Annotated in this window: 50 protein-coding genes (2 of these 50 only partly in view); 10 read left to right on the plus strand and 40 right to left on the minus strand. The window is 33.1% G+C overall.

Annotation, left to right across the window (positions count from 1 at the left end; all coding sequences use genetic code 11):
• The 3 genes in view from BMY39_RS13575 to BMY39_RS13585 are tightly spaced (at most 47 nt apart) and all read right to left on the minus strand, a layout consistent with a single transcriptional unit that may run on beyond the window.
• Window positions 1-1,247: the 5' portion of an amino acid adenylation domain-containing protein gene (locus tag BMY39_RS13575; protein WP_092580608.1), read on the minus strand. Its footprint begins 307 nt before the window's first position; only the first 1,247 of its 1,554 coding nucleotides appear in the window; it begins with the start codon at window positions 1,245-1,247; its stop codon lies off the left edge, out of view.
• Window positions 1,248-1,249: 2 nt separating this feature from the next.
• Window positions 1,250-2,401, minus strand: coding sequence for an acyl-CoA dehydrogenase family protein (locus BMY39_RS13580; RefSeq protein WP_092580610.1), 1,152 nt, complete (start codon window positions 2,399-2,401; stop codon window positions 1,250-1,252).
• 47 nt (window positions 2,402-2,448) lie between these two features.
• Entirely contained in the window at window positions 2,449-3,519 is a 1,071-nt protein-coding gene (locus BMY39_RS13585) for an ornithine cyclodeaminase family protein (RefSeq protein ID WP_092580612.1), read from the minus strand.
• Window positions 3,520-3,763: 244 nt separating this feature from the next.
• On the opposite strand from BMY39_RS13585, the gene BMY39_RS13590 reads away from it, so the two are divergent.
• Genes BMY39_RS13590 through BMY39_RS13610 form a run of 5 tightly spaced genes read left to right on the plus strand, consistent with a single transcriptional unit; the run spans window position 3,764 to window position 14,178 of the window.
• On the plus strand, window positions 3,764-4,990 hold the full coding sequence (locus tag BMY39_RS13590; protein ID WP_177176610.1) for a HupE/UreJ family protein: 1,227 nt from the start codon (window positions 3,764-3,766) through the stop codon (window positions 4,988-4,990).
• Window positions 4,991-5,024: 34 nt separating this feature from the next.
• Complete coding sequence (locus BMY39_RS13595; RefSeq protein ID WP_092580616.1) at window positions 5,025-9,629, plus strand: non-ribosomal peptide synthetase; 4,605 nt, start codon at window positions 5,025-5,027, stop codon at window positions 9,627-9,629.
• A gap of 31 nt (window positions 9,630-9,660) precedes the next feature.
• Entirely contained in the window at window positions 9,661-12,057 is a 2,397-nt protein-coding gene (locus tag BMY39_RS13600; protein ID WP_177176611.1) for a condensation domain-containing protein, read from the plus strand.
• 10 nt (window positions 12,058-12,067) lie between these two features.
• The gene (locus tag BMY39_RS13605) at window positions 12,068-13,408 is read left to right on the plus strand and encodes a nucleotide disphospho-sugar-binding domain-containing protein (protein ID WP_092580620.1); all 1,341 of its coding nucleotides are present in this window, start codon (window positions 12,068-12,070) and stop codon (window positions 13,406-13,408) included.
• Window positions 13,409-13,437: 29 nt separating this feature from the next.
• Entirely contained in the window at window positions 13,438-14,178 is a 741-nt protein-coding gene (locus tag BMY39_RS13610) for a 4'-phosphopantetheinyl transferase family protein (protein WP_092580622.1), read from the plus strand.
• A 185-nt stretch (window positions 14,179-14,363) separates the two neighbouring features.
• On the opposite strand, the gene BMY39_RS13615 is transcribed toward BMY39_RS13610, so the two are convergent.
• The 34 genes from BMY39_RS13615 to BMY39_RS13780 form a co-directional block, all read right to left on the minus strand.
• Window positions 14,364-15,005, minus strand: coding sequence for a DUF6266 family protein (locus BMY39_RS13615; protein WP_013622785.1), 642 nt, complete (start codon window positions 15,003-15,005; stop codon window positions 14,364-14,366).
• 125 nt (window positions 15,006-15,130) lie between these two features.
• A complete protein-coding gene (locus BMY39_RS13620; RefSeq protein ID WP_245738297.1) occupies window positions 15,131-15,802 on the minus strand; it encodes a DUF6943 family protein in 672 nt (223 codons plus the stop codon).
• Window positions 15,803-16,688: 886 nt separating this feature from the next.
• Window positions 16,689-17,183: a heavy-metal-associated domain-containing protein gene (locus BMY39_RS13625; protein ID WP_092580624.1), complete on the minus strand. Its 495-nt coding sequence runs from the start codon at window positions 17,181-17,183 to the stop codon at window positions 16,689-16,691.
• A gap of 32 nt (window positions 17,184-17,215) precedes the next feature.
• Window positions 17,216-18,994, minus strand: coding sequence for an efflux RND transporter periplasmic adaptor subunit (locus BMY39_RS13630; protein WP_092580626.1), 1,779 nt, complete (start codon window positions 18,992-18,994; stop codon window positions 17,216-17,218).
• Complete coding sequence (locus BMY39_RS13635; RefSeq protein WP_027879803.1) at window positions 18,984-19,466, minus strand: DUF305 domain-containing protein; 483 nt, start codon at window positions 19,464-19,466, stop codon at window positions 18,984-18,986. The genes BMY39_RS13630 and BMY39_RS13635 overlap by 11 nt, the downstream gene beginning before the upstream one ends.
• Before the next feature lie 18 nt (window positions 19,467-19,484).
• Window positions 19,485-21,980, minus strand: coding sequence for a heavy metal translocating P-type ATPase (locus BMY39_RS13640; protein WP_092580628.1), 2,496 nt, complete (start codon window positions 21,978-21,980; stop codon window positions 19,485-19,487).
• Window positions 21,981-21,983: 3 nt separating this feature from the next.
• Entirely contained in the window at window positions 21,984-23,219 is a 1,236-nt protein-coding gene (locus BMY39_RS13645) for a TolC family protein (protein ID WP_092580630.1), read from the minus strand.
• On the minus strand, window positions 23,219-26,923 hold the full coding sequence (locus tag BMY39_RS13650) for an efflux RND transporter permease subunit (RefSeq protein ID WP_092580632.1): 3,705 nt from the start codon (window positions 26,921-26,923) through the stop codon (window positions 23,219-23,221). Before BMY39_RS13650 ends, BMY39_RS13645 begins: the two co-directional genes overlap by 1 nt.
• 107 nt (window positions 26,924-27,030) lie before the next feature.
• A complete protein-coding gene (locus BMY39_RS13655; RefSeq protein ID WP_092580634.1) occupies window positions 27,031-27,444 on the minus strand; it encodes an HYC_CC_PP family protein in 414 nt (137 codons plus the stop codon).
• A 71-nt stretch (window positions 27,445-27,515) separates the two neighbouring features.
• On the minus strand, window positions 27,516-29,468 hold the full coding sequence (locus BMY39_RS13660; RefSeq protein WP_092580636.1) for a heavy metal translocating P-type ATPase: 1,953 nt from the start codon (window positions 29,466-29,468) through the stop codon (window positions 27,516-27,518).
• 11 nt (window positions 29,469-29,479) lie between these two features.
• Window positions 29,480-29,686 carry a GDCCVxC domain-containing (seleno)protein gene (locus tag BMY39_RS13665; RefSeq protein WP_076692386.1) on the minus strand — a complete coding sequence of 69 codons (207 nt, stop codon included), beginning with the start codon at window positions 29,684-29,686 and terminating at the stop codon, window positions 29,480-29,482.
• Between the two features lie 5 nt (window positions 29,687-29,691).
• A complete protein-coding gene (gene merTP / locus BMY39_RS13670) occupies window positions 29,692-30,279 on the minus strand; it encodes a mercuric transport protein MerTP (RefSeq protein ID WP_054851360.1) in 588 nt (195 codons plus the stop codon).
• On the minus strand, window positions 30,276-30,638 hold the full coding sequence (locus BMY39_RS13675; protein WP_062619731.1) for a DUF3703 domain-containing protein: 363 nt from the start codon (window positions 30,636-30,638) through the stop codon (window positions 30,276-30,278). Before BMY39_RS13675 ends, merTP begins: the two co-directional genes overlap by 4 nt.
• Window positions 30,639-30,694: 56 nt before the next feature.
• Complete coding sequence (locus tag BMY39_RS13680) at window positions 30,695-31,108, minus strand: Fur family transcriptional regulator (protein WP_079738441.1); 414 nt, start codon at window positions 31,106-31,108, stop codon at window positions 30,695-30,697.
• Window positions 31,109-31,110: 2 nt separating this feature from the next.
• A complete protein-coding gene (locus BMY39_RS13685; RefSeq protein WP_092580638.1) occupies window positions 31,111-33,297 on the minus strand; it encodes a TonB-dependent receptor in 2,187 nt (728 codons plus the stop codon).
• Window positions 33,298-33,346: 49 nt separating this feature from the next.
• A complete protein-coding gene (locus BMY39_RS13690) occupies window positions 33,347-33,667 on the minus strand; it encodes a DUF6660 family protein (protein ID WP_092580640.1) in 321 nt (106 codons plus the stop codon).
• A gap of 71 nt (window positions 33,668-33,738) precedes the next feature.
• Window positions 33,739-34,842, minus strand: coding sequence for a DUF4238 domain-containing protein (locus BMY39_RS13695; RefSeq protein WP_092580642.1), 1,104 nt, complete (start codon window positions 34,840-34,842; stop codon window positions 33,739-33,741).
• A 3-nt stretch (window positions 34,843-34,845) separates the two neighbouring features.
• Window positions 34,846-35,580 carry a hypothetical protein gene (locus BMY39_RS13700; RefSeq protein ID WP_092580644.1) on the minus strand — a complete coding sequence of 245 codons (735 nt, stop codon included), beginning with the start codon at window positions 35,578-35,580 and terminating at the stop codon, window positions 34,846-34,848.
• A 9-nt stretch (window positions 35,581-35,589) separates the two neighbouring features.
• Window positions 35,590-37,701, minus strand: a complete 2,112-nt coding sequence (locus BMY39_RS13705) for a Piwi domain-containing protein (RefSeq protein WP_092580646.1) — start codon at window positions 37,699-37,701, stop codon at window positions 35,590-35,592.
• 21 nt (window positions 37,702-37,722) lie between these two features.
• Window positions 37,723-38,976, minus strand: coding sequence for an ApeA N-terminal domain 1-containing protein (locus BMY39_RS13710; RefSeq protein ID WP_013622775.1), 1,254 nt, complete (start codon window positions 38,974-38,976; stop codon window positions 37,723-37,725).
• Between the two features lie 15 nt (window positions 38,977-38,991).
• Window positions 38,992-39,288 (minus strand): helix-turn-helix domain-containing protein, encoded by a 297-nt coding sequence (locus BMY39_RS13715; protein ID WP_038507003.1) that lies wholly within the window; start codon window positions 39,286-39,288, stop codon window positions 38,992-38,994.
• Window positions 39,289-39,443: 155 nt separating this feature from the next.
• Window positions 39,444-41,195, minus strand: a complete 1,752-nt coding sequence (locus BMY39_RS13720; RefSeq protein WP_092580648.1) for a DUF3987 domain-containing protein — start codon at window positions 41,193-41,195, stop codon at window positions 39,444-39,446.
• Complete coding sequence (locus tag BMY39_RS13725; protein ID WP_092580650.1) at window positions 41,192-42,100, minus strand: BT4734/BF3469 family protein; 909 nt, start codon at window positions 42,098-42,100, stop codon at window positions 41,192-41,194. The genes BMY39_RS13720 and BMY39_RS13725 overlap by 4 nt, the downstream gene beginning before the upstream one ends.
• On the minus strand, window positions 42,087-42,383 hold the full coding sequence (locus BMY39_RS13730) for a helix-turn-helix domain-containing protein (protein WP_092580652.1): 297 nt from the start codon (window positions 42,381-42,383) through the stop codon (window positions 42,087-42,089). Before BMY39_RS13730 ends, BMY39_RS13725 begins: the two co-directional genes overlap by 14 nt.
• Entirely contained in the window at window positions 42,380-42,682 is a 303-nt protein-coding gene (locus BMY39_RS13735) for a helix-turn-helix domain-containing protein (protein ID WP_027879783.1), read from the minus strand. Before BMY39_RS13735 ends, BMY39_RS13730 begins: the two co-directional genes overlap by 4 nt.
• Window positions 42,683-42,838: 156 nt before the next feature.
• The gene (locus BMY39_RS13740) at window positions 42,839-43,786 is read right to left on the minus strand and encodes a DUF6617 family protein (protein WP_092580654.1); all 948 of its coding nucleotides are present in this window, start codon (window positions 43,784-43,786) and stop codon (window positions 42,839-42,841) included.
• Window positions 43,786-44,880: a site-specific integrase gene (locus BMY39_RS13745; protein ID WP_092580656.1), complete on the minus strand. Its 1,095-nt coding sequence runs from the start codon at window positions 44,878-44,880 to the stop codon at window positions 43,786-43,788. Before BMY39_RS13745 ends, BMY39_RS13740 begins: the two co-directional genes overlap by 1 nt.
• Before the next feature lie 7 nt (window positions 44,881-44,887).
• Window positions 44,888-45,307 (minus strand): helix-turn-helix domain-containing protein, encoded by a 420-nt coding sequence (locus tag BMY39_RS13750; protein ID WP_245738299.1) that lies wholly within the window; start codon window positions 45,305-45,307, stop codon window positions 44,888-44,890.
• 163 nt (window positions 45,308-45,470) lie between these two features.
• Window positions 45,471-46,859, minus strand: a complete 1,389-nt coding sequence (mnmE, locus tag BMY39_RS13755; protein ID WP_092580658.1) for a tRNA uridine-5-carboxymethylaminomethyl(34) synthesis GTPase MnmE — start codon at window positions 46,857-46,859, stop codon at window positions 45,471-45,473.
• Between the two features lie 380 nt (window positions 46,860-47,239).
• Window positions 47,240-48,067 carry a CvfB family protein gene (locus BMY39_RS13760; protein WP_092580660.1) on the minus strand — a complete coding sequence of 276 codons (828 nt, stop codon included), beginning with the start codon at window positions 48,065-48,067 and terminating at the stop codon, window positions 47,240-47,242.
• Between the two features lie 94 nt (window positions 48,068-48,161).
• The gene (locus tag BMY39_RS13765; RefSeq protein WP_092580662.1) at window positions 48,162-48,500 is read right to left on the minus strand and encodes a DUF2853 family protein; all 339 of its coding nucleotides are present in this window, start codon (window positions 48,498-48,500) and stop codon (window positions 48,162-48,164) included.
• 89 nt (window positions 48,501-48,589) lie between these two features.
• A complete protein-coding gene (menD, locus tag BMY39_RS13770; protein ID WP_092580664.1) occupies window positions 48,590-50,350 on the minus strand; it encodes a 2-succinyl-5-enolpyruvyl-6-hydroxy-3-cyclohexene-1-carboxylate synthase in 1,761 nt (586 codons plus the stop codon).
• A gap of 52 nt (window positions 50,351-50,402) precedes the next feature.
• Window positions 50,403-51,524 carry a chorismate-binding protein gene (locus BMY39_RS13775; RefSeq protein ID WP_092580666.1) on the minus strand — a complete coding sequence of 374 codons (1,122 nt, stop codon included), beginning with the start codon at window positions 51,522-51,524 and terminating at the stop codon, window positions 50,403-50,405.
• Window positions 51,525-51,528: 4 nt separating this feature from the next.
• Window positions 51,529-51,954: a PaaI family thioesterase gene (locus BMY39_RS13780; RefSeq protein ID WP_092580668.1), complete on the minus strand. Its 426-nt coding sequence runs from the start codon at window positions 51,952-51,954 to the stop codon at window positions 51,529-51,531.
• Window positions 51,955-51,992: 38 nt separating this feature from the next.
• Here BMY39_RS13780 and BMY39_RS15125 point away from each other — a divergent pair, with 38 nt between their 5' ends.
• A complete protein-coding gene (locus BMY39_RS15125) occupies window positions 51,993-52,163 on the plus strand; it encodes a hypothetical protein (protein WP_177176612.1) in 171 nt (56 codons plus the stop codon).
• Window positions 52,164-52,364: 201 nt separating this feature from the next.
• The gene (locus BMY39_RS13785) at window positions 52,365-52,715 is read left to right on the plus strand and encodes a hypothetical protein (protein ID WP_092580670.1); all 351 of its coding nucleotides are present in this window, start codon (window positions 52,365-52,367) and stop codon (window positions 52,713-52,715) included.
• Here BMY39_RS13785 and murA read toward each other — a convergent pair.
• The 3 genes from murA to BMY39_RS13800 are packed head-to-tail and all read right to left on the minus strand — an operon-like array spanning window position 52,712 to window position 55,013.
• The gene (murA, locus tag BMY39_RS13790) at window positions 52,712-54,019 is read right to left on the minus strand and encodes a UDP-N-acetylglucosamine 1-carboxyvinyltransferase (protein WP_092580672.1); all 1,308 of its coding nucleotides are present in this window, start codon (window positions 54,017-54,019) and stop codon (window positions 52,712-52,714) included. The two genes, BMY39_RS13785 and murA, sit on opposite strands and share 4 nt — an antisense overlap.
• An 8-nt stretch (window positions 54,020-54,027) precedes the next feature.
• The gene (locus BMY39_RS13795; protein WP_092580674.1) at window positions 54,028-54,663 is read right to left on the minus strand and encodes a DUF4290 domain-containing protein; all 636 of its coding nucleotides are present in this window, start codon (window positions 54,661-54,663) and stop codon (window positions 54,028-54,030) included.
• A gap of 56 nt (window positions 54,664-54,719) precedes the next feature.
• The gene (locus tag BMY39_RS13800) at window positions 54,720-55,013 is read right to left on the minus strand and encodes a DUF493 family protein (protein WP_092580676.1); all 294 of its coding nucleotides are present in this window, start codon (window positions 55,011-55,013) and stop codon (window positions 54,720-54,722) included.
• Window positions 55,014-55,103: 90 nt separating this feature from the next.
• On the opposite strand from BMY39_RS13800, the gene BMY39_RS13805 reads away from it, so the two are divergent.
• The 3 genes in view from BMY39_RS13805 to fmt are tightly spaced (each overlapping or abutting the next) and all read left to right on the plus strand, a layout consistent with a single transcriptional unit that may run on beyond the window.
• Entirely contained in the window at window positions 55,104-55,643 is a 540-nt protein-coding gene (locus BMY39_RS13805; protein ID WP_092580678.1) for an AAA family ATPase, read from the plus strand.
• Window positions 55,643-57,553 carry a RecQ family ATP-dependent DNA helicase gene (locus BMY39_RS13810; RefSeq protein ID WP_092580680.1) on the plus strand — a complete coding sequence of 637 codons (1,911 nt, stop codon included), beginning with the start codon at window positions 55,643-55,645 and terminating at the stop codon, window positions 57,551-57,553. Before BMY39_RS13805 ends, BMY39_RS13810 begins: the two co-directional genes overlap by 1 nt.
• Window positions 57,550-57,671, plus strand: partial view of a methionyl-tRNA formyltransferase gene (gene fmt / locus BMY39_RS13815; protein ID WP_092580682.1) — the start only. 826 nt of this gene lie beyond the right edge of the window; the window shows 122 of its 948 coding nt (coding positions 1-122); the start codon lies at window positions 57,550-57,552; the stop codon falls past the right edge of the window. Before BMY39_RS13810 ends, fmt begins: the two co-directional genes overlap by 4 nt.

Here is a 57,671-nt window from a genome sequence, read left to right on the forward strand (position 1 = left end):
CCGTAAAAAAGTAAATTACCATCTTCACGCTCAGAAACAATATCTCCAGTTCTATAGAATTTAATCTCTAAACCATCATCAGAGTTTTCGGTGTAAAAGCTTTTGGAAGTTAGTTCTGGATTTTTCCAGTATCCTTGCATCATAGTCCCTGAGTTAATTAAAAGTTTTCCTTTGTCTCCCAACTTAACTGGATTATCGCATTCATCCAATACTCTAAAAGAAGTATTACCCCATACTTTACCTATTGGTAATGTGTCTATAAAGTCTGGTAAACTCCTAAAATTGTAAAATGTACATTGATTGACCTCAGCTGGCCCATATACATTAGAAAACGTAACATGCTCCCACTTTTCTATAAACGTTCTTAGATGCTTTAAAGGAAATACTTCTCCCCCAAACAAAACCCAACGTAAACTAAACATCTTATATCTATCTAATAATCCTGTTTGTAATATTTGTATTAAGGCAAGAGGGACCGAGTACCAAATACTGAGATTTTCTTCATCAATTAGTTGTGCCAAACTCGAGGGTAGCTTAGTATGAGCATCAGTAGCAATAATGGTAGTTGCACATCTTAATGGTGCTGAAAAATATCCAAAAGTAGAAATATCAAAATGTATTGGAGCATGATTACCCACTCTGTCGTTTAAAGTTACATCATAGAGACTTGCAGACAACTTAGCATAGTTTAAACCACTATTATGTGTATGCATTATACCTTTGGGTAGTCCTGTAGAGCCAGAGGTAAACATAACATATGCTAAATTATGTCCAGTAATTTTTAAGGGCTTAAAATTTGAGATATTAATAGTATAAATATCTTCCCAATCTACAGATGATATAATATCCGTTTTTAATCCAATAACTGCAGAAAGGTTGCTTTCTGTTTCTAGTAGGGATTTTACTTTACTTCTAAGTTTTGGTGAGCTAATCAAATAACGGATATCACAATTTTTCAATACATAGCTGGTACGGGTGTGCGGTGCAGAAAAATCTAACGGCACATAGGCTGCACCTGCCTTTAAAATACCATAAATAGCTATAGCGGTTTCTAAACTTCTATTCAGATAAATACCTACTCTATCACCGATTTTTACACCTTGTTGATTTAAATAATGGGCTAATTGACTTGTTTTAATGCTTAATTCCCTGTACGTTATTGTTTCCTTTCCACATTTAAAAGCCTCTTTATCTGGTTGTGAAGTGGATGCATTTTCAATAATATCTACAAGTGTAAAAATCTCCATTTTTAAAGACCTAAGATTTGAGAGATTATATTTCTTTGAATATCTGAGGTACCGGCATAAATAACACCCCCAACAGCATCTCTTAAGTCACGTTCTACCTCAAAATCTGTAAGATATCCAGAGCCACCATGGCATCTTATAGCATCTAAACTAGATTCTATAAAACTTTCGCTCAAATGCAATTTTAAAAGTGCCGCTTCCATCATGGCAGATTCTCCCTTACTTTTCAACCATGCAACTTTGTACAATAATAATTTGGAAGTTTCTAATCTAAGTTTCATATTGGCAATTCTATTAGATACAGATTGAAACTTTCCGATAGACTTACCAAATTGTTTTCTGTCTTTTACAAATTTAATCGTACTGTCTAATTGACGCTCCATTGCTCCAAGTTGGCTTCCTAAAATATTACATCTGTCGTATTCTAAGGAGCTAATAGTTATACTCCAACCAGCACCTTCTTTCCCCAGCCTATTTTCTTCTGGAATAAAACAATTATTAAATTCTAAATCACCAATCGGTACAGTACGCATACCCATTTTGGCCTTATTTTTACTTACGGTAACGCCTTCTGATTTTGTTTCTACAAGAAAGCCACTTACACCCCATTTTCCAAGTTTCGGATTTGTTTTAGCAAACACAAGAGCAACATCTGCAACCGGCGCCAAGGTAATTAATCGCTTACTTCCATTTAAAATATAGCCTCCTTCGACCTTTTTAGCTTGAGTTTCCATATTAAAAACATCAGATCCGGCATTAGTTTCGGTTAGCGCATGGCATCCGATTATCTCTCCTGCGGATAGTTGTTTCAAATATTTTTCTTTCTGATATTCGGTACCAAAATGTGCTATAGGTAGTTGTACAGTCCACATTTGGGCGTTTAAACTAAATGGCAGCCCATTATCTTTACACCCATAACCCAAACCTTCCATGGCTAGGGTAGCAGTTAAAATATCAATGTTATCCTTTGGCCCTCCATATTCCAGTGGACTTGCTAAACCTTGAATTCCAAATTCAGCACATTTATTCCAATCTTGTCTAGAGAAATGAAGATCCCTATCTCTCTCAGCAATATTATTGTTCAGATTATTATTTGCAAAATCAATTACATCTTGCTTTAGTTTTAACTGATCAGGTGTCCAAGATAAATCCACTATAAATATGTTTAATTAGTTAGTCGGGTAATTGCCTAGTTAAGGCATCACACTTTTACAGATATATGCTTTTCTAAAAAATGATAAGGGTTTCTAACATCGGTACTAATATTTTCTAAACGAACTTTTGTACCAACATTAAATTTATCAGCAAGTTCTAAAAACAAGCCCATTACAACTTTATCTTCCAAGGCTAATCCCGTAGAATCGAAAACTGTTCTTTGTTTTTTTAAATACTCAAATTTATCACTGTTTTGACTGATTGTTATGATGCTATCACCAATATCAATATCCTCCAATTGTTGGCTCTCTCCCTCTATTTTTGCTTGTTCTACAAAATCTGGAGAAACAAAACTGTCCTTCAATAGAGATAATGGTAGTTCTATCTTTCCTGGAAAATCAGATCCTACTGCATTAATATGAAGATGAGGCTTAGTGATAAAATCCTTAAAAAGCGGGCCTTCTCCAACGTCAATTGATGTTGCTGTGCATACGATATCACAATTCTCTAATATGTAGTTTATATTAGCTATTTCAACATTTATATCTAAATTTAAGTTTCTTATTCGGCTTTCAAAAGATATCATTGCATCTTTATCTTTATCAAATATTAATACCTGTTGTAATTTAAAATTTCTTGAAATTGCATGCAATTGCGTTACTGATTGGGCTCCACAACCTATTAATCCTAAAACTGAACTCTCAGGACTTGCTAGATATTTAGATGCCAATGCTGAAGCAGCTCCTGTGCGTAAAGCAGTGAGTAGAACACCGTCAACCAGTCCTTTTAAATGTCCAGTTCTTGTATCATATGAAGAGATGCTAGAAAGTATTGTAGGTAAATTAAACGTTTTCGGGTTTTTTGGATGGTATCCCACGATCTTAATTACTACCTCGTCATTTACCTTATGTATTGGCATCCATTCAACCAAACCAGGAAATTGTCCAGTATAATTAAAGCCCGATCTTATAGGGATAATACTTTTTTCCTTATCAAAGTTTTTAAATTCTAGAGATAAACGATTAATAAGATCATCCATGAGACGATTAAAACCGTGCTCCATCATGATAGTATTCACATCCGAAGAGGTAAGTATTAACGTGGTAGCTTTATTCATAGCAATAATTAAATAAAACCCAGCATTTAATTTTTAAAAAAAAAGCGGGAAAGTGAAAGTTATATATTTTGAAATGAAAAAAGCCAATGTTAAAAATTGTTTCGATAAGACGTAATGTTTTTGAGGTATGAGACATATGAATAACAAATAAATGGTAGTTAATCGATTTTTTAGGCGTTTTAATTTTTTAGGTCTTTTTTTTACTTTCTTTAATAAAAATAATTTGCAAATACCTTTTTTAAGTATGTCTAGAACCAACTTTAAAAGAAAAATAATAGGGCTTCTTACCATTTTTTTTCTTTTACCATTAATTGCACTTAGCCACATCCCTAATCAAAGTTATATATTCTTGAGAATTTATGAGAGCGACGGCATACATGGTAGATTTGAAATTAATACAAGAGAGATTAATAAAATCTTTAACACCAATTTTAAAGAAGGTATAACCAAAGAAGATGTTGCGCCTTACATATCACAACTACAAACTTATATGCTTCAAAATAGCGCTTTTTCATCGGGTACAGGTGAGCATGAAGTGAAATTTGGAGACTATGGTGTGTTTGATTTCAGCCTTGGTGACTTTGTTCAATTAAATTTTGTTTTGGAAAACACAAAAGTTCTACCAGATCACCTAAACGTTACTTACAGTGCAGTATTTGATAAAGACAATAAACATAGAGGATTTCTTATAACCGAATATAACTGGCGTGCTGGTGTAATTAATGATGAAAGAAATATAACACTCGATTTTGCACCATCCAGTACAGTTGGTAAAATGGATTTAACAAAATATTCAATTTGGAATGGTTTCTATGCTATGGTAAAACAGGGTGTTTGGCATATTTGGATAGGTATAGACCATATTCTCTTTCTACTGGCGCTAATACTACCCTCGGTTGTTAGAAGAAAAAATGACTCTATCTTTGGATGGGAGCCAGTAATGAAATTTAAGACGGCATTTATTTATATTATAAAAGTGGTATCGTTTTTTACAATTGCGCATACCATAACGCTTACGTTAGCTTCATTGGAAATTGTTATACTGCCTTCAAGATTGGTAGAATCTATAATCGCTTTCTCAATAGGCTTGGCCGCTTATCATAATATAAGGCCTATTTTTAAAATGAGGGATTGGGTAATAGCCTTCATTTTTGGGCTTTTTCATGGTTTTGGTTTTGCGAGCGTTTTGAGCGACCTAGGTTTAACAGGTGAGTTCTTAACGCTATCTTTACTTGGATTTAATGTTGGTGTAGAACTTGGGCAATTAGCTATTATAGCTGGTATTTTCCCATTATTATATATGGTTAGAAAACATAAAACCTATCCAAAATTTTTGGTATACGTATCCATTCTTCTTATTGTAATATCTTTATACTGGTGCGTAGAACGCGTTTTTGATATTAATTTAGGCATAGAAGATTGGTTGTTTAAAACAGCTTATAAAGCTGCTAAATTTTTAGGACTGAAATAATTACCCGACCTTTAAAGAAAAACCACCTGTTGCAGTGCGTAAAGAGAATTCCAAAACATCGTTGCTTTCTAAATGGAAGAACAGAAAAAAGGCCTCTGAAAATAAGGTTTTAGGTATTAGCAAAGCACCTAACAATTCAGTTCACCCATTATCATATGCCCAAAAAAGACTGTGGTTTTTACAACAATTATATCCTGAAAATCCCTTTTATAACCTATGCGAATACTATGTATTTGAAGGTAATTTAGATAAAGCTCGACTTAACACAAGCATCTTAACAACCTTTAAGAAGCATAGGATACTTAGTTCCTATTACAGCGCCTCGGAAGGTCTGCCTATTCTAAATATAGATACCTCTATTGAACCCCAGTTAATCTTTAAAGATCTAACTAATTTAAAACCAGCTGAAGCAGATATAAAATGCGAAGAAATGATGAGCAATGAGTCGCATAAAGCCTTTAACTTGTCAACCGCACCACTCTATAAAATTATTCTTTTTAAGTTAAATGATGAAAAGCATATCCTGTTTTTTAAATTTCATCATATTATTTCAGACCAATGGTCTATGCAAAATCTAAGATCAGAATTAGCAGAGGCCTACAAGAAACCAAATACTGAACAAGATATTGAGAACCAAGTAGACTTTATCGATTATGCATACTGGCAAAACAATAATCAAACATTTGAAGAACCACTAAGTTACTGGAAAAAAAAACTAGGAGGAGACCTGCCCAAACTAAATTTACCTTTAGACTTTAAAAGACCTTATAAGATATCATATCGAGGAGATTTTTGTTCTAAAAACATCTCTAAAGATTTAAGTTTAAAAGCCCTTAATATGGCAAAAGAACTTAGGGTAACACCTTTTGTTTTATTTTTATCAGTGTATTACTTAGTCCTGCACCTGTTTACTAAACAAGAGAAGCTTGTAATTGGAACACCTTCATCCAATCGTGACGAACATGGGTTAGATAACGCTTTTGGTTTTTTTATAGACACTCTGGTTCTAAAACAAGAAATTGATAAATCGCAATCATTCATTGCGTTTATCGAAAGTGTTAATCAAATGTTCACAGAAGCACTTTTACATAAGAGCCTTCCATTCGATATATTGATTAATGAACTAGATATTAATAGAGATTTATCAATTAACCCTGTTTTTCAAACAATGTTTGTTTATAGTTCTAAGCCCAAACTACCCGATTTTGGTGATGACTTAAAACTAGTTGAAAACTCTGAATACATTGCGAAAGTTTCAAAATTTGACCTCACTCTATTTGTTACTGAAACCAATAGTGCCATCAATGTTACTTTTGAATACAACACGGATATATTTAAAAAACAAAGTATATCTCGGTTCATAGAATATTATGAGGTTATTCTATCCACTATTTTAAACCAAAAAGAAGCAAGATTATCGGAGATGCCTTCGCGCACCGTTACAGACCATCAAATTATTCAATCCGCTATTCCGGAGTTTCAAAACGCCTTAAAAAATTATTCGGCTATACATCACATTATAGAAGAAATAGCAACCAAGACTCCTGAAACAACAGCAGTAACCTTTAAAGACATCGCTATTTCATATAAGACGCTCAATATTCAGGCAAATAATATAGCGCAGCGTATCTTAGAAACTAATTCAGAAGGACAGATTGTAGGATTGTGCATAGAAAGATCAGTTGACATGATTGTTGGCATGCTGGGTATCCTGAAAGCCGGCAAAGCTTACCTGCCTATAGATCCAGATTATCCTGTAGAGCGCATAAAGTTCATTCTTGAAGATGCTCAGGTTAAAAGTATTGTAACACAAGACCATAACACCCGACTGTTTGAAGAGCAAAACTTAAATTTTATTATTGTAGATGGAGCATTAAAACAAACAGAATGCATTATAAATCTTCCAAAAGTTGAAAAAACCGATTTAGCCTATGTCATATATACGTCAGGTAGTACAGGGCAACCCAAGGGAGTACCTATAACACATGAAAACATTATAAACTCTACTGCTGGACGACTAAATTTTTATGATAACAATCCAGATGTGTTTTTACTTATGTCTTCCATTTCTTTTGATAGCTCCAAAGCAGGTATATTTTGGACTTTATGTACTGGTGGAAATTTAGTATTAACCGAAAAGCGCATAGAACAAGACATTGATAAAATTGCGAATACTATAAGCAGTAACAATGTTACGCATACCCTAATGCTTCCTTCGCTATACCAAATAATTTTAGAAAATATAGACAATGTAAAGCTACAAAGCCTTAATACAGTGATTGTAGCTGGAGAATCCTGCTCTAAAGATTTATGTAACGCCCATTTTAATTTACTTACTAATGTTGCGCTTTACAATGAATACGGCCCAACCGAAGCCACTGTTTGGTGTATTGCCCATAAAATTAAAAAAACAGACCTACTTAAACCCCAAATACCCATAGGAAAGCCTGTTGCGAACTCAACCATATACATTTTGGATAAATCCTTGAACCAATTGCCAATAGGAGTACCGGGTGAAATATACGTAGCTGGTGCTAACCTTTCTAAAGGCTATATAAATCGTGCAGATTTAACCAACAACGTTTTTATTGATAATCCATTTATAAAACGCAATAAAATTTATAAAACGGGAGATATTGCCAAATTTGATAATGATGGAATCATTGAATTTCTTGGGAGGGCAGATCAACAAATAAAAATTAGAGGATATCGAGTTGAAATTGACGATATAGAAAACGTAATAAACAACACCCAAATCGTAGAAAAATGCGTTGTAATTGTTAAACAAAATACTAATGGAACAAAACGATTAGTTGGATATATAAAGCCTAAAAAGGCTTTTAATCAAAACGAGCTAAAAGCAGCTTTAATAAAAGAACTACCCAACTATATGATTCCAAGTAGTTTTGTTATAGTTAATAAAATTCCATTGCTCCCAAATGGTAAAGTAAACAAAAAAGCACTTGAAAATTATAAAATAGTTGAACCTGAAGGTGCTATAAAAATTCCAGAACAGCCAAAAAATGAAACAGAGCGAAAGTTATTGTCTATATGGAAAGAAGTTCTTAGCGTTGATAGCTTGAATACAGATGATAATTTCTTCGAAGTAGGCGGAGATTCAATTTTAAGTATTCAAATCATTGCTAAAGCCAGAAAGGAAGGTTTAAGCATTGCTCCAAATCAAATATTTGAACATCAAACCATATCAGAATTGGCGATGTTTGTATCTTCTCATGATTTAGTTAACAGCAGAAACGAATCTATCACTTCAGGCAAAATTCCGCTATTACCTATTCAAAAGTGGTTTTTCGAAACTCATAAAAATGCTCCTGAATATTGGAATCAAGGGTTTAATATTAAAGGAATTCCTGATAACATTGATGCCGTTTTTTTGGAGCAGCTAACAAAAAAACTCATTGGTAGCCATGATGCACTTCGTTCTAGTTTTTCAAAAGAAAATTCAGAATGGTACGCTACTATTTTAACTCCTGAAGACACCGAGCCATTTATTGAAATTAATCTTTCAAGCGAAAATGCTGCAAACTATAATTTAAAAATTGAAGAGAGCTTAAAGGAAATTCAAGAGGGTATTAAGCTCGAAAAGGGCTCATTATTCAAATGTATTTATTTTAATACCGGAAAGTCAAAAAGCAGTTGTATTGTGCTTCTTGCGCATCATTTAGTAATCGACTTTGTATCATGGCAAATAGTTTTAGATTATTATACTGAATCATTACTAACGGTTCAAGCAAAAACAATCATCAATACGTCTTCTATAAAAACATGGGGAGATTATTTAGAAAACCTTGCAGAATCAAACGCTATTCAAAATGAATTAAGTTACTGGAAAGAAGCATCACTACATCAAAATAAACTACCAAAAGACTTTGAGTGTACGTTGCCAATATTGGAAAAAGATATTAACCATGTAAATACCAAAATAGATAAAAGCCTAACGCAAAACTTAATAAATAAGGCTAACGAAGCATACAATACTAAAATAGATGAGCTACTTTTAACTGCCTTTACTAGTGTATTACTAGATTGGACAAATCATGAAATCGCCTCTATAAGCATAGAAAAACACGGGCGGGAAACTGGTGATACAAATATAGACTTGTCTAATACAATTGGATGGTTTACTTCTTTTTTTCCAAAACTAATAACGCTGAACAGCAACAATGATTTGGGGGCCAATATTATTGCAGTAAAAGAACAGGTAAGAAAAATTCCTAATGGTGGTTTAGGTTATGGTGTACTAAGGTATTTTACATCTCAACTTGACGCTGCGGAATACCCTGAAATTGTATTTAACTACCTTGGCCATCAGTCTACAAAAAATTCGAACATTGAATTTTTATCTAAGCACGTTAGGCACCCTTTTAGCGAAAGGCATTATTTTATTGAAGTGAATGCTCTAATAAAAAACGGTTACTTGAATATAGACTGGAGTTATGCCAAAAACGCATTTAATAGAGATACCATAAAACTATTGATTAATAAATTCGAGGAAACACTTCATAAAATTGTCGATCATTGCGTAAACAGCAACGACATTAAATATACACCTTCTGATTTTAAAGATGTGGATTTAGATCAAGATGATTTAGATACGCTACTAAATGATCTTAATTTATAAAAGCAAACAGTATATAAGAAAAAAAGTGCTTATGAATGATAATATAGCTGAAAAAAATAAGATACAAGCTATTTACCCCCTAACTACAATGCAGCAGGGTATACTTTTTCATCATCTAACGGTGAAAGATGATCAAGGGTTTTTAAATGTTCAATCCATGATTGATGGAGATTTGAATATTGACCTCTTGAAAGCATCTTGGGATTTGGCTATTAAAAGACATGAAGTATTAAGAACATCGGTACACTGGGAAAAAATAAAGAGCCCCGTACAAATAGTTAAACCCAAAAGTACTGCCAACTGGAACCTTATAGATTGGAGTGCATTACATGAAGATTCACAATTAGAGAAATTATCAGAACTTAAAATTGATAAAAAGAAAAAAGGTGTTAATTTCCAAAAACAACCATTATCAGAACTAACCCTAATAAAAACCAAAAAGGATAGATATATTTTAGTTTGGTCCTGCCACCATTTATTATTGGATGGTTGGTCTTCAAGTATTATTTTAAAAGACGTATTTTCATTTTATAAGGCTGCTTTAAACAATGAAAATGCAACATTGGAAAGTGTTCCTAAATACAAATCCTATCTTAACTATTTAAAACAAATAGACTTAAATGAGGCAAGACAGTTTTGGGTAGATACTTTTGTAGATTTTAAAGCCGAACCGCTCTTTAATCCAACTCAATTTAAAACTGAAAACCTAATAGCAAGCGAGATTTTGCTTTCAGATGATGTTGTTAGAAAAACCCAGGATTTGGCAAAATCCTATCAAGTATCTCCCAACACACTATTTCAAGGTATTTGGGCAGTTATATTAGCAAAGTGTTTTAATAGTAATGATGTTTGTTTTGGAAATACTGTTTCAGGAAGATCAGGTAATTTCCCCAATATAGAATTAATGGCTGGCATGTTTGCCAATGTACTTCCTTTAAGAGCTGCACTACAAGAACATATACAAATAAAAAATTGGCTAAAGGACATCCAAAAGCAACAATTAAATGCCAGAAAGTTCGAACATTGCAGCATTAGCGAAATTTCTGAATGGATCGGGAATTCCAAAAACAATCTTTTTAACAGCCTTTTTATATTTGAAAATTTTCCTTGGAAAGATATAAATGCAGGAAATATAAAAGTTCATAGTTCGGAAAGTGGCATTACCACAACCTATCCTCTAACGCTAATTGTGAGAGCTTTAGAAACCATTGAAATACATTTGTTAAGTGATAGTTCGTTATTTCCAAAAAACATTAATTCCTGGATTTTAAATAGGTTTGAGGAGATAATTAACCTGCTGTATGAACTACAGGATGTTGCTGTGGTTTCACTATTAAAAAGTATAAAATCTATAAACAACAATCTACAAAATGATGTAGCACATATATCTGAACGTGGTTTAGACCTAAAAGCGCCCAAAAATAAAATAGAACTAGAATTATTAAAGATTTGGGAAATGATTTTAGATAATAACAATATAAGTGTTCAAGACAATTTTTTTGAAATTGGCGGAAAATCATTAATGGTTGTTAAAATGTTCACGCTTATTGAAAAAAGACTTAAAATAAAAGTATCTCCAATTAGCCTTTTAGAACATCCGACAATAGAAAAATTATCAAAATTCCTGGCAAACGAAGATCCAAAAGCATCATGGCAGTATGTAGTGCCTATAAAAGCAAAAGGAGATAAAACGCCTTTGTTCTGTATTCATGGTGGTGGTGCATATGTTTTCTTTTTTAATCCTGTTGCAAATGCACTTGAAAAGGACAGGCCTGTTTATGCCATACAACCTTCTGGAATTAACGGGGGAACAAAAATGCACATGAGCATTCAAGAGATGGCTATGGATTATGCTAGAGAAATTAAGGACGTACAGCCTATAGGGCCTTACAATTTGCTTGTGTACTGTTTTAGTCCTGCAGTAGGCATAGAAATAGCCCATATTTTTAAGAGCAAAGGCGAAGAGACAAATTTAATAGTGGTAGACAGTATTATAAAGCAAGAAGATTTTACAGATCCTACACGTATAAAGATGCGTATATCTGGATTTCTTAACCGCTTAAAAAAGAATCCCGTTAATGCCCTTAAATTTATGATTTTAAATAATTATGAAAAATTTTTGGAACCCATAGTCATTAAATTATTTGCTTCAAAAACCAAAAAAGATTTAGAAAACACCAAGCAAAATCTAGTACGAATTTACAAGAAGTATCAATGGGATAAAAAACACCCAGGCCCAATCACGCTAATTCTAACTGATAAACCCGACCCCAAGCTAAATCCTGCATATATTAGTGCTTGGGAAGGTATTACCCTTCAAAAAATTAATACGCGTAAAACAAAAGGACATCACCATCAATTGTTTAGCTCGCCTTATGCTGAAATAATGGCTGATAAAATAGAAAAAGCAATTATTGAAAGTACCTAAAAATAGATAAATGGCTCATATTTCTTTAATAATGACTGGGCTTACCGGAAATTTACATGCAAGTCTTGAATTAGCTTCTCGTTTAAAAAACGAAGGTCATAAAATCACATATTTTGCAATAAGAGACGTTAAAAGTATAACAGAACAGTATGACTACAATTATGTTCAACTTCCAGAAATAGTACATTCTATAACTATTGAAGATTTAGGTTGCCCAAAACAGTCTTCATGGTTAAAACGATTTCTTTTCCATAAAAAAAACAAGGCTACGATTTACAAAAAAGCACAAGAATTACTGAAACTTAATCAATTTAAAACAATAATAAAATCTGGAAAACCTGACATTGTGATTGTTGATAGAGAACTCCATGAAATAATCTTCACCGTTCAGGCTTTAAAAATTCCTTTTATAATAAGTACAACGTGGTTTTCAAATAAAATGAGTTCTCAACTTCCTCCTTTAAGAACTAGTATTATACCTAACGTAGGTTTTAATGGAAAGCCACCAATAATCTTGATACATTGGTATATTATTAAATTAAAAGTAATTGCGAGAATTATGTTAAATCAGGCTCTATTTAAAGATTATAGAAGAAAAGCTTTACTTAAATACGCAAAAAAAAATAAGTTTCCATTACATAATATAATTGCGAGTAATTTGCCTGATTTATTTGCTTATAAGGATCTTACAACATTAAGCATGACAATGCAAGAAATGGACTTTAAGCATGTGCCATATAAAAAGATGCATTACTATGGGCCAATGGTATTTGAAGAGCGAAATAAAAGCAGTTATACTGAAGATAAAAATCATCTGCTTAAACTATTCAGTGAAAAAAAATCAAACAATAAAAAACTAATTTTGTGCTCGGTAAGCACCCTTGTGTCTGGCGATACAAACTTTTTAAAAAATTTAATTAAAGCGGTCGCAAAGGAAAGTAATTGGATTTTAATAATTACTCTTGGCGATAAAATTGACAAAACAAAGTTTACAAGCGTACCAGAGAATGTACACCTTTTTAACTGGGTGCCACAATTAGAAATCTTAAAACACGCAGATGTAAATATAAACCACGGTGGAATTAACAGCATTAACGAATGCATCCACTTTAAAGTACCTATGTTAGTTTATTCAGGCAAAAAATTTGACCAAAATGGTTGTGCTGCGCGCGTTCATTATTATGGCCTAGGGATTTCTGGTGACAAGGATATAGATGGCTCTAAAGAAATTAAAGAAAAATTGAAAAAAATATTCTCTGATGGCGCGTTTGAAAAAAACATGACCACTTACCATGAAATATACTTAAAGTATCGAGAAAAACGAATCTCTGATATCTTTCCATTAAACTGAATTGCAAACACGAATTACAACGAAGCCAAATGACAAGCATTCCAAATAATGCATTTAAAACCTTGGAAAAACAAGTCCATATTTGGGTGGTTAATCTCAAAAATTCTGAAAAAGATGTGCCCTTTTTCCGTAGTTTGTTATCTGAAGAAGAGCTAAACAAGGCATTAGCATTTCGATATAAAAAAGACGAAACTTGTGCCATTATCACCAGAGGAGTGTTACGCTTTTTATCAGAAAAATATTTATCAATACCATCAAACAAACTTCAGTTTAAATATGGAGCATATGGGAAGCCAGAATACAATTTAAACTCTCGCTTAAAGTTTAACGTCTCGCATGCTGCTAATTATGCTGTATTAGGGTTTGTAAATAATTATGATTTTGGCATTGATGTGGAGTATGTAAAAAGAAATTTTGATGTTTTAGATATTGCAGATAATTATTTTTCCAAACAAGAAAAAAGGGCATTACATAAAATTCCGGAAAATCAACAAACCGAAGCGTTTTTTAGAGGTTGGACCAGAAAAGAAGCTTTTATAAAAGCTAAATCCCAAGGCTTGTCTTTTCCATTAGATGCTTTTTCAATTTCTATAGACTCTGATGAAAACGCGACATTATATGAAACTGCATGGAATAAAAGCGAGAAAAACCTTTGGCGCATTGTTCCTTTTGAGACTCATATAGACTATAAAGCTGCTTTTGCAGTAAAGGGAAAGATAGATGGTATTAAGTATTTTGAGTTTGACTTAAGATGTATCGCTAACATTTAATCACTTCCCAATACAATATTTAACTACCCTTGTATTCATTGGTGCTATTGTATTTGGGCAACAAATAGCATACAAAAAATGGATAATAAGAGAAGATTAGTAACAACTATTAATAAATAGAGCAACAAATATAGCATAAAAAAAACCGCTCGATTAGAGCGGTTTCCAAATAAAAACACCAAGCATTAATTAGCTGTACCAGAGCCTAAATAAATACTGTTTGATACTTGACTACCATCAGCAGAAATAAAAGCCATAAATAGCTCTACTGTATCTCCTGCATAAGTTGTTGGGATTGGAATAATTTGAGAACCTACTGTTCTGTCTGCTCCATCAAGTAAAGAAATGGATTCCTTTTTTGAAGGATTGTAAACCAATAACATCGCCTTGTCAGTAGCATTTGCGTTACCTTCAGCAGAGTTATCATCCCAACCAAACGTTACTTCTCCAGCAGTTGCTAAATCAGTCGTTGGGTTTAGCACACCAGATAAACCTCCTCGACTTACTAAAGCGTTCGGATAGTCAACAACAAAGTTAGGTTCAGTACCTGTAATAGCATTATTCAATACATACGACATTGCAGCATTAAATTCTGTTTTCTTAACAGCTAACCCTTTATATCCTAACTTAATAAAAGGCTTTACAGCCTGTAAAAATTCTAAAGTGGCAGTAAACTTGGTTCTTTGGTTTACTTGACCAACAGTTCTTGGATTGGCTACACTTGAAGGTTTAATTCTAATGTAATCAATTCCTTTCCAGCTTCCACCGATAACGTTACCAACCTTACCTGAAAGACCTCCTAAAATACCTTGAGCAATTTTACCCATAACATAAATAATTTAAATGAAACATAATTTTCTTCGGACTTGGTACGGACTTAACACGAAGTTGTACCTTCCGCTGAAATATATGGCAAGTTTTATGCTATTCTTTTGATATGGATTTTGTTGCTTTAGATTGCTTCTTTTTGCATTTTAGAAAATAAACTTTGGATATATGATACTTTCAAATCTGCCATTTTTGAAATAATTTTATGAAGCTCCTTTTCCTTTTTATTAATTGCTGACACAATATTAATATGTTTTTGCAACTGAATTGCATCATAAAACAATGAGCTGTAGCTGTTTTTCAAAGTGTTCCTACAAGCATCTATTGAAATAAACGGAATAACACTACCTTTTAAATAGTAAGCGTAAAAACCGCCTATTTGCAACATCATAGATAAGTGAAAAAGTGTGTGTTTTACCTCTTCTGTTGTAGTAGTGACAACGAAACAGTTAGCACAGGATTTTAAGAGTGGTTTTCCGCTGTTTAGACCTTTGTTTAGAATGAAAAAATGAGGGTTCGAGTAAGTCTTTCCGACTTGGTGTGTTTTTAGTTCAAAAGTTGACATAGCTATCCAATTTAAAATTGCTTCGCTACGCTTCGCGCCATTATTTTTTTTGAAAAGAAAAAAGATAGCCATAGTTGTTGTGGCGTGGGTAAGGCTGTCAAGGTTTTTGGATAAAAGTTTTTTGAGTTGAATGTCTAAATCAAAAGAAAAAGGGTATTGAAAAAAAGTTTTATTCAAAACCCGTAGGGCTTGACCTTTATAGCCTTGTGCGGTTGGCAGAGGTAGCCACATATATTTGCCATTTTTTTTTATTTTAATATTTCAAATCGGTTTAAACTTGATTCAATTTACTTTTAACTTTTCTGGGGAATTAACACTTAAAAAAATAGGTTTCAGTTCGTATTTGAGCGTTGGATGAAGCGTTTGTATATGTAGCGTTTTAAATAGTTGTTTGATAAAACAGCATTTAAACAAGCTACTTATACAGGACTTTTAGACAATAGCTTATTGCTTTTTTGAGGCACGATAAAAAGTAATGTGCTATGGCGTATTACTACATATTCTAAACCTATTTTTTTATATCCTATTTCTTGGGTGGTGGGGAAAAGTGGTCTTTAATATTTGTTAACGAAATGAGACAAACAAAGACTTGAGGTAAGGAATACTTGGACTTAACGATGGTTTTGTGCAGTTGAATGAGATAACGAATATTATAATAAATTAACGTTACCCTTTGAATGTTCGACTGTTTAATGTTTGTTCAAAATGTAGTTAGAAGTTCGGATGTGAGCGTTGGAATAGCGGATATTTTACATAATAACAGTTATAGCGACGAAAATATAATAACACGCCGTAGGCAACCTCTGAAAGGATTTTTGCTCCTATAACTTCTATTATGTAACATAGCTTGGGATTGGTTTTGTGGCGTAATAATTGTTTGAGCGTTGGCAATGGCTCTTTGCTTTTTTATTGTACCAATTTTATAAAATAACGACGTTTAAATAAAACAAGCAATGTGCCATTATAGCGTTGGCTACAAGTATTATGACATAAAACCAATTATGCATTGGCGCGCGGAACAACACAAAAGACAGAGGATTTTGAGGTACGAAAAAACTGGGTTTTGGGTTGTGGGGAATAAAAAAGAGCCTTCCGAAAAAGACTCTTTCATTATTGCTTAATGGTCGTGATTTGAATGGTCATCACTTTCTTCTTCACCAGATTGATTCATCATCATTTCGTGGTCGTATTTACAACAACCTGGTAAACCATCATATGCTTCTTCATCACCTGCTACTTTTTCGGTATCATATCCTGAAGCTGCGATTGCTTTATGGATTGCCATTGCATCGGTTTTTGTATCATCAAAAGACACATCAATCTTCTTTTTATCGACATCCCAATTAGCACTTGCAACACCTTCAACACCGTTAGCTGCTTTTTCGATAGTGTTTTTACACATTCCGCAATTTCCTCTTACACCAAAAGACAGGTCTGTCATTGCCATATCTTTTGACATTTCAGTAGTTGTGGTTTCTGTTTCTTTTTTGGTTTCGTTTTTACAACTTGTTAAACCTAATGCTGCTATTACAGCTACACTTAAAATTACTTTTTTACTCACGTCGATTACATTTTTGTTTTTGTGTACGTGATTTTTCTTTGAAAAATTCATTGTTTAAAATTTAATTGTTATTACTTGATTTATTATTCTATTACTTGTTTTACTTCACCACAGGTTAGCATTGCTTCGCCAAAGTATGGATTGATTACTTTTTCTTCTTTGCTTAACCAATAAGCACCATTATTGTTATCTGCCATTGGACAAAATTCTACATAGACCTTTTCATTGATACCAAATAGTTGTACAGCATTGATTAGATGTGATGATAAATGTTTAAAATGGTCTCTTTGTGATTTTATATCGGACGTTTCAGAAATTGAAGTTGCAGAAGATTTTATTTCGCCTTCTAATGACATCCAATGGTTATGCGCCTTATTATCTGACAACAATTTCATATCTACTTTGTTCAATTTATTTAATAAAGTTGTTGCGTTTGCTGAAGTACTTATTGAATCTTCTTTTACTAAAGCATCTTTTAAATTGATATACGCATTGTAAACACTATTTAACTGTTGTTGAAATTTCTCTGATACTTCCAAACGCTCATTCATATTAGTGTGGTCACTTTCTTTGTTAGATGCATTGTTATCCATACCTAAATGACCTTCGTGTCCAGTCATTACTTTACCACCATCTTTATTCATCATAGACTTTTTGCCTTGTAATTGTGCTGCTGCATCAACCGTAAATGTTCCGTTAGTCACTATTTCATTTCCAACAAATAAACCTTCTACAACTTCATATTCATTACCAATTTGATTGCCTAATTTAATTTCACGCATTTCAAAAATAGGTTGGTCTGGATTTGTTTTAAGGTACACCACAGAACGTTCACCTGTCCATAATAAAGAAGATGCAGGAATTGATAATACTTCATCATTTTTAGCTGTACTGCCTTCAATATTTGCGGTTACAAACATTCCTGGTTTAAATACATCGTCCTTATTGCTTAAAACAACACGTAAGGTTACAGTTCTTGTTTTCGTGTTTAAAACTGGGTCAATGAAATCAACTTTACCTTTAAACTCTTTATTAGGATAAGCATTGGTTGTTATCATCACTTCCTGTCCTTTTTTAAAGCGGTCAATCTGATTTTCATACACATCAAAGTTTCCCCAAACTGTGTTGAGATTGGCAATTTTTAATAAGGGTTGTCCTTGTTTGATGTAATCGCCTTGCTCTACCAATTTTTCTGTAACAGTACCCGAAACGGTTGCATAAACAGGAAAGTTTTCTTTTACTTTTCCTGTTTCTTCAATCTGGTTGATTTGATTTTCAGAGAGTTTCCATAATTTCAATTTATTACGGACTGCTTTGTATAAAGCAGGTTGAGATTCTTTTAAAGAAGCTGCTGTGATTAATTCTTGTTGTGCTGCATAGAGTTCTGGCGAATAAATGGTTGCCAATAATTGACCTTTACGAACTTCTTCGCCTGTAAAACTCACATTCAAACGTTCAATTCTTCCAGCGAAATAACTTACCTGTACTGCATTGGCTTCTTCGTTTTCAGCAATTTTACCAGATAACTTTATGGTGTTGCCTTCAACATTTCCCTTGCCTACAACAGTTGTTTGAATATTGGCTAATGCCATCGCATTTTCTGTTAGTTTAAATTGGTCTGCCATTAAGCCATCACTTCCGCTTTCCGCAGGAATTAAATCCATACCACAAATGGGGCAGTCGCCTGGCTCTGGTTGCATAATCTGTGGATGCATAGAACACGTCCACATTTGATTGGTTGCTGCAACCGCATCGTGATTATGGTCTATTTCTTCATTTGATGAGCCACCAAAAAGCAACCAACCCAATAACACACCTACTACGAGTATGCCAATATATATGACTATTTTATTATTTTTCATTCTCTAATCGTTTTATCATTGCTTTCATTTCTTCTATTTCTTTACGTTGTGCTTTTATAATGTCTTCTGCTAATTTTTTAACTTCTGGGTCTTGAATATCTGCTCTTTCACTTGTTAAAATAGCGATAGAATGATGTGGTATCATTGCTTTCATCCAAAGGACATCACCAATAATTGGTGCTTGTGTTCTCACCAACCCTAATGCACCTACAAACAGAATGAAACTACTTGCGAGTATTGCGATATTCTTCTTTTTATCATTATACATTTTTCGCATAAAAAACCACATTATTACTGCCATTGTTGAAATTCCTAAACACGTCATATAGAATCGTGTTAAACTAAACCATACGTGGTCTATGGAATAGGTGTTTAAATACATTGTGATGTACATTGCTACAAATGAGCAAGCCAACATTATAAAGAAGGTTTTGTAATTTCCTTTGTTTGAGTGTTTTTTTGAATTTTCCATAATTATTTGATTTTATAGTTATACTTTAATTGTTCTTAATCGTAGTGCGTTACCTATTACCGAAACCGAACTAAAACTCATTGCTAAAGCTGCTATCATTGGCGAGAGTAGTATTCCGAAGAATGGAAACAACACACCTGCTGCAATAGGCACACCTAAAGTGTTGTAGATAAGTGCAAAAAATAGGTTTTGCTTAATGTTCTTCATTACAGCATTACTTAAATTTTTTGCTTTTACAATACCGTGTAAATCGCCTTTTACGAGTGTTATCATAGCACTTTCTATCGCTACATCTGTTCCCGTACCCATTGCAATACCTACATCACTTTTTGCCAATGCTGGTGCATCATTAATGCCATCACCTGCCATAGCAACTACTTTTCCATTTTTTTGTAGTTTCTCTACTTCTTTGAGTTTGTCTTCTGGTAGCATACTGGCTTTAAAATCTGCAAGATTTAGTTCTGATGCTACTGCTTGTGCTGTATTGTGATTATCACCTGTTAGCATTATTACATCTATCCCTTTATCTTGAAGTGCTTTAATGGCTTTAGCACTTGTTTCTTTTATTTTATCGCCTATAACTACATATCCAACTACGGTTTCATCTATTGACAAATAAGAAACTGTTTTACCCTGTTCTTGGTAAGATTTAGCTTCGTCTTTCATTTTAGAAGTAATATCCGCTTTAGCATATTCCATCATTTTAGGATTACCTAATGCTACATTTTTTCCATCAATTTTAGCTTCAACACCTTTTCCTGTAACAGCACTAAAATCTTCGGACTTTAAAATTTCTGCGTTGTGTTCTTTGCCATATTTAACTGTCGCTTCTGCCAAAGGATGTTCGCTATTTGTATTTAATGACACGATGTATTGTAACACTTCTTTTTCGCTTAAAGCATCATTAAAAGCTCCAACGGTTTCAACTGTTGGTTTTCCTTCGGTAATTGTTCCTGTCTTGTCAACGATAAGCGTATTTACCTTATCCATTTTTTCAAGAGCTTCAGCATTTTTAATCAATACACCATTTTGAGCACCTTTACCCACACCAACCATTACAGACATTGGTGTTGCTAAACCTAAAGCACAAGGACAAGCAATGATTAGTACTGCAATTGCATTGACAAACGCATACACATAAACTGGTTCTGGTCCCCAAATAGACCATACAATAAATGTGATAATAGAAATAAGAACTACAACTGGCACAAAATAGCCTGAAACTTTATCTGCTAAATTTTGAATAGGTGCACGACTTCTACTGGCATCATTAACCATATGAATGATTTGTGATAATAAAGTGTCACTTCCTACCTTTTCTGCTTTCATTAAAAAGGATTGATTCCCATTAATGGTTCCGCTACTTACTTTATCTTCTTGAGATTTGTTTACAGGAATAGGTTCGCCTGTAATCATAGATTCATCAATAGTTGTTTCGCCTTCAGTTATCACACCATCCACAGGAATTTTATCTCCTGGTTTCACTTTTAGAATATCATTAAGTTCTATCTCGTCAATACTGACTTCAACTTCTTCACCATCTACTATTTTTATGGCTTTATTAGGTGCTAATTTCAACAGTTCTTTTACTGCCGAATTGGTTTTACTATGTGCACGAGCTTCTAACAATTGACCTAAAAGCACTAACGTTAAAATCACAGTTGCTGCTTCAAAATAGACGTGAACTGCACCTGATTCTGTTTTAAATTGACTTGGAAATACGTCTGGAAAGAACATACCAAAAACACTAAACGACCACGCCACACCTGCACCAATCCCAATAAGTGTAAACATATTGAGATTCCAAGTCTTAATGCTTTTATAGGCACGTTCAAAGAACATCCAAGTGGCATAAAACACTACTGGAATTGATAATGCAAACTGAATCCAGTTCCAATATTTCTGTTCCATTATATCGTACAACGGATTGTTATTGAGCATTTCGCTCATAGCCATTAAGAAAATGGGCAAGGTAAATGCTGTGGCAATCCAAAATTTCTTTAATAGCTTTTTATACGTTTTTTCTTCTGCTGAACTATCTGCTTCCATTGGCACTAAATCCATCCCACAAATAGGACACGAACCTGCTTCTTCTTTTACAATTTCTGGATGCATCGGACACGTCCATTGTTCCTTTGAAGTTGCTGATAGATTTTGTTCTTCCACCAAATCCATTCCGCAAACAGGACAATCACCTGGTTTGTTATAGATTTTATCGCCTTCGCAATGCATAGGACAATAAAATGTGCCTGTACCTTTAGGTTGCTTTTCCTTTTTAGCTTCTGAATGCTGATGGTGTTCACCTTGTTTATGAATGCTATATCTGCCATCATCCTTTTTTAAAGCTTCCTGAAATGTTTCAATGGGAATATGGGATTCCATTTCAATAATAGCTTCTGCATTTTCCAAATTAACAGCAACATTGGAAACGTCTTTCACTTTAGAAAGTGTTTTTTCTACGTGACCTCTACAACCGTTACAGGTCATACCTTGTATGTAATATGTATGTTTCATTGTTTACTGAATTAAATAATTAATGATTGAACTTTGAACGTAATAGGTTTTAATAGACTCTATTTGGTTCATTTGAAACTTTAGCTGCAACTCTTGAATATCCAAAACATCATTAAAATCAATCGTTCCTGTTTCATAGCTTTTGATTAAAATATCTTCTGCATCTTTGGCTTGTTTTAGGTTTTTAGTTTGAGTAGTATAACTTATTCTTGCAGAAATACGCTCATTAATCGCCTTGCTTAAAAGTGTTTCCAAAGTGTTTAATCGTTCCTGTTTTTGAGCAGTAATTTCCAGCTGTTGCAACTCATTTTGTTTGGTTTGGGATTTATATTTCTTATTGAAAATTGGGATAGATACGGAAACCATTGGCATTACAATATCCTTTCCGTTATCGCTAAAATCCATATTTGGTCTTTCAGCAACATTGATATAATCTAATCCGAAACCAATCATCGGACTGCTTTCTTTTTGATTCAATAATTCTGATTGCTCTATGGACTGGTATAGTTTATCATATTTCAATAATTCAGGATGTAATGCTAAATTTTCAGAAGTAATATCAAAGTCTTCTGAAGGTATCAGTAAACTATCTATCACATTCACGGTAACATCATTACCTCTATTCAATAGATTATTGAAGTTAGTTTGTTCTGCTAAAAATTGTTGTTGCAATACGTCTTTTAATTGTTGCATTTCGTTTTGACGCATTTGTAAACGCAATACATCAACCGCTGATGCTTTACCAACCTCAACAGAAGTCAAAGCCATTGTTTCATAAGTTTCTAACAGATTGATATTCTCTGTTAATACCTTTTGTTTTGCTTTATTAGCATATAGTCTATAATAAGATTGTGAAACTGAAGACATTAGTTTTCGCTTCGCAATTACAATATCTTCATACTTAACATCTGCTAACGAACTAACGTAATTTTCTCTTGCCGAAATATTACCAAACCACGGTAACATTTGTTTTGCAGACACCTTAAAGCGTTGAGCACCTGTTCGAGTTTCTGGTTCACTTACAAAATAACCAACTCCAAATTCTGTATTAGGAACCGTATTTACTTCATTTACTTTTTCTGAAACCCTTTTGTATTGCAATTCAAATTTTTGAATTTCAGGGTTGTTATCTAATGCTTCATTAATGAGCACATCTAATTGTTGCGCATTTCCTTTGAGAACAAAGATTAAAAAACAAAGAAAAATGACTGACTTTATGTGTGATTTTATATGTTTCATTATACTGTTCTTTTAAGTTTAACTTCTGCTTTCCAACTATATAAAACAGGGACTACAAATAGTGTTATTAAAGCGATTAACATTCCACCAAAACTTGGTATTGCCATAGGTATCATAATATCACTACCTCTTCCTGTAGATGTTAATACTGGTAATAATGCCAATATGGTAGTAGCAGTTGTCATTAAACAAGGTCTAATACGTTTTTCTCCTGCTTCTACTACTGATGCTCTGATTTCTTTTTTATTTTCTGGTGTATTTCTATCAAATGTTTGTGTTAAATAAGTTGCCATTACAACTCCATCGTCTGTTGCAATACCAAAAAGAGCAATGAAACCAACCCAAACTGCTACACTTAAATTAATTGGATGTATTTGAAATAATTCACGTAGATTCTCTCCAAAGAAATTAAAGTTTAAAAACCAATCTTGACCATAGAGCCAAATCATTAAGAAACCACCAGCAAATGCTACTGCAATACCTGTAAATACCATTAAGGATGTTCCAACAGAACGGAATTGGAAGTACAGTATCAAAAAGATAATTGCCAAAGCTAATGGTACAACAACCGATAAAGTTTTTTCTGCTCGTAATTGGTTCTCATACGTTCCTGTAAATTGATAGTTAATGCCTTTTGGTACAACCAATTCGCCATTATCTATCTTTTCTTGAATTAAGGTTTGTGCATTTTCAACCACATTTACTTCTGCAAAACCATCCATTTTATCAAATAACACATAGCCAACTAAAAAAGTATCTTCACTTTTAATTACTTGTGGACCTTGTTCATATTTTATAGTCGCCAATTCACTTAACGGAACAGGGCTTCCTTTTTCAACAGGCACATAGATTTGTTTTAAATCGGTTGGATTTGCTCTTAATTCTCTTGGGTAACGAACTCTAACACCATAACGCTCACGACCTTCTACTGTTTGTGTTAATACCATACCACCAACAGCCACTTTTAAAACATTTTGAACTTCCTCAATGGTTACACCATAACGAGCAATTTTCTCTCTATCAATGTCTATTAACAAATATGGTTTACCTACTATACGGTCTGCAAAAACAGCTTCATCTTTAACACCTTCAGCTTGTTTAAGTATATCTTCTAACTGAACACCAAATGCTTCTATTTGTTTTAAGTCTTGACCTTTAACTTTTATTCCCATAGGTGCACGCATACCAGTTTGTAGCATTACTAATCGGGTTTCAATAGGTTGCAATTTTGGTGCAGATGTAACGCCTGGTAGTTTGGTAACTTTAACAATTTCATTCCAAATATCATCTGGTGATTGTATTTCAGGTCTCCAATTTCGATAGAACTCACCATTATTATCTTTTATTAATTGAGACCTTGAAACAGTATTGAAAGGTGTGTTTTTAGTATTATTTGGGTTCGTTATAAAACGACCATCTTTTAATTCAAACAAACCATCATCATTGACTTTGTAACGTTGACGTTCTCGATTTTCATTCAGCATATATTCTGACTTATACTGAATAACATTTTCATACATTGATAGTGGTGCTGGGTCTAAAGCAGATTCTGTACGACCTGCTTTTCCGACTACTGTTTCAATTTCAGGAATACTTGCAACTGCCATATCTAACTGCTGTAAAACACGCTTATTTTCTTCTACACCAGAATGTGGCATCGAAGTAGGCATCAATAAAAACGAACCTTCATTTAATGATGGCATAAATTCTTTACCTGTGTTTTTCATAATGAAAAAACCAGCAATGACAATTGCAGTTGGAATTGAAAGAAATAGTAATTTATTATCTAAACACCATCTTAAAATTCGAGTATAATACCTGATAAACAATGAGAAAACACCCAATAAGCCAAAGCAAATGACACCAACAAAGATGAGGTTCCAGAAGATACTTTTATCAACTCCTAAAGGTCTCCAATATTCCGCTAACAGAAATACTATTGCAGTTGTACATATTATGATATTAATTAAGTTGGATTGTTTTTCTGTTATTTTATTTTGAGTACTTAACAATGCTGTGATACCAAAAGCTATCAATATTAATCCTAACCAATAACCATAGATTATTGCTATTATCCCTAATACTATTAAAACGCCATTTAAAGCATATTTAAAATGCGTTTTTATGCTTTTCTTTCTGAATAAAAACGCTGCAAAAGGTGGAATTAAAAACAATGCTACAATTATTGAAGCTGTTAATGCAAAGGTTTTTGTGAATGCTAATGGTCTGAACAATTTACCTTCAGCGCCAATCATTGTAAATACAGGAATGAAACTTATAATTGTAGTCATTACTGCGGTTACGATTGCACCAGAAACTTCGGCTGTTGCGTTGTAAACTACTGTATTAATGGATTGTGTTCCATCATCTTCATCTAAATGCCGAATGATATTTTCTGATAGTATAACACCAACATCGACCATTGTTCCGATAGCAATTGCAATACCTGATAAAGCGACAATATTAGCATCGACGCCAAAGAGTTTCATCGCAATAAATACCATTAAGACTGCAACTGGTAATAATCCTGAAATCAAGACAGAAGCTCGAAGATTAAACACCATAATGATTATAACCAAAATGGTAATCAATATTTCAAGAGTTAAGGCTTCATTGAGTGTACCTAAAGTTTCTTGTATCAGTTCTGTTCTGTCATAAAAAGGCACTATGGTTACTTGCGATGTTCTTCCATCTGCCAAAACTTTTGAAGGTAATCCTGCGCTTAACTCGTTAATTTTCTCTTTTACATTATTGATGACTTCCATTGGGTTTGCACCATAACGAGCCACAACAACAGCACCAACAACTTCTGCTCCTTCCTTATCTAATAAGCCACGTCTTGTTGCAGGACCTAATGAAACTTTACCAATATCCTTTATCTTAATAGAAGTATAATCTTCGGAAGTGACTACTGCATTTTCGATGTCTGAAATGGATTTCACATACCCCAAACCACGAACTAAATATTCGGCTTGATTAATTTCCAATGTCTGTGCGCCAATGTCTTTATTGCTTTCCTTAACTGCTTTTACAACGTGATGTAATCCAATATTATACTGACGCATTAGTTCTGGATTCACGTCCACTTGATATTCTTGAACATAGCCACCAATAGAAGCAACCTCGGAAACACCACTTGCAGATGATAACGCATACTTCACATAGTAATCCTGAATACTGCGTAACTCTTGCAAATCCCAACCACCTGTTACATTACCGTTCTCATCACGACCTTCAAGTGTGTACCAAAATATTTGTCCTAATCCTGTGGCATCTGGACCTAACGCTGGATTAACACCTTCGGGTAATAAACCACTTGGTAAGGAATTAAGTTTTTCGAGAATACGACTTCTGCTCCAGTAAAATTCTATATCCTCTTCAAAAATGATATAGATGCTTGAAAACCCAAACATAGAGGAACTACGAATGGTTTTCACTCCAGGAATACCCAATAATGATGTGGTTAATGGATAGGTTATTTGGTCTTCTATATCTTGTGGGGAACGACCATCCCACTTGGTAAATACGATTTGTTGATTTTCACCTATATCGGGAATAGCATCTACTGCTACAGGGTTACTTGGCAAAAATCCTGTATCCCAATTAAAAGGTGCATTAACAGTTCCCCATCCAATAAAAAGGACAAGTAGTAAAACTGCAACGAGTTTGTTTTCTATTAAAAATTTGATGCTTTTATTTAGCATATGATTGATTTTAAACAATTAGACAATAGTGTTGTAAAAACACCGAATACAGTAAATTATCCTTACGACATAATGCCATAGGATATAAATAGTCTAATGTTTAAAAATCAAATTAAATACGTTTCGTCAATCTTGAAGATTTGCTTGACGACTAATGGTGGTTTGTATTCCTCAAAAGAAGAAACATTTTTATCTAACCCTTCAAAAAGGTTGATGTAAGTATATACAAATGAAGCAATAAATACTTGTTGCTCAAAAGAAATTTTTTCAACTTGTAGTTGTAACTCATCTTGACCATCTACAACAAATATTTCATCACTACAACAGTTCTTTTTTGAAATAGAACAGCTATCAGTTAAAGGATTCTCCATTTCCATTCCGCAAGTTTCTGCTTTCTTAAAAATAGCTGAATCCATTAAAGTTTCTCCACAATAATGCATATTAACAGAAAATGACATCGTAGAGAATAACACTACAAAAGTCATTGCTAAAGACATTATTTTATGGAAAATCTGCTTCATATTGATTGCGAAGTTACGAAATTTTAACAACTATTGATTTTGTTTAACAGAAGTTTAATTGATTAATCTGCTTAATCCCATTTCATTTTCTGCAATCTAACTGCATTTAAAATTGCTAATAATGCTACTCCTACATCTGCAAAAACTGCTTCCCACATTGTGGCTAAACCACCTGCTCCTAAAATCAAGACAATAACTTTAATACCAAATGCTAAAATGATATTCTGCCAAACAATTTTACGTGTGGAATGACTTATTTTAATGGCTCTCACTACTTTTGAAGGTTGGTCTGTTTGAATGATAACATCTGCTGTTTCAATAGCAACATCACTACCTAAACCACCCATTGCAATACCAACATTACTTGCTGCTAAAACAGGTGCATCGTTAATACCATCACCTATAAAAGCTACTTTATTTTCAGGATTTTTCTTTAAAATTTCAACTTCGTTTAATTTATCTTCTGGTAATAAGCCACCTTTAGCATTTTCAATATTTAATTCTTTTGCAACTTGTTGGGTAATCGAATCTTTATCACCGGAAAGCATCATAATATTTTTGATACCTACTTTATGTAATGCTGTAATAGTTTCTTTTGCATCTTCCTTTAATTCATCTGCTATGACTACATAACCTGCAAATTGATTATCGATTGCAACTAATACTATCGATTCTACAATAGATTCCGTTTCCGTTGGAACATTTATATTATTCGCAGTCATTAAGGCTTTATTTCCTACTAAAACTGTTTTACCATTTACAATGCCTTTTAAACCTTTACCTGCAATTTCAGAAACGTCTTGAGCTTCAAAATCTTCTCCTTTTGCTTTATACTCTAAAATTGCTTTTGCAATTGGATGCGTGGATTGCTCTTCCATCGCCATTAAGTATCGCATAAATTCGGTTTCATTCCAACCGATTGCTTTTACTTCTTTAATTTTAAATACACCTTTGGTAACGGTTCCAGTTTTGTCCATTACCAAAGTATTTATTTTGGTCATAGCATCTAAAAATGAAGCACCTTTAAATAATATTCCATTTTTTGAAGCTGCTCCCAATCCACCGAAATATCCTAATGGAATTGAAATCACTAACGCACAAGGACAAGATATTACCAGGAAAATCAATGCTCTGTATAACCAATCTCTAAAGACATAATCATCTACAAAAAAGTAAGGTATAAAAGTTACGCCAATAGCTAAAAACACAACAATTGGTGTGTAGATACGAGCAAACTGCCTAATAAATAATTCTGTTTTAGATTTACGTGCTGTAGCATTTTGAACCAAGTCTAATATTCTCGCAATAGAACTATCTTCAAAGGTGTTGGTTACCTCAACTTCAATAACACTTTGTAAATTGATACTACCTGCGTAAACCTTTGCATCTTTCTGAATAGAATCTGGTTTGCTTTCTCCTGTTAAAGCTGCTGTATTTAACGATGCTTTTTCGGATAATAAAATACCATCCAATGGAATTTTTTCACCTACTCGAATTTGTATTTTCTCGCCAATATTTACAGCTTCTGGCGACACACTTATATAATCACCATCACGAAATACATTAGCTTCTTTTGGTCGAACATCCAATAAGGCTTTAATGTTTCCTTTTGCTCTATTAACTGCTGCGTTTTGAAATAATTCTCCTACTGCATAAAATAGCATTACTGCAACACCTTCAGGATATTCACCAATAATAAACGCACCAATTGTGGCAATAGACATCAAAAAGAACTCGGTAAAAACATCGCCTTTTATAAGGCTTTTCCATCCTTCTTTAATTACAGGAAACCCAACTGGAATATATGCTAAAGTGTACCAAACTACTCGAATCAATCCTTCAAATTGAGGAATCGCATCAAAATAATCTACAGCGATACCTACCATTAACATAACAAAACTTATAATAGCAGGAATGTATGTCTTGAATGCACTTCCATCTCCGTGGTCGTGACCATCATCGTGAGAATGTTGCTCTTCTGAATTTGGTTTTAAATCTCTTAAATTGACTTTCTTTTTTTTCATTTAGTTTTGTTTTAGCAACAACTTTTGTTTTGTTGAATTGGTGGACAAGGAACTGTACCATAAGAACAATACACACAACAATCTCCTTCGATTGGTTTCAAAACCGTTTTACAATGCTCACACTCGTAAAAGAATTGACAAGCGTTAGTTGGCATATCTTCTTTCTTTTTATGACCACAGGTTGGGCAAGTGATTTCCGATTTTAATATAGTTTGCATCAATTTTAATTTTTATCAGTTACTTTATAACCCGTAGAATTAATTGCTTTCTCAATTTCTAATTCATTAGTTTTAGTTTGGTCATACTCAATGATTGCGTTACCATTCTTGTATGATGTTTTTGAGTTTACAATTCCGTTAAGTTTATTTACTTCGTGGTTTACGTGAGCTTCACAACTGGCACAAGTCATTCCACTTATTTTATACACTGTTGTTTTGATATTTGATTTATCAACGATAACAATTTGTTTCTCTGAATTTGGATAAAACATACTTGAGTAGTATGGTAATGCCAACATCACTATTGCGAATACTGTTACAACTCCTAAAAAGGTTTTTGACTGAATAAATTTTGGTTTTTTATCCGTTTCACATTCACAGTCGATTTCTTTTTCTGGTTTTAATTTTTGATACCAAGCAAAGAGAAGAACTAATATAGTTAGCCCTATTAAGTAAGGTCTAAATGGTTCTATCCAAGAAAAAGTTGAAGCTACACCACTTGTACCTGCAATTAATGCCAAAACAGGTGTGATGCAACACAATGAAGCTGTGATTGCTGTTAGGATACTTGTAACCGCTAATTTATTTTTCATTCTATATATAATAATTTTTCAATGTCATTTGGAATAGGCATACGTTTTAATGGTGGTACGTTTGCGCCACCTGTGTTACCAAGAGGAACGTGATTTATAAATGATTTCCAGCCACCAACAAGCAATCTAATAATTTGACCGAATACTTCTTTAGTATCTTTTTGTCTAAATCCAAACTTTAGCATTAGCCAATGTGAATAGGTATGCTCTATAGGATAAGATTGTCCTATTATATGACTACGTTCTAAATGATACCAAGCATTGCTAAAATGCTTATTTTCTAAACAGAAACTGTATAGTTTTAATTCTTCGTTATACGCCTGTTTCAGATGTTTAGGTATTTTAGTATTAAACTTCATATCCACTAATTTTGGATAAATGTACTTTAATAGTAAGTGCAATGGAAGTGCAATTATTAGCCACTACACTTATCGCAAATACCTTTTACCACCAAATTTACATTCTCTGACACAAAACCATCAGGTACTTTAATTTGCGGTATTTTATGTTCTGTTAGGCAAATCGTTTCATTGCAATTGTTACAATGGAAATGTAAGTGTAAATCGGTTTTTATATCACAATTACATCCCTTTTCGCATAACGCATATTTTGTTATCCCTGTGCCATCGTCAATTTGATGTACAATATCCTTTTCTTCAAAGGTTTTAATAGTTCTGTATAAGGTAGTTCTATCTGCTTTTTCAAAAGCATTTTCAATATCACTTAATGTTACCGCTATCTCTTTTTCTGCAAGAAACTTATAAATTAACATACGCATTGCTGTAACACGAATATTTTTTGACTCTAATACTTGTTCTATTGTTTCCATATTTAATCGTGGTCTTCGTTTCCAAATGGTTTAATAATAAGTCCTACACTAAATATAAAACCATCTGTAGGTGCATAAATCTCTGGAAAAACAGGATTGTCGTGTGGCGGTAAAACCAAAGGTGAAAATCTGCTTTGTCTTCTATCTGTAAAGTTTTCAAAATTTACAAATACACTTCCTAATTTAAAGTTACGCATAACCAATAAACCCATAGTTACAAAGTCTGTAGTCTCTATTCCGTTAGATAAAAACTGTTTGCCTGTATAAAAGGTTTCGTAACCAATTCGCCATTTTTCAGATTCGTACATTAATACACTACCTGCGTTGTGTTTTGCGGTTAATGGCTTCTGTGGATTACCAGGTAAATAATTTAGTTTGGTATCAATAAGCGCATAGTTTAAAAACCATCTAAAGTCTTTGTAAGTAAATTTTATATTGGTTTCTGCTCCTTTGCTAAAGATTTCATCTGGTGCATTTTCAAACTGAAATAAACCGTTATTAGTTGAATTTAAGAGTAAGCCATCATTTATTGCAGTCACATAGAATAATTGGTTTATAGAAAAACCAATCTCATCAGATAGACGCGTTTGATAATTCAAATCAAAATTAACACCATAAGAACGTTCTGCATCTACTGTAGATTTATCTATTGCAAGCACATTTTCAAAGTTAATATACTCTGCTTCCTCTGTAAAAATATCTGGAATCTTATACCCTAAACCTCCACCAATTCTACTTGAAAATCCACTATTATTTTTATAGAGTAATGAAATTCTTGGAAGTGGAAAGAAACCGAAATCAGTATTATAATCTGCTCTTAAGCCAGTTTCCAATATCCAATTATCCGATATGTCGTAGATATTATTTGCAAATGCTCCAAAGGTTACATCTTTTTGGTCTCGTTGTAATGGTGCGTTATCATTTTCATCAAAATTTGAAGTATATAGATTAGCTCCAACTATCCAATCCGTTTTTTCTGATGCTGTATTATATGTGATTTCAGTAAAAGTATTTGTTTGTTTGCCATCAAAATTAAAATCAGGAACTGTTAAATTCCTATCGAAAAAAGACACACTATTTTTAAACTCTAATGAACTAACAGAATCTAATTGTGTTTGATATACCAATTGACTGCTTAATCGTTTTGAATTATTTTCTTCTGTATATTGATGAATACCATCTTCGCCATCTTCTATTTTGGTCATATCTCCACCAATTCTATCGTCATACGTTCCATTTAATCCAAACCAAAGTGTTGTTTTATCTGATGGATAATAAAATAATTTTGGATTAAATGAAATTGATGTTGTTTTTGGTAGGTTGCTAAAGCCATCATCTTCTGGGTCGTATGCTTTTTGATAATGACCAGAACCATAAAGTGATACACCGAATTTTTCATTTCGTTTGCTATAAAATACATTGGCTGTACTTCCTAACGCTTGTGTCTGCGTGAGCATTATATCTAATGCAGGTTCTTCGTATGGTGTTTTAGATACCATATTTACTAATCCTGCAATAGCACCGCCACCATAAAGTGTTGATGAACTTCCTTTAATAATTTCAAATTGTTGTAAATCTAAAGGTGGTATTTGTAAAATACTTAACCCACTTGAGAAACCACCATATAATGGAAACCCATCTCTTAAAAGTTGTGTGTACCTACCATCTAATCCTTGAATACGAATATTGGTGCTCCCACTACTTAATGATGTTTGTTGCATTTGTATTCCTGTACTTTCTCGAAGCACCATAGAAATATTAGTAGGATTCATTATAGCTTTTTCTCCTAATTCTTCTGCACCTATAAACTCTATACGTGTCGGTATTTTTCTTACGGTTCTCGTACTTCTTGTAGATTGCAGTACTACAGCATCTAATTGATTGCCACCTTCTTTTAATTTAAAGACTAACGCTGTATTACTTGGAATTTGAATTGTTGTCTCAAATGTTTCAAAACCTAAAAAGGAAATTATTATTTGATGCTGTCCGTCTGGTATTTCTGTAAAAGTTGCAATTCCGTCAAAATCGGTTACTGCTCCTTTTTCTAATGCTTCAAAGTAAACCGTAGCACCCAATAAAGGCTCGTTTTCAGCTTCTGTTAGGACTTTTATTTGTATGTCTGATGTTTGTGCCTGTAACGATAGGCAAAGTATTAATATGAGCTTTATGCTCAATAGGTATTTATTCATTGAATTGTATTTGTAATTAACTAAATAATTGATTTAAAATCGATTTGTTTTAGCTTATTACTTGTGGCGGATGCCAAATATTGGAAAGGAAATTAAACCCGTAAATAGGTTGATATGTAGAAATTAACTCCGTTGAAATTTCAACATTGAGTTTTAAATCAAATGTCTTGATTGGTTCGTAAGTAATTGTCATACCACAACAATTACAAATACAAGTTACAGGACAAGAATCGTCGCTATCTTCTTGATGATTATGATTTGTACTTATTTCGTCTTGATGCTGCTGGTCTTCTATATTTTGACCATCAGAACAAGGCTTTGCTGAAAGCAATAGTATGATTAATGATAATATGATTGTTACAAATTTCACAATTACAAAGATAAAAATTTAATAATGCAATGGTTGTGCAAAAAATTTATGAAATTCTATTATTAACCAAATTACCATTTACCCATTTTAGAAAGTACTTTTTTATATTTAAGCATTTGTATGTCATCCTTACAGTAAGGGTGCTCTAATAATTCTTTTAGCTTACCTATAAATTCTTTGGAAACAAACCCTTTTTTCTTTAAAATCTCAAACAGAATTAGAGCTTGTTCCGCTCTGTATTTAGCTTTTTTGACAAATTCCTCACCATTTTCTGGCTTTTCATAATGATTTTGAATGTCGAAATGTTTATCAATATCGCCTTTATATCCAATTAATAATTTTTCTGCATTCTGTTGGGTTACTCCATTAGTAGTAAATACATAGTCTCTATCTTGTGTAAGTCGATTAATTCTTGTTTGGCCATCTGCATAGTCATTGGGATGAATTTCTAAATAATGTGAGCGGTCTAAAGGTAAAGTTATTACTGCTCTTGGGTCATATAACCCTTGAAAACGATTTGTTTCAAAATGCCTGATGGATACAGGATTATCGCAAGTTATAAGAGGTGCATTAGCATCGTTAATTTTAATTACATTAATAGTACAGTCATACTTATATTTTACAAAGTTTCCCCATTGTTCTAAATGATTTACTAAAAAAACCGTTCTTGAACGTTCGTTATGTTCTTTTTTTACAGCTTCAATATCATCAATGTGAAACTTCATTTTTTCACCATATAAGTTCATTTTTATTATTCCTTCTTCATCTGCTGTATGAGCTGCTCTATCAAAAATTTCATTATTCATACTCCGTTGAAGATTTAAAATTCTTGGTGTTCTAAAATATAGTGAGAGACAAACATAGAGTATCTGTATTTTTTGTTCTTGAGTTACCGTTAAAACTTTTTCATCAATGAGCAGGGAATAGACCTTTTGAAATTCACTATCTACATTTTCAGCGTAATGTTTTTCTAAAGCATATTTAACCTCATCTGATTCTGCCGGTATTGTATAAATGTTCTTCTCAAAACAAATGTCTTTTGTACTTATTTGTTCTAATAACATATCATCATCGAGCTTGTAAACATCAACAAAATAATTTCTTTTTCTACCTTCAATTCCAAAGTTCTTTAAATACGAACGTGGAATATAATGTTGTTTTATTGGGTTTGACATACTCTATTTTACTTGGTTTAATGGCATTTCTTTACTACCTATTTTATCTAATAAACTTTCGATGTTGTTTATTATCTCTTTAAAAAACTGTGGATTATCAAATACTATTTCAAATCTATTTTGTGAAGACACATATTCCTTTAACGTAAACCGATCTTTGCTAAAACTCTTTAAGTTATTGAACTTTCTATCGCTATTATTGACAGTATCGTTATTTTTAATTATACCCTTGTGATGTACAACTAAATTACGCACTTGTCTAAAATTATCAATAAAACTCCATTCAGGATTGAGTATAGAAAAATCAACTTTAGCAGACTGCTTTAAAAACTTTTTTACTTTATCAATATCATTATTACCCTTTAAATCATCTACTCTATAGTCTGTTTGTTTATAGGATGCGAACCTATCACAACCACGTTTTAAAACATCTTCAAAAAAAGAATACAACTGTATGATTTGAGCATTTCTATAATTTTTAATGTAAACATCATTAAACATAAACATATTGTCAATAAAGGAATCTTGTAAGTGGTCTAAATATTCTTCTGAATATTCTGATTTATCTACCTCTTTTGAATTTTGAAAATTATCATATTCAACCTCAATATTTTTTAATTCTCTTTCGAAATGAGTTTCCATATGATTCATATAATCTTCAATTAAATGAAATTCAAAATGGATAAAGCCAAATCCCATTATAGATGCAAGTGTTTCTTTTCTTCTTAATCTTGACATATCATTATTTTATAAAAACCATAACGCATCTTTGGCATCGTCTGGAACGCCATTATTAAAACGCGGTGCTATTTGTGCTACCATTTCAGGATATTTAATTGTGATTGGTACATTTTGTTGTCTAAGTGATTTCCAATACAATCTGCTAAACTGATATACTTGTGTTAATAGTTCTAACACTACGTCTGCATCTTCAAAAGCATCTTCATCTGGACTGCTTACCTTAATTTTTATTGGAAACGGATAACCATCTGTATCTGCATATCTCTGTGAATTAGGGTAACGCGCATTATTAAACAGTAGGAATTGATTTTCGCTAATACGTATGTATGTACCACTTACAGGCATTAACTTTTTGTTCCAATTAAGGTCGTAAGCAATAATATCTTCTGCTTCTGTTTTATTGATATTTAGAATGTAAAGCGGAATTTTTAACCCTAATGTATGCATCCCTCTAATAATTGGTTTTAGTTCCTCGTAACTCATTTCCTTATAGAAGTGAATGACTACTTTATCTGCTTCTGCAACCGATGTAAAATCTCTAATGGCTTTACATATACTTCCTGCCAATAGGTCTGTTTCGTTTTGGTCAAAATATTCGAACTTTCTAAATAAGCCATTGTTTTGAAAACTAAAGGCACTTGCTATATACCGCCTGTTTTCGCCTTGATTGGTAAATGCACCAACACCAATTACTAATTCTTTTTTATCGGTTACTGCAAGTTTCCAAGGTGCACCACCTAATTTGGCGTGAATTGCTAATGCCATATTCTGTAATGAGAATTGGAAGTTATATTGGTTCTCGATATTGACTACCATTTTCTCATAATCTACAACCTGTGTAACAATACCTTCGTTTAAAAAGAGTTCTTTTATTTGAATATAGATGTCTCGGTCTTCGGGATTTGGTGTAAACTTATCGAATGGGCTTAAATAAAAAGCTGCATAACTTACATTTTCTTGGTCGAACGAAAGGTTCTCCAACTGCTCTGTGATTTCTGGTATTGGGTTGTTTTCGTTGGCAAACTCAATAAAATGTTCTTTAGACGTTGAAGCCTTAATATTTACATAAGCCTCAATCCCTTTAAAATACTTTTTATCCGCAGTAACACCAGTTTTAAGGTTGTTGTAAAAGGTTTTAATTGCTTCTTTATGTGACGTATGGTACACAAAGAAAAACTTAATGTTTTGGTTGTTGGGTCTTTTGTAAGGGGCGAGGTTATTCATTGCCAATTTAGGCACTAAATGTGTTTTTTTATTACCGTATTGGTCTTTACCAAATTCCAATAATCCTACTTGTGGGTCGATGTGATTAATACGATTAAGTGGCACATCTATAAAGGCATCAGTCTTAAATGGAAATATGGCTTTAAAATCTTCTGCAAACAGATAGTTGGTTGCAAAATTATTAATAAGTGCTACGTACTTTTGATATTTATTAATTGGTCTTATAGGTTCCTCAATAGGTATATCTAATGCTCGTGCTAATGACAAATTAAAAATTGGGTATGCTTGCTCAAACTGAATAGCATTGTAAAATTCTTCTTTTTCCTCTGTATCGAGGTCCATTTGGTAATTGAACGTTTTTTGACCATATACACAACGTTTTATTAACTCTGAATCCTCTATATCCTTAACCGATGTTGTAAGGACTTTTGAAGTACCATCGTATGATACAATTAACTCTGGTAAGTCTGTGAGTTTTGCAAACTGTATCTTAAATGAAAATTTATAGTAGAGGTTATAGTCTGCTGTATTCCCTTTTTTTGAAGGCATCCACACTTGTACATCACCAACGAAGTTTTTTACTACTATATAGTCTTTCGATTTAAAATAGCTTCTTAATTTATGTTTAAGGAATTGCTTATAAATTCTTAATTCTCTACCATCTACTAAATTTAGCTTAATGCTTGGTGCATCTGGTATTTCTGTTGTAAATGTTGTAAATATTTGGTCTTTGTTAGATAAGTCTGCATCTGGAAACACCTCTTTTATCTGCCTTGAAAATTTAGATTTATGGATTGGATGACTACCTTCAATATCCTCTAAAGTTAAATAAATAGTAGGCGCACTATTAGGCCATTTAAAGTTTAGTATGTTGGTTTTGAGGTGTTCTTGCATAAATGAAATTATATTGTAATTTTACATAGAAGGTTGAACTTTATTATTGTTATCAACTAATAAATCTTTGTTTAGTAGTCTATTTACAGACTGCATATCTTGGTATGTAGATTTAGCACGCTCTATTATTTTTTCAATAATTTTATCAGAAACTTCCATTTGTTTCACCAAGCCTAAACCAACCAAATAATCTAATAAAAAGGATATATACAATAGTTCAAACTGTGAAAAAATATTGTTTTTTGTTTTAGTGCGATGTATTAAATAATCTCGATGACGAACAATCTTTGATACATATGTTTTAATATCATCTTCTGGAATATTAGTTATATCGACTAATAATTGCTTTTGTTCTAATAAATCTTTGGCAAAAGATGAGTTCTTAATCTTATTACCAAATTTCAAACTATAAGCTTCGAAAGCTGTATAGGAATTTGTAAATCGCCTACTATGACTCGTTTTAACCGAGAGTAAATTTTCGATAATAATATCAGCACAATAACCTATGCCTTCATTGTTATACCAATGCTTAATTATATTGGACAAATCATCTTTAATAGTATCATAGTCAAGCGCTATAAAACCAGATATGTTTTCTTTGTTGAAATCATCCTTGTAATATAACGAAGCCCAATTACCACAGCTTAAACATTTAAAATTAAAAGCTTTAAATTGTACAGACTTACCGTATAAAAAATGAAATAATTTTTGAAATGAATTATATAAATCTATACTCTCAAGAATACTCAATTTTTTTTCTGATTTAAAATCGACATATCCAACATTGTCCATTCTAAAAAAGTTGTGGTTAGAAGTATATGATGTTGATTTTGTGATTTTAATAGATAAGTCTTCAGTAATATTCGTATTGTGGACTACGTCATCCTCTTTTTCAAGTTTGTCTTCTAAAGAATTATACCAATGCATTTTTCTAACCCAACTCACTATTGCTAAATTGTCAATTTGAAATTCATTAATTTTCAAACCTATAGGTTCAATTAAATGATATGCACAAGCAAACGTATATTTAGGCTTATAAGTTTTAGTCTCTACTATTCCATTGCTACTGTTTTTAATCTTGCAGTTTACAAAAGTTAAATAGCCTAAACCTGTAAAAACCCCATAAATTAACTCTATTTGATAGGCAGGTAATCTTTCTGACAAATTGGTCGTTATGTGTACTTCATCATTAATTAACTCTAATACACAAAAGCACTTATTATCCTCTGCAGATTTAAACCATACCTCGCCATAATATTTATTCTCTTTAAACATAAATTACTTTAAATCCTAACCCTTTTTTACAATCTTACTAATTTTTTCTTCAGCTATTTTGAGGATTTCCGTACGCTCTTTTTCATTTTTGAGCATTAATACAATTTGTTCGGACATCCATAGCTTAATTAATTCGTTTTCGTCTTCTTTTAATGTTTTGGCAAAAGCAACTACTTGTTCGCGTCTTGCCATCCGATTTCCTCGTTCTATTTTACTTAAATAGGCAACATCCATATTTAGGTTTGCAGCCATTTCCCTTAATAGCAAATTGCGTTTTTCACGCAATGAACGTATGTACTCTCCAAACTCCATAATAGAATTATTTAGACTTGTCAAATTTTGTCTAATTTAACAAAAGGAAACCAAAGGAAAGTAAAAAGATATAAACAGTTATTAACAGGTAATGAGGATATTAAGGATTTGAGGAAGTCAATTTAATCATATCCTTAAATCCTTAAAATCCTTAACTATGTCTTTGCAGGATTTGAATAGTTGTTGTGTGCTTCTCTGTATATTAAACCTGCATCAACAAATTTGGTAATATAGCCTTCTGCGGTTTTGTGTGGGATGCTTTGTTTTGTGGCTAAATCTAAATACTCTTGTCTGCTAAATTGCTTTGGCAAACTTTCTAAAAAGCGTTCTTTTCTATTTAAGCGTTTTGTTGCTTTTTGCTCTATTGGTAAATCATTAAATACTTTACTACTGTGTTTTACTAAAATTGAAATTATGGTTAGTGCATTTTCAAAATCTATATCCTCACATTCTTTAGTTGCGTTTACATCACCATCCTCCATAATTCGGAATGCTGTGAATAGCATCATTATCCTAAACGCAATTAAGCCTAATCGCCTTATTGTTGCGATGTACTCTTCGGGTTGTAGGTTGATGTATTTGGTCTGTAAGGATTCAAAGAACGTATTGAATTGCTGTTGTTGGGTTGTGGTTAATCGTATTTCAATCTCTGGGTTGTTTTTTAGCGTTTTGTACAATTCTAAAAACTCACTACCTAATTGGTTATAGTAATCATCTAAACCTAACTTATTACTATTTTGAAATACATTTTTCCAAGTTGGTTTTATATTCATATAGTAAAACATAAAGCGACTAAATAGCCCATTTTCTGCATTGGGTATTAAGGTTGCCACTTGTTTAGGTGTACCTGATAATACTGTTGACAAGCACGGTTTCTCAATATCTACATATTCTCTATCTGTTCTACGATAATAGCTTATGGTTTCGTGATGAAATGCTTTACGAAATCCATCGGAATAATTGCCATAATCACTTTTAAAGGCTTGTGCTAATGTATCGCCTTCGGTTTCAAAAATTAAACCTCTGCCTTTATTATCAGAAATTAATTGATATACGCCTGTTACACTATTGTTAGCAGGAATGAACAGCATTCGCTCTGGCGGTTTACTCGGTTTTTCCAAGTTTTCATCTTTGCCTTTATTCATATTATAAGTAGCAGTTTCTGTTTGAAATTGCTGCTTTAATACTTTGGCTTGTTCTCGTTTTAATTTATGAACAGGCTCTACCAAATTTTTAATTTGGTTAAGTCTTCCTTTACCTGCAGATGCAGGTGCGGTTACAAATAAATATAAGTTGCTGAATACTCTACGTTGGTCATAGATACCAAAGAGTTTAGGAAAACACGCACTAAATGCTGTTAATGCACCTAACAATAAAATGTCCTTTTCTTCTTGTCCATTAGCAGGATTTACAACTTGTTGTAAAAACTGTGGCAAATTCTCATATACCGTTTCTGGTATTGTAGGCATTGATTGGTTGGCTGTATCGACAACAGTTGCAACGTTTGTTGCAACTTCGTTGTTATACTGTTGTTTAGTCGGTTTGATACCTGACTGATGTGCATAGTGATAAAAGGTAGCAATTGTAATTCCGTGTCCTTTTGCGTTTGAGCATTTATCGAATTGTGCATCACACTCTTTAGCATCGTAACCTGCATAATTTTTACTCATACGGTGGAAATAATCTCTACCTATTTCTCCATATTCTTCGGCTAAAGCAAAGCCTAAATCTCGCCAAGTGGCATAACTTCCTGTTATGTCTGTACCTGATTGCTCGATTGCTGAAATGTAGGATTCAATGTCGTTATCAGCAACTGCAACAACATTAGTTGTTGCGGTGTTGCTTTTTGGTTGAGGTTGCTCTTTAGGAACTTCCAACCAATCTTTTGGGTTAAATATTTTAGTCATAATGCTTGATGTCTTTTATGTAGAAAGGCTGTTGGGTCGTATGGTAAAAAACACGCTCTGGAAACGTCTTTACCTGACTGGTCAACCTCAATGTTATAATTGTGTTTAATGTAATTTGCAACTGCTGTGAAATATTCTGAATGTGTTACTTCTGAAATATCTATTCTAATAATCCATTTTAAACCATCACCAGATGGTGATATGAATAGCATTTCGGTTTCAAAATATTCATCATTTAAGAGCTGTGTTCTTAACTCTTGTAGATTCTCTAAATGGTCAAAATCAATGGTTAATAAATTAGAATGCTTTATCAAGTTGTTATCGCTTCGTTTTTCAAATGTTCCTGAAAGTGTTACGTAATCAAAGCGATTCGCTTTGAATTTACGTGCTTCTTTTACATTGGTAATTGCTCTTAATTCTTCAGTAATGCTTTTGTATTTATCACTTGTGATTAATGCAAACACTTGATGCAATCGCAAGGTTTCCGAGGGAAACACATTGCGAACAGGCGCTTTAAAAAAGCTACAGTTGGCATACCAGGTATCGTCTGGTTCATTCAACCATTCCAATTCGTCTTTTTCCTTGACTTCTAAATTTAGATGTAACTCTTGATTTATCTTCCGGTACAAATCTTCTTCATCGGTTATTCTAAAATGGTATTGTGCAAAATCAAATACATCACCTTTAAAGGCTTCTAATTCTGTATCTCGATGTGTTGCTATTACACCATCAATATGAATCCGTAAGGTTTCTTTACCACCATTAAATGGATTGCGAGTTATCCCACAGTCCCTTCCTTTTACAGAAAGGACTGTTTGATTAGGATAATACTGTCTCAACACATAGGCATAGATTTTTAAACCATAATGTGTTTTGTCTAAAATTGCTTCTCTACTTATTTCCATCTCGCTTGAAATTATGGTTGTAGTAGTTGTCTTGAAGCAACTGCTCAATGTCAGCAACTCTATAGTAAAATTTACCTTTTACTTTGCTGTAAGGCAAACTGCCATTGGTTCTTAAAGTTTGTAGTGTTCGCTTACTTATATGTAAGGTCTGTAATACATCTTGATTGTCTATCCACGTATCTTTTAATACTTCTGCTCTCGATTGTCGTAACAATTCGATACGTGCTTTAATGTCCTTTATTTCTTGCGAGAGCGTTAAGAGTAAATCGATTATTTCAGTCATAACTTCACCGCTCCTTTCTTAATTAGGTAATCGGCAGCTTGCTGTTCGATTTCGTCTCTTGAGTCCATACGGTTACGCAGTAACCAATGGTCTAACTCTTCTCGTTGGAAATAAATCTTTTTACCATTCGGTTTATAATGTGGAATGGTTCCCGTACTTGTAAGTTTATACAAGTGAGATTGTGATAATTCTAAATACTTGCAAGTTTCATTAAAGTTTAATACTTGCTTTTGCATTGTTTGTTGCTCTAATAAGAGTTTTTCAATGCGGTCTAACTTTTCGATGATATTTGTGTCCATCGTTTATTTTGTTTTAAATAAATGAGGACATCTGGCCAAATGTCATTCTTGGTTTTCAAGAACAGGACAAAGGTTGAAAATTGGCTTCCCGATTTTAGTAAGAGTGTAAAACAAGGGTAAGACAACAGTAAGATTTCTTACTATTCTTACTGTTTTTTATTGCAGTTGTTGGATGATTTTATCTATTTCTTCCTTTTCTTTAGGATTATGAACTTTGTTTTTGTGAAGATTATTCGCCTTTAGTGGTGTATCTGTTTTAGTAACAAATTTTTCAGAACGTTCTATTGATGTAGGATTAAAACCATTAAAAAATGGCTTTAGTTTCGTTACAAGATAACTAAATTGTGTGGTCTCGCATTGAAGATAAATTTGCGATTCTGTATTGGTAAAATCTTTTGCTAATAAGAGTTCGTGCAACTGTTCAACAGTTGTACGGTTATCTAACAAATCTATTTTTAGATTTATTTGTTTGAGCACAGTTAGCAAAGTTGAAGTGTCGTTGCTTTTATATCCAAAAGAGGTCTTTGGTTTTGCTTTAGATATTGATGTTTTTTTGGTAGCAACTTTTTTAGTAGTGCTCTTTTCTATTAGGCTAATATCAAAAGTTTCATCATTAAAGTATTTTTCTCCAATTTCAGCAATTGAGAATTTTGTGTTTACGGAAAACTGACCGTATTGCTCTTGTAGTTCAGCATACAACCTTATTACAGATACTTTTAAGTAGTTTATGATATAATTGTCATCATTGTTGAAATCTGCTGTTATTCCTCTTTTATTGATATAAGTTGAAATGTCATTTAAGTACTTATCAAATTTATTAAGTAGAATAGTATAGCTGTATTTATTTTCTGGTGTAGTTGCATTTTTAGGAAATTCTTTTTCAAATGATGCTACTGTATTTTCTGTTTCATTAAATATTAGCTTTTGGCAGTATTCTTTTTTAGCATTTAAAGGCTTTTTAAAGTTTACTTTAAAAACTGCGTTATTAGCTTTTGGATTCAATTTAAAATCAGACAGTAAGTATTTAAAATCTTTTTCCTGTCTATTATCCCTATGTAAGCCATTGGTTATTGAAACTAATCTTGAAAATACACTTCCTTTCATTATAAATCCAGTTGAATACGGTTAGCAGCTTCTTTCTTTTTATCGTCAATTACTTTGGCATATATCTGTGTAGTGCGTAACTCTTTATGACCTAATAATTTTGATACTGTATAAATATCTGTACCCAAAGTTAATTGCAAGGTAGCGTAGGTATGACGCGCACAATGAAAGGTAATAGTTTTAGTAATACCTGCTTTCATCATCCATTGTTGTAATTTTAAATTAGACCAGGCACTATAATGTAAGCCATCAAATACTTTATCGTCTGGATTACCTTTTTCTCCTAATAGATTTCTTGCTTGGTCTGATATTGGTAAGGTTTCGACACCTTTAGTTTTCTTTTGTCTAAATCGGATATAATATCCCATTTCTTTTGAGTGCTGGATTTCTGACCATATTAGTTTTTCAATATCTGACCAACGTAATCCGGTTAAAGCTGAAAAAATAAAAGCATTCTTTAAAATAGGCAGTTCACATTCTGTATTAACTGCCTTTTGTAATTCATCAAGCGTTAAAAATTCTCGTTGAGGTTCACCTTGTTTAAAATACTCTACACCATTTGCAGGATTTACTTTTAATATGCCATCTTTGACCGCCTGTTTTAATGCAGCTGAAAATTTACCGTAATACGAATATTTTGAATTTTGAGACAGTTGCTTACCTGCTCTACCTATTGCATCTTTATCTAAATACTCTTTGAAACGCTCAACAAACGATTTGTCTATATCTTGAAAACTAACATCTGTTGGACAAAACTTTTTTAAATGTTTTAGCATACTATTCCAATTACCATAATTGCCAGAGCTTGTATTTTTCTTTTCTGCTAAAGCTGTGATATAAGTAATAAAACTACCTTTTAGCTTTTCAATATCTTGAAAGCCATAAATACCATTTTGAATTTCTATTTGTCGCTGTGCACATATAGTTTCAGCCAATTGTTTGGTTTTCTTATTAACCTCTCTTTCAGTTTTGGTTTTAGGATTAGGTGTAAGGTATAAGCGTAAGTATTCTGTTTTACGTTTGCCTTTATGATAGTAATCTAAATACAGACTTATTTTGTCGTTCTTCTTGCGTTGTCTTAATGTTACTTTCATAATGGAATTAATTAAAAAGGTTTTCTATTTGCCATCTGGCCACAATACGCTTTCTACCAAAAGGAACTGCTTTTAAACGTCCTTGTTGAATCATTCTTTGAATGGTCCATCTACTCACGCCAATCAGTTGTGAGGCTTCTGTTACGCTTAAAAAATCTTTGTTATTTACAGCATTAGGATTGCGAACTTCAACAACTTGTTTTTGCTGTTGCATATCTTCAGTAAGAGTAGCTTGAATTTTTTCTTGACGTTTGCGTGCCTTATAAGCTCTTTTTGCACAAGTATCGCCACAGTATTTAGTAACTGTTGTACGTGCTGTAAATGCATTACCGCAATGCTTACAAGTTTTAGGAATGAATAAATTACTGCTCATAAATGGTGCGTTATGTAGCGTAATGGTGCAACGTGGTGCGTTATGGTGCATCATTTCGCCAATATCTTAGCCAACAGAAATGGGCAACAATTCTATATTTCAGGCAACAGATATACAACAAATTTAAACAAAAAAGAGCAAATAAACAACAAATAAAAGAAGACAAAACACTATAAAGCCAACAATAACAAGGGATTAACAAATAAAAAAAAGTAAGTTACTTCCCAATACAAAAATTAGCAAAAATATTACCTAGCAAATCATCATTTGTAATCTCACCAGTAATCTCTCCAAAATGATATAATGCTTGACGAATATCAATAGCTAACAAATCTCCTGATAAATTTGTTTCCAAACCTTCCTTTACTTTTTGTATCTCTCCAAAAGCTTTCAGTAATGCATCATAATGACGAGAATTGGTGACTATAGTATCATTATTTCGCAAAGCACCAGTATTTACAAAACTTAATAATGCTTCTTTTAAGTCGTCTACTCCTACTCCATTTTTAGCAGATATCAATTTAATACCTTTAAATTCATCTTTAATATTTACAGTAGAGACATCATCTAACTTATCTACTTTATTAGCAATTATCAACAATGGTTTTTGTGGATACTTGTTCTTTATTTTTTCTATTTCAACTTTAAATCTAGCACTTTCCGTTTCAAAATCTGTGGCATCAAATAAGTAAATCACAACTTGAGCTTGGTCTATCTTCTCAAACGTTTTTTTAATGCCAATACGCTCCACTACATCTTTGGTTTCTCGAATTCCTGCGGTATCTATAAACCGAAACCCAATACCACCTATTGTAATTTCATCTTCTATAGTATCTCTTGTTGTACCGGCTATTTCTGAAACTATGGCGCGCTCTTCATTTAACAATGCATTCAGTAATGTAGATTTTCCAACATTTGGCTCGCCAACAATGGCTACAGGAATACCATGCTTAATTACATTCCCAACCGCAAACGAATCAATTAATCGTTTTAAAACAAAGTTGATACGCTCAATTAATTCCTTAAATTGTGTTCTATCTGCAAATTCTACATCTTCCTCGGCAAAATCTAGCTCTAACTCTATTAGTGATGCGAAATTTAAAAGTTCTTCGCGCAGTTTAGCAATTTCTGAAGAAAACCCACCTCGCATCTGCTGCATTGCTATTTGATGGGATGCAGCATTATCACTAGCAATTAAATCGGCAACAGCTTCCGCTTGACTTAAATCTAATTTCCCGTTTAAAAAGGCTCTTAACGTAAACTCCCCTGCATCAGCCATTCTACAGCCTTTCCGAAGAAATAATTGAATGATTTCCTGCTGGATATAATTTGAACCATGACACGATATTTCCACCACATCTTCACCTGTATATGAATTTGGGTTTTTAAAAACCGACACTAAAACCTCATCTAAAGTGATACTATCATCTACAAGATGACCTAAATGTATGGTATGCGTTTTTTGTTTGCTTAAGAGTTTATCAGAAACTGACTTAAATTGTTTTTCTGCTATAGAAATAGCATCCTTTCCTGATAAGCGAATTACAGCAATAGCACCTGCTCCTGAAGGGGTTGCCAAAGCTATGATGGTGTCTTGTTTTATCATAGAACAAAAATAGTAAAATGCATTACCAATTTAGATACTAGGTGTTTGAAAATGATACGCTTATTTGAACAGCAAAAACCCTATAACAGAAGTGAATTCTTAAACACAAATAGGGTTTTTCTAATTATTCCAATATACAAGTATGACCTTCTCGTTTCTAATGCAACTTAAACTAAAGTTAGTAAAAACAATATGTATTTAAATTTCCTTGAGGACGTAAATATTCCTTTCCTGAAAAAAGAATATGCCTGAATTCGATATTAAAAATAATTTTCAAATCAGGTAAATAAATGTAGAAATGAAAAACTCTTTTTATGCGTCTGAAAATATTAGCTTTAGTAAGCTCTATATTGCATTTTTAAAACTATCTTATTTTTAGCTTAGACCAAGTAAATTCCGTCTGATTTTATTTCAATCTGCCGTTGCTTGTACAAAGTCCCAACTGCTTTTTTAAAACTCTTTTTACTCATTTGCAGTTGTGCTTTTATATCTTCGGGGTTAGATTTATCAGTTAAATTTAAAAAACCAGAATTATCTTCTAACTCTTGTAAAATACGTTCAGCATTCGGTTCAATATTTCTGTAACCGATTTTCTCTAATGAAATATCCAGTTTATTTCCAGGTCTAATCTTTTTTACTACACCTTTTAACTTATCTCCAACACTTATATCCTTAAAAATATTATCCTTATAAATTAAGCCAGAATGCTTTTTGTTTACAATTACGTTCCAACCAATATCCGAAGGATGTGATGCAATTAAATCTACCTCTTCGAATTGTTCAACGGTTAAAGTTTTGTTGTCTAGAAAACGATTAGTTTTACTCGAAGCTACCAAACGTTCGGTTTTTTCATCTAAATAACAATGTACCAAGTACCATCCGCCAGGTTTCATTTTAAAGGCTTGCTCTTTAAAAGGACAAAATAATTCCTTTACCAATCCCCAATCTAAAAAAGCACCAAAATCTGTGACTTGATTGCATCGTAATAAAGCAAACTCATCTTTCTTAATATAGGGAATATCGGTAGTTGCAACAGGGCGCTCTTCATTATCCAGATAAACAAAAACATCAATTTTATCCCAAATCTTAAATTCAGAAGGCACGTATCTGTTTGGTAACAATACTTCTTCGTCATCTGCATCAATTAAGTACACACCATGATCGGTTTCTCGAAGTATTTCTAAGGTATTTATTTCTCCTAATTTCATAGTGAACAAAGGTATAACTTTAGCAATTATAAAACGAATACCAACAAAAAAAGCGTTGCAGTAGCAACGCTTTAAATTCTATGTTGTATTTCTACTAATAAACGGACTCTTTTCCGAAATGTTTAGTTAACAAATAATATACTACTGCTCTATATTTATTTCGGTTAGACTGCCCGTATTGGTCCATCACCTTAGCAATGGCTCCATCTAAATCATCACCAGCGCTCAACCCTAGTTTTTTTATTAAAAAATTGTTTTTTACGGTTTCTAACTCAGAAGGATCACTTCCAGAAACTGTTGAAGCGTCCGCATTGTAGATTGAAGGGCCACAACCAATAGTTACTTTAGTTAATAAATCCATATCGGCATTAACGCCACATTTGTCTTTTAAATCTGCAGCATACTTTGCAATAAGTTCGTCACGTTTACTCATGATAAAAAGTGTTTTTTTAAGGTTAATATTTCTCTGTCTTAAATATACTTAATTTTTAGACACATTAACTTATGTTAAGTCACTTAAAACTACTTGATAAAGTTAAAATATTCTAAAAGCACCTCATCATTCAAGTTTTGCGGTGTAAAAACCTCTAAAATTTTAGGTTGCTCTGATGTTTTAAAAAATCCTTCGAGTGCATCTTTTAAGGCGATAATATCAGAAGCAGAGACGTATTCAAAATTAAACATATTACACAAATGCCTTGCATTTAAATGGTGTCGCGTTTCAAAATACCTATTAAAATTCTCAGTGTTTTTATGTCCTCGAAGTATTCTAAAAATACCACCACCCTCATTATTGATTATAATAATTCTAAAATCACTAGGAATATAATTGTTCCAAAGTGCATTGCTGTCATAAAAAAAGCTTAAATCTCCAGTAATAAATACCGTTGGCTTAGTGTTTGCCACGGCGCAACCAATAGCTGTAGAGGTGCTACCATCTATTCCACTTGTACCCCGGTTACAAAACACTTCTAGCGTATTATTAATTTTAAACAGCTGCGTATATCGAATTGCAGAACTGTTTCCTACTTGCAATACCCTGTTATCTGGTATGGCACCTAAAATTGCATCAAAAGCTTTAAAATCAGTAAACGGTATTTCCCTTAAATACTGTTCATGTTGCTTTAAACGATGTTTCTTTATCTTATGCCAAAACGATTTATAATCGCTTTTCTTATAATGCGTAAGACTTGGTAAAAACGCCATAAAAAACTCTTGTGGCTTTAACTCTATATGTTTGGTTAAGCAGAAAAACGTATCGTTAGCTTTCTTTTCATCCACATGCCAATGCTGTTTAGGTTTAAATTTTCTAAGTAACGCTTTAATTTTTTTTGATACGATTAAACCTCCAAAAGTGAGCAAAATATCAGGTTGTAATGCTTTTTGTTCTTCGTCCGATAATGGCGCAATAATTTGGTCTATACTCGGAAAAAAGCTCTTGTGATTTAGGTTTGAAGTTGTTTCAGTGAAAACTATCACGCTATCGTCTTTTGCTAACTCTTCAAAAAAAGCATTATCAATTTCATTTGGATGATTTACACCAACTAAAATCATTTTTTTTGAAACGGAACTCCACTCGTCAATACAGTGTTTTAACTCTTGAGAATCAAAACCGTTTTCCACTTTTTTTGCTTCAATATTTTTAGGTTTAACCGAAAGTTCCGAAACGGTTTGATAAAGCGGCTCATCAAAAGGAATATTAATATGCACAGGCCCATTTTTCAAACTAGCAATATTTAGGGCAATATTTATCTCTTGTTCGTTATGTTCTTGTATATCTTTTTGCAGCCCTAAAAAACGCTCTAATTTGTTTTCTAGATTCTTAATTATTGGCAAATCATCATTACTCGGAATATTCTTTTCGTCTTTTAAATCCAACTTCAAATTAGCTGAATATAAAATATGATTCTTGTATACATTTTTTTGATTGATGGTTTGCCCATCACCTACACCTATCAAATGTTTTGGTCTATCTGCTGATAAAACTACTAGAGGAATGTCGCTGTAATATGCTTCGGCAATAGCAGGGTAATAGTTTAACAAAGCACTTCCAGAAGTACATACCAAAGCTGTTGGCGCTTTAAGCTGTTGTGCAATTCCCATGGCGAAAAAAGCAGCGCATCGTTCATCTACGATACTATAGCATTTAAAAAATTCATCGTTTGTAAAACCAATAGTTAAAGGTGCACTTCGGCTACCTGGAGAGATAATAATATGTTGTATCTGTTTCGCTTTGCACAACTGAATAACAGTTTGGGCTAGCGGGATTTTAGGATATATCATTTAACATTAATCTTATTGCAAAAATAAGGAAATGCTAAACAACTATATTTAGCTATAACACGTTTTTAACGACTTTAGATTTAGAAACTGTTTCCTCCCACTCTTGCTCCGGTTTCGATGTTGCTGTAATACCTCCGCCCACGTATACAATGGCTTTTTTATCTTTTAACTGCATACAACGCAAATTAACGTAAAGCTGTGTGCTTTTTTTCTTTATAGAATAAGCTCTATTCTCAATATTGCGTGCTCCGGTTCTTGGTTTTGTATCAATCTCAAAGTTTAATTCCCCTAAGAACCCAGTGTAAAATGATCTATTATAATTTTCATTTTCAAGAATAAAATCTTTAGCTTTTTTCTTAGGCAAACCACAAACAGCAGGTGTTGGATGTAAATTTTCCAGTAATTGCTTCAAGCTTAAATTTTGATGGATTAAATTTCCTTTTATAAGTGTGCGTAAGTGCAACAGATTTCCTGCTTTTACAGTTTCCACTTCAGAAGTTTTAATATTTTCAACTGTAGATTTTATATTATCCAAAATGAAATCGGTAACAAATTGTTGCTCTTGCAGTTCTTTATCTCTCCACTGTACTTCCAAGCTACCATGATAATCTTGAGTACCCGCCAATGCCATCATAGAAAAATGGCGACCTTCTATCTTTAATAATGTTTCTGGTGTGGCACCAAGCCATAACCCAATTTTTGGATGGTACCAACAATATACAAATGCCGACTTGTATGACGCTAAAAGGTTTCTATATATTGAAAAAATGTCGGTGTTCTCAAGTTCAATTTCCTCCTTACGCGAAAGCACCACCTTTTGAAAATCTCCATTTTCTATAGCCGCAACGCCTTTCTCAACCAAACTTATATGGTGCTCTTTTTCGGTATCTGATACTTGAGTTGCAATATGATTCAGTTTACTTATCACATTCATCTCAGAGTAATTTACTGCTAAAGATTCTGATTGTTTCGAAGGGATTATAATAGTATCAGATTCATTATCAAAGGGAGAGAATACAAACCCTGTTTCTTCAAATTTTGATGTAATAAAAAGCTCATCATTATTTTGAAGCATTGCTTTAACTGCATTACTATTCGGTTTCCTATAAACTACAAATGGCAATTTACGGTTGTAATGTTGAGCAATAAACTGAAAGAAATCATTTAAAGCCATCAACCTATTTTTTCTTTGGAAGTGTTATGGTTGATAATTTACAGATTGATATTAAGTTATCATCGTCATCCGTAACTTTAATATCTAGCAATTGAGTAGTTCTGCCTTTGTGCAAAAAGGTTGCTTTAGCATACACATTACCTTCTTTTATACTTTTTAAATGGTTTGCGGAAATCTCTATACCTCTAACAAAATATGTATCTAAATCTGTAAAAATATGTGATGCAAAACTCCCCACGCTTTCCGCTAATGCTACGGTAGCACCACCATGTAATACACCATCGGGTTGATGAACCCTTGAGTTTACAGGCATTTTTGCCACCAAGAAATCTTCGCCAAAATCTATTATCTCTATCCCCAATGTTTCCATCAATGTGTTTTTGCAAGTTTTATTTGCTTGTTTTAAAACCTCTTCTTTGGATAATTGCATGCGTATTTTTTTATTTTTAGTGTTAGCAAAAATACGAAATGCAAGACATTATCTTAGAAAATACGAAAGCGAAATTGTTACCACTTGCATTGAATAAACATCATTTTTTAAATGCCATAGCAAAAGAGCCGAATCTGGTGCAGTACTCTCCAAGTAAAATTGATACGCCTAATGATTTAACAGCTTATGTGGAAATGGCTATAGATTAGTGAAAACTAAAACCGAGTTTCAAATTCTAATTACATAAACTACATCTTTTGAGTTTTATTCTCCTTTTAGATTTTTGCAATCAATACTCTTTAAAAACAGGCATCTAAAGAAGTTAATCGCTACAACATTACATTTTAGCCAAAAAATTACACGCAAAAATCTTAAAATTTTAAATTAGAAAATATTATAATTTTTCCTATATGAAATATCTTTTTATGTGCATGTTATGTTTAACTATTGGCGTATGCCATTCTCAAATGATTTCAGGGGATGATAAATTGCATTTTGGTGCGGGTGCTGTTATTTCAGGTTGTACTTATGCGGTAGTATATTCAGTAACTAAGAATAAAAAGAAAGCATTTTGGTATAGTTTAGGAGCCTCTACAATTGCAGGTTTAGCCAAAGAAGTGCGCGATAGCGGGCAACAAAACAATAAATTTGATACTGGCGAATGGATAGCCACTACAGCTGGGGGATTAACCGTTAGTACAACCATCAGTTTGTTTAACGGAAAAGGTAAAAGAAGAAAAAATGCCTTTTTAACTGATTAAACTCGCTCGATTCTAGCTCCTATAGCACGTAACCTTTCATCAATGTTTTCGTAACCACGGTCAATCTGTTCAATATTTTGAATAGTTGAAGTTCCTTTTGCAGATAATGCTGCAATTAATAAAGAAACCCCAGCTCTAATATCAGGTGACGTCATGGTCGTTGCTTTTAAAGTCGATTTAAAATCATGACCGATTACTGTTGCCCTATGCGGATCACATAGAATAATTTTCGCCCCCATATCTATCAATTTATCTACAAAGAACAAGCGGCTTTCAAACATCTTTTGATGGATTAAAACACTTCCTCTAGCTTGTGTAGCAACCACCAAAATAATACTTAGTAAATCTGGTGTAAACCCTGGCCATGGCGCATCAGAAATGGTTAGAATAGAACCATCAATAAAACTCTGTATTTCGTAACCATCCGCATGCGCAGGAATATGGATGTCATCACCTTGTTTTTCAACAGTGATACCTAATTTTCTAAATACATTTGGAATCAATCCTAAATCATTCCAGCTTACGTTTTTTATAGTAAGTTCACTTTTGGTCATAGCCGCTAATCCAATCCAGCTGCCAATTTCAATCATATCGGGAAGCATCGTATGGTTTGTGCCTCCCAAATTCTCCACACCTTCAATAATTAGCATATTCGACCCTACACCACTAATTTTGGCCCCCATCCTATTCAGCATTTTACATAACTGTTGTAAGTATGGTTCGCATGCAGCATTGTAAATTGTGGTTTGGCCTTCGGCTAAAACTGCTGCCATAACAATATTTGCAGTACCAGTTACCGACGCTTCTTCGAGCAACATATATGTACCTTTTAACTTTTTGGCCTCAACGCCGTAGAATTGCTCTTCCTTACTGTAACCAAATTTGGCACCAAGTTTTATAAGCCCTTCAAAATGTGTATCTAAACGACGGCGCCCAATTTTATCGCCTCCAGGTTTTGGTATATAACCTCTACCAAATCGTGCCAACAAAGGTCCAACAATCATTATTGAACCGCGTAACCCACGTCCGTCAATCTTAAACTGATCAGATTCCAAATACTGTAAATCTACGTTGTCTGCCTGAAACGTATAAGAGCCTTTTGATGTATTTTTAACCTTTACTCCAAGTTTCTTTAATAAACTTATGAGTTTGTTTACGTCAATAATATCAGGAATATTATTAATAGTAACTTCCTCTGGAGTTAGTAAAACTGCACAAAGAATTTGAAGTGCCTCATTCTTTGCTCCTTGAGGTTGTATGCTTCCTTTTAGCTGATGACCTCCTTCAATTTTAAATGTTCCCATCGATACGTTTAGTGGCGTTTTCTAGAACGGTTAGACCCTTTTTTCTTTTTGTTGGTATTGCTGTATTTACTTTTAGAACGCATTAAACTCGTAGAATCCGATAGATCTTCTTCAGAATTCCTTAAATCAATCTTACCGTTTGACAATTCGTAAAGGTGGTCGAAAATTACAATATCCTCAACAGTATCCTTATTCCAATTTAAAAAACACTTTTTCATGTGGTTCGCAATGGTATAGACCAATGCTTCCTTTAACTCGCCTTCTTCCCATGTGTTGGCTACATCAATCATCGTTTTGATGTTATTCCCATAGAAACGATATTTCGGGTGGTTTTGTGGGTATTTTAAAGGGTCTGGACGTTCAGAAAGCACCTCTTTGGAAGGCTTTGGAAATGGAGAATCTACATCTAATTCAAAATTAGACATAATGAATAACTGATCCCATAATTTATGCTGAAAGTCTGGAACATCGCGCAGATGTGGCTGCAAATTGCCCATTACGGAAATAATAGCTTTTGCTAATTTTTCGCGTTCTTCTTTTGTTTCTCTTGTTTTTGCATGGTTTATCATTTTTTGAAGATGACGACCATATTCAGGAATAATTAAATGTTCCCGTTCTGTATTGTATTCTAAATTATCAATCAAAATTAAAAGTGTGGTATTAAAATTCTATGAAGTAATGCGCAAAATACGAAAAAAAACTAAAGACTAATAACGTCATCTATTTTTTCTGCGACCTCTTTATACTTAGCAATTACCCTATCAGGATTCTTCATTCTTACATTTATAGAAATGCTGGTATATTTTCCGTTTTTAGATTCCGTCGTGTTAATTACTGCTCCCATATTATTAAAAAGCGCTTCAACTTTCTGTATTTGAGACACATTGGTTTTTATAATGAATTTATACAAATATTCAGAAGGCCACAATGCCGTGTCTAATAGTTGCCCTCTAAGTTTTTTATAAAATTCGTCTTGATTTGGAGTGTTACTCATATGCTTTTTTTGAATTGCAAATATAAGCTTTCATTTCCATTTTTTTTACAGCAATTAAATTCCGATTTTTACATTCAAAATTAATTTGTATTGACTCCGAGAAAAATTGTTATTACGGGTGGCCCGGGAACAGGAAAGTCTACCATTATTAATGAGCTTTTAAAAAGAAACTACAACTGTTTGGAAGAAATTTCGAGACAAGTAACACTCGAGGCTCAACGAGAAGGTATAGACCAACTTTTTTTAACCAATCCATTAGTGTTTAGCGAATTGTTGTTAAAGGGGCGTATCAACCAATTTAAAACATCGGAAAACTTAAATAGTGATCTTGTTTTTTTCGACCGTGGAATTCCTGATGTTTTGGCTTACATGGACTACATAGGAGATAGTTACCCGAATGATTTTGTCTCTGCTTCAAAAACATTGGTGTATGACGATATTTTTATCCTAAAGCCATGGAAAGCCATATATAAAAGTGACAATGAACGTTACGAGAACTTTTCTCAAGCCGAAAAAATACATGACTATCTTCTTGAAACCTATCAAAATTATAACTACAAACCTGTAGATGTGCCATTTGGTGACGTGGAAGAGCGTACAGATTTTATTTTAAACACCCTGAGTTTATAGTGAATACTCATCCCATAAATATTCTAGAGCGCTATTGGAATTTCACTTCCTTTAGAGGAAATCAAGAGGCGATAATCAATGCAGTATTAGATGGTGAAGATGTATTTGCCTTAATGCCAACAGGTGGTGGAAAATCTATTTGTTTTCAAATACCTGCATTAGTTAAAGATGGTATTTGCATTGTGATTTCGCCCTTAATTGCATTGATGAACGATCAGGTTAATAATTTAAACCAAAAAGGGATTAAAGCTCTAGCCATAACTAGTAGTATTTCTAAAACTGATTTGGACACACTTTTAGATAATTGTATTTATGGCAACTACAAATTTTTATACCTCTCTCCCGAACGTTTACAACAAGAATTAGTGCAAGATCGTATTAGGCAAATGAAAGTGAACTTGATTGCTGTTGATGAAGCGCATTGTATCTCGCAATGGGGAAATGACTTCAGACCTTCATATGGCAATATTATAAAAATGAGGCATTTAAAGCCCTCTACCAATATTATAGCTTTAACTGCTACTGCAAAACCAAAAATTGTTGAAGACATTATTACCCAACTAGATTTTATCAAACCTAAAATATTTAAACAGTCTTTTTTTAGGGATAACTTAGGGTATATGGTCATGCATGAAGAAGATAAATATTACCGTCTTGAATCTATATTAAAAAAATATAGTGGCCCCTCTATTGTTTATGTAAGAAACAGAAAAGCAACTTTGGATATAAGCACACTTTTAACTTCAAAAAACATTACATCCACCTACTATCACGGTGGCTTGAACAATACAGAAAAGAGCACCAACATGAACAGTTGGATGAACAACCAAAAACAGGTTATGGTAGCCACAAATGCTTTTGGTATGGGCATTGATAAACCAGATGTAAAAACAGTTATTCACTTAAACCTCCCTGAAAGTATTGAGAGTTATTTTCAGGAAGCAGGACGAGCAGGCAGAAATGGCGATAAAGCTTTTGCTGTTGTTTTAAAAAACAAGAATGATGAAGTTCTGGTTAAAAATCAGTTTTTAAAGATATTGCCCTCCGTAGATCTCATTAAACAGATTTACAGAAAACTATGCAACTACTTTCAAATCTCATATGGCGAAGGCGCTTATTTGACTTTTGATTTTGATTTTGGGCATTTTTGCAAAACCTACAGTTTTAATACCGTACTATGCTACAACGCTCTATTAATCCTAGATCGGAATAGTATAATTTCAATGTCTAAAAAATTTAAAAACAAGGTTTTAGTTAAATTTATATCAACTAACACTTCAATATTTAATTACTTGGATAAATACCCTGAATACGACGTCACGGTTAAATCGATTCTTAGATCTTACGGTGGTATTTTTGATCATGAGGTAGATATCAATACAGCTAAAGTTGCAGATAAGGCATCAATAACAGAACACGAATTAATTCAGCAGTTGAAGCGACTAGAAGTTGATAACATCCTCTCACTTAACCACTCTAAAACCGATGCGCAAATCACATTTATTGAGCCTAGGGAGGATGATAAAACTATAAACAGAATTGCCCCTATAATAAAGCAACAGAATGCACTTAAGGAAACACAGATTAATGCTGTAATTAATTATATAAATAACGATAATGTTTGTAAAAGCATGCAGCTCTTAAATTATTTTGGCGAATCTAACACACAACCTTGCGGTATTTGCTCGGTTTGCCTTAATACCCAAGCCCTATCTTCTTCGAAAAAAAACAAAGAAAATTTAAAGAATGAGGTTATAAAACTTCTAGAAAGTGGTGATAAATCCTCAAGAGAGATTAGCAAAGCATTATCTTGCCATGATACTGAGACAAAACGTATTTTAAAACAGCTTTTGGAACATCAAATTATTACTATTACAAAAACAAATACCTATAAACTAAGTCATATATGAGAGATTTAAGAATTGTATTTATGGGCACTCCAGATTTTGCAGTTGCAACTTTAAAAGCGCTTGTAGAAACCGACTATAATATTGTTGGTGTAATTACAGCACCTGATAGACCTGCTGG

The organism is Hyunsoonleella jejuensis, assembly GCF_900111025.1.
Taxonomy (GTDB): Bacteria; Bacteroidota; Bacteroidia; order Flavobacteriales; family Flavobacteriaceae; genus Jejuia; species Jejuia jejuensis.

What these genes read in the sequence shown, in the direction of transcription:
- BMY39_RS13585 (WP_092580612.1), bottom strand. Translation starts at nt 3,519, where the DNA reads ATGAATAAAGCTACCACGTTAATACTTACCTCTTCGGATGTGAATACT.
- BMY39_RS13590 (WP_177176610.1), top strand. Translation starts at nt 3,764, where the DNA reads ATGTCTAGAACCAACTTTAAAAGAAAAATAATAGGGCTTCTTACCATT.
- BMY39_RS13600 (WP_177176611.1), top strand. Translation starts at nt 9,661, where the DNA reads ATGAATGATAATATAGCTGAAAAAAATAAGATACAAGCTATTTACCCC.
- BMY39_RS13605 (WP_092580620.1), top strand. Translation starts at nt 12,068, where the DNA reads ATGGCTCATATTTCTTTAATAATGACTGGGCTTACCGGAAATTTACAT.
- BMY39_RS13610 (WP_092580622.1), top strand. Translation starts at nt 13,438, where the DNA reads ATGACAAGCATTCCAAATAATGCATTTAAAACCTTGGAAAAACAAGTC.
- BMY39_RS13615 (WP_013622785.1), bottom strand. Translation starts at nt 15,005, where the DNA reads ATGGGTAAAATTGCTCAAGGTATTTTAGGAGGTCTTTCAGGTAAGGTT.
- BMY39_RS13620 (WP_245738297.1), bottom strand. Translation starts at nt 15,802, where the DNA reads ATGTGGCTACCTCTGCCAACCGCACAAGGCTATAAAGGTCAAGCCCTA.
- BMY39_RS13625 (WP_092580624.1), bottom strand. Translation starts at nt 17,183, where the DNA reads ATGAATTTTTCAAAGAAAAATCACGTACACAAAAACAAAAATGTAATC.
- BMY39_RS13630 (WP_092580626.1), bottom strand. Translation starts at nt 18,994, where the DNA reads ATGAAAAATAATAAAATAGTCATATATATTGGCATACTCGTAGTAGGT.
- BMY39_RS13635 (WP_027879803.1), bottom strand. Translation starts at nt 19,466, where the DNA reads ATGGAAAATTCAAAAAAACACTCAAACAAAGGAAATTACAAAACCTTC.
- BMY39_RS13640 (WP_092580628.1), bottom strand. Translation starts at nt 21,980, where the DNA reads ATGAAACATACATATTACATACAAGGTATGACCTGTAACGGTTGTAGA.
- BMY39_RS13645 (WP_092580630.1), bottom strand. Translation starts at nt 23,219, where the DNA reads ATGAAACATATAAAATCACACATAAAGTCAGTCATTTTTCTTTGTTTT.
- BMY39_RS13650 (WP_092580632.1), bottom strand. Translation starts at nt 26,923, where the DNA reads ATGCTAAATAAAAGCATCAAATTTTTAATAGAAAACAAACTCGTTGCA.
- BMY39_RS13655 (WP_092580634.1), bottom strand. Translation starts at nt 27,444, where the DNA reads ATGAAGCAGATTTTCCATAAAATAATGTCTTTAGCAATGACTTTTGTA.
- BMY39_RS13660 (WP_092580636.1), bottom strand. Translation starts at nt 29,468, where the DNA reads ATGAAAAAAAAGAAAGTCAATTTAAGAGATTTAAAACCAAATTCAGAA.
- BMY39_RS13665 (WP_076692386.1), bottom strand. Translation starts at nt 29,686, where the DNA reads ATGCAAACTATATTAAAATCGGAAATCACTTGCCCAACCTGTGGTCAT.
- merTP (WP_054851360.1), bottom strand. Translation starts at nt 30,279, where the DNA reads ATGAAAAATAAATTAGCGGTTACAAGTATCCTAACAGCAATCACAGCT.
- BMY39_RS13675 (WP_062619731.1), bottom strand. Translation starts at nt 30,638, where the DNA reads ATGAAGTTTAATACTAAAATACCTAAACATCTGAAACAGGCGTATAAC.
- BMY39_RS13680 (WP_079738441.1), bottom strand. Translation starts at nt 31,108, where the DNA reads ATGGAAACAATAGAACAAGTATTAGAGTCAAAAAATATTCGTGTTACA.
- BMY39_RS13685 (WP_092580638.1), bottom strand. Translation starts at nt 33,297, where the DNA reads ATGAATAAATACCTATTGAGCATAAAGCTCATATTAATACTTTGCCTA.
- BMY39_RS13695 (WP_092580642.1), bottom strand. Translation starts at nt 34,842, where the DNA reads ATGTCAAACCCAATAAAACAACATTATATTCCACGTTCGTATTTAAAG.
- BMY39_RS13700 (WP_092580644.1), bottom strand. Translation starts at nt 35,580, where the DNA reads ATGTCAAGATTAAGAAGAAAAGAAACACTTGCATCTATAATGGGATTT.
- BMY39_RS13705 (WP_092580646.1), bottom strand. Translation starts at nt 37,701, where the DNA reads ATGCAAGAACACCTCAAAACCAACATACTAAACTTTAAATGGCCTAAT.
- BMY39_RS13710 (WP_013622775.1), bottom strand. Translation starts at nt 38,976, where the DNA reads ATGTTTAAAGAGAATAAATATTATGGCGAGGTATGGTTTAAATCTGCA.
- BMY39_RS13715 (WP_038507003.1), bottom strand. Translation starts at nt 39,288, where the DNA reads ATGGAGTTTGGAGAGTACATACGTTCATTGCGTGAAAAACGCAATTTG.
- BMY39_RS13720 (WP_092580648.1), bottom strand. Translation starts at nt 41,195, where the DNA reads ATGACTAAAATATTTAACCCAAAAGATTGGTTGGAAGTTCCTAAAGAG.
- BMY39_RS13725 (WP_092580650.1), bottom strand. Translation starts at nt 42,100, where the DNA reads ATGGAAATAAGTAGAGAAGCAATTTTAGACAAAACACATTATGGTTTA.
- BMY39_RS13730 (WP_092580652.1), bottom strand. Translation starts at nt 42,383, where the DNA reads ATGACTGAAATAATCGATTTACTCTTAACGCTCTCGCAAGAAATAAAG.
- BMY39_RS13735 (WP_027879783.1), bottom strand. Translation starts at nt 42,682, where the DNA reads ATGGACACAAATATCATCGAAAAGTTAGACCGCATTGAAAAACTCTTA.
- BMY39_RS13740 (WP_092580654.1), bottom strand. Translation starts at nt 43,786, where the DNA reads ATGAAAGGAAGTGTATTTTCAAGATTAGTTTCAATAACCAATGGCTTA.
- BMY39_RS13745 (WP_092580656.1), bottom strand. Translation starts at nt 44,880, where the DNA reads ATGAAAGTAACATTAAGACAACGCAAGAAGAACGACAAAATAAGTCTG.
- BMY39_RS13750 (WP_245738299.1), bottom strand. Translation starts at nt 45,307, where the DNA reads ATGATGCACCATAACGCACCACGTTGCACCATTACGCTACATAACGCA.
- mnmE (WP_092580658.1), bottom strand. Translation starts at nt 46,859, where the DNA reads ATGATAAAACAAGACACCATCATAGCTTTGGCAACCCCTTCAGGAGCA.
- BMY39_RS13760 (WP_092580660.1), bottom strand. Translation starts at nt 48,067, where the DNA reads ATGAAATTAGGAGAAATAAATACCTTAGAAATACTTCGAGAAACCGAT.
- BMY39_RS13765 (WP_092580662.1), bottom strand. Translation starts at nt 48,500, where the DNA reads ATGAGTAAACGTGACGAACTTATTGCAAAGTATGCTGCAGATTTAAAA.
- menD (WP_092580664.1), bottom strand. Translation starts at nt 50,350, where the DNA reads ATGATATATCCTAAAATCCCGCTAGCCCAAACTGTTATTCAGTTGTGC.
- BMY39_RS13775 (WP_092580666.1), bottom strand. Translation starts at nt 51,524, where the DNA reads ATGGCTTTAAATGATTTCTTTCAGTTTATTGCTCAACATTACAACCGT.
- BMY39_RS13780 (WP_092580668.1), bottom strand. Translation starts at nt 51,954, where the DNA reads ATGCAATTATCCAAAGAAGAGGTTTTAAAACAAGCAAATAAAACTTGC.
- BMY39_RS15125 (WP_177176612.1), top strand. Translation starts at nt 51,993, where the DNA reads ATGCAAGACATTATCTTAGAAAATACGAAAGCGAAATTGTTACCACTT.
- BMY39_RS13785 (WP_092580670.1), top strand. Translation starts at nt 52,365, where the DNA reads ATGAAATATCTTTTTATGTGCATGTTATGTTTAACTATTGGCGTATGC.
- murA (WP_092580672.1), bottom strand. Translation starts at nt 54,019, where the DNA reads ATGGGAACATTTAAAATTGAAGGAGGTCATCAGCTAAAAGGAAGCATA.
- BMY39_RS13800 (WP_092580676.1), bottom strand. Translation starts at nt 55,013, where the DNA reads ATGAGTAACACTCCAAATCAAGACGAATTTTATAAAAAACTTAGAGGG.